Source organism: Komagataeibacter swingsii (assembly GCF_003207895.1).
GTDB lineage: Bacteria > Pseudomonadota > Alphaproteobacteria > Acetobacterales > Acetobacteraceae > Komagataeibacter > Komagataeibacter swingsii.
The window spans coordinates 1-40,922 of record NZ_NKUB01000021.1; the positions used below are offsets into that span (position 1 = coordinate 1).

Here is a 40,922-nt window from a genome sequence, read left to right on the forward strand (position 1 = left end):
CCTCCTGATGAGCGACGATATCGACGCTTTCCTGCGCGCTTTTGAAAAAGGACCCGCACAGGAAAAATCATGATGCAAAAACTGTTTTTGCTCCTTGTTGTTGTCCTGCCGATCCTCTTCCGGCCTGCTTCAGGCTTTGCCCAGGGCAGAGGAGACTGGCTGCCTCAGTCGGACGTTAAATCTCCCTATGCGGCCTTGTCTGTTCCGACAGCACTGAAGCCGGTGCCGGATTCTCTGGCGAGCCTGTTGACCAAAGGCTATCGGATCACGACCACAGCGGATTATGGCGGCTCAGGAGCCCTCTTCACGCTGGTCTGGCAAAGGCAGACCGTAATCTGTGTTCTGACAGCGCCTGTGCCAGGCACGGATCAGAACGTCCCGACATCGCGCTGCTGGGCCCTGAACTGAGTTGTGCAGGCCGGACAGATTGGAAACCGTATCTTACGCGACATCCGCTGGCTGACCGATGACGACCGCGCAACCCTGTTCGAAGCCTTCCTGGATATTGCAGGGCGGCTTCAGGGCGGCGATGATACCGCTTCGGTTGACCTGACAGCACGCTGGAGACATGCGGGGCTTCATGCCTTCGACAGGCACCGGAAACAGGACAGGACAGGACAACACAGGCAGACGTGACCATGACCGACCACGAGACACGATCATCCGGAGCTGACACAGTGCGCGAGCTTACGACCCGGATTGTCACAGCCTATGTCAGCAGTCACACGGTTCCGGCGGATACCCTGCCCGGCCTCATCGCCACGGTGTTTCAGGCCCTCGGAAGTCTGGGACAGGCGACGACCGGAACACCGGATCTGGTGCCAGCCGTACCTGTGAAGAAATCGGTCTTTCCGGATTACATTGTCTGTCTGGAGGACGGGAAGAAGCTGAAGATGCTCAAGCGTCATCTCCAGTCCGCCTATGGCATGACGCCGCAGCAGTATCGCGAAAAATGGGGCCTGCCTGAAAGCTACCCGATGGTGGCTCCTGACTATGCGGCCCGACGCTCTGCCCTGGCACAGGAAATCGGACTGGGGCGGACCATCAAGGCGACACCGGAACCTTCGCACTTACCGGAAGCTGAAGCTCCGGTCACACGCCTGCCAGAGAAGAAACGCGGACGCAGGCCAAAACTGGCCTGAAGGTCCAAACAAGGAGAAACGGGACATGAAGACGGATCATACCGATCGCGATGACTGGGAAGCCTGGAAGGACGAAGCCACACGCCGGTCCCTCGCCCAGGTCGAGGCCGGATTGGGGATCAGTGCGAAAGCCATGAAGGCATGGGCCAGTAGCCTTGGCACGGATAACCCGCTCCCCCTGCCACAACCCGGGCAATAAGGGTAACGCTCTCGCACACCGCAGGAAGGTGGCGCAGAGTGCAATGGTCACGACTATCCCTGATGCATTGATGGAACGACCGTTTCACGACCCTACGGCTACCCATGTGACGACCCATCGACATACCCAAGGCCGACATCGCGCCTACCCATAAGTAGTGGTTCTTCATACACCATTGCACCGTTGGTGCGGGCAGCATGAAAAAGGGGCCATTAATAAGTGCTCCTTGGGAAGCCCCCACCCGCTTGGATCCCGCTGCTGAAGACAATTCGAATGGAGATGTTTTTTTATGCCTGGTCGCATGACGGTCATCCAGCCTTTCGCGATCCGGCTGCTTCTGGCCGGCATGATCGTGAGAAAGATTCCATGCTTCAACCCGCTCCTGCTTTCCTGCATGCGGCCGACTTCAGGAACCTGCCCCTGCGCTTCTTCGCGCCACCGTCCGGGCGACCTGATCTACCCTGGGTCGCGATCAGCGATCTTCTGTCCCTGTCACGCCTGACCAGACACCAGCAACAGGTCACACTGACCATGTTCCGCAACGGGGACTTCCAGGCGCTCTTTCGGACCGTGACACATGACGACGATATTCTAGTGGTCTGCCCGGTTCTTTATGCCCGGGAGATCTGTCATGCTTTCCAGGATGAGGGACTGATCGATGCAGACCTCAATGATTTTTTCATTCGAACGAACAAGACGGCTTTCAGGAAACAGCAGGAGAGCATGCCGGACCGTGACCCGGCATGGTTTTTCCAGGCCATGGGTGCCCATGCCGATTTTTCATGGCCTCAGACATAGCGTCACCTGATCGGCATGAAAGGAAGCCTGTGCATGGCTTCCTTTCATGCGAATTCTATTCTTTCCCGTTCTATCGAAATCTACTCTGTATGGGCATATGCTTCACGTATCCACCGCCCTCAACCGCCGTGTGGCAACAAGCATCACCTGACGCCGAAAAAATGACATTTCTCCCTATCGTGATCCCACGCTGGTCCTCAGTCGCGCAATCGTAGGTGGTCTCATCCCCTTCATGCCTGCCGGAGCCCCGCATGACGGATCTGCTTTCAGACCTGCCCTCACGACAGCCTGCGCCCCTGACTGTCTTTCAGGCCCGACTGGACGCACATGCTCAGCAGAACTGGCAGGACGTGTTCGCAGGTTTTTCCACGCTTCGGGCCATTACCTTTTCCAGTTCTCTGGAATTCCTGCTCGACCTTGCCGAACAGTTCGAAGACATGGAAATCATCTTCGGCGCCGAGCATATCCTGACCAAAACCCACCTGGCCCTTGTCCAGGCCAGCCAGGTTTTTGAAGCCTATGGGTTCCGGGACTGCCTGGCTGACCAGAAATCCCTTGTGGAAGGCTTGCGCCAGCTTCTCGGGTCACGCAGCAGCCTCTTCCTGCCGCGCCTGCATGATGGCACGCTGCGCTTCCGGCTGATGACCGGCCGCCCCAGTCATGAAAAGCTCTACCTTCTGTCCGGCCCTGATGGCCACCGGGTAGTTACGGGGTCCGCCAATCTCAGCCTGTCCGCCTTCCATGCCCGCCAGCACGAAGTGATCATCACCTTTGATGATCCAACCGCATGGCACGTGTTCGAAGACTATTACCAACGCGATTACAGACAGAGCGTGCCGGTTGAAGACGAAATCCTGATCGGCGTTTCTCCGACTGCGAAAGCAGGGCAGGCGGCTATCCGGACGGACTCGATCCCCTACGAGGACGTGCCCATCGTCCGGGCCATCCGGGCCGGGCTTGCGCATGTCGAACAGGGCGGCATCCCCATGCCGGACGGCTTTTCCGCCACAGCCCTGCGCATGGCACAGCGCCTGCGGCAGGAACTGGAAACCGTGCCCTTGCCCATGAACCGCAAGGGCATGGCCCTTGTCACACCCAGAACGGTCTCGACCTTCCTGCAGGCCCGCAACAACCTGCCCGCACCGGATCGTCCGGCAGATGACATCCCACACGCGACCCTGTCGGTCCGGACGGGCGAAGTCCATCTGAATGACCGGTTATGGCTGTCGGAAAAGGAGACCATACCAGCCGCGCAGGTCGCGCGGGATGCGTGCATGCTGGTCGCCTATATCAGCAGTTTCGCGGCGTTTTATGGCAACAGCCAGAGTGCCATGGCGTCCTACTGGGCTTTTCTGGTCTGGCTCTATATGGCGCCTTTTGCCGCTTTCCTGCGGCAGGGAGCCGTCATCAACCATATCGACCCGTGGCTCTATCCTCCCTATGCCGTGCTGTATGGCCGCTCCAGCGGGGGCAAGACCCTGTTCACGCGAATCATCGCACAATCCATGTTCGGGATCGTCAAGAGCATCCGCTCATCGGACTTTACCGCACAACGTGCGCTGGCCCTGCGCTTCGGGCTGGGAGCCATTCCATTGCTGATCGACGATGTCACTCCTGACCGGATGGGCAAATACGTGCCGGACATGGTCCGTACCGATCATGACATGGCCGAACGCTATGCCCCGATTGTCCTGACCACCAACAAGGATGTCACCAGCATTTCCGCCGATCTTACCAAGCGGATGGTGACCTGCCATATCGATGCCTCCCTACCCGACAGTCGTGCGCTCCAGACAGAAAGCCCCCGCCGCCTGCAAAAGGAGATCGGCACCGCCCTTTATCGCCAGTATCTGACCCTCATGCTCCCCCAGATCCGCGCCATGCGGATCGAGATGGATCAGGGTGCGGGCAAGACCATTCCGGATGCCTTCGCCATCTCCTCACGCATCCTGCTTTCCCTGCTGAAGCAGCACGTCTCTCCCCGCCCCGACTGGGCCTGTCCGCTCTCGTACCGGACCTATCAGGCAATGCGGGCCATCCAGTTCCAGCGCATCCTTGTCGAGATGATCGGAAGCCACCCTGAAAACATCATCCTGTCACGGGACAAACGTTTCATGCGGGTGCGTTTTGGCGGTGACATTCGCCAGGCTGTGGCATTCGAAAAATCCGTGCCGGAATTCGTCTTCAAGGGCCGTATCGCGGATACGGTCAAGCTGGACCTGCTGGCCATGGAAGAAGAACTGGGCTTCTCACCAGTCCGCAATACCTCCCTGCTGGGGCGTGTCGTAAAAGCCTGGAAAAAACCCGGATAAGCCAACAACGATGCGTGCCACCCGCGATCATCCGGTTTCAACGCTCAGACGGTCCTGATGGGACCTGAATAAGCCTGCACGAATGGATCATGGGTCAGGAGGAGCAGGCCCTCCACCGTGGCCTGGGCGATCAGGATACGGTCGAAGGGATCGCGATGGACATCGGGAAGTTGTCCGACCGCCACGGCATGCTGGCTGGTAACAGGCAGTTCCTCGTAATCGTTCTCGATGAGGCCGCGCCGCAACAGGTGCGGATCCACCTGGAAGTCTGCCCGGCCGAGCCCGGCCTTGATGGTGACTTCCCACAGACTGGCGGCACTGAACACCAGCATGTTCTCCGGATTTTCCATGAGAGCCCTGGCGTCAGTGGAGAGTTTCTCAGGTTCTCCAGCCGCCCAGAGGAGCAGATGGGTATCGAGCAGAAGCCTCATGCCTGCCCATCGAACAACGAACCGATCTCGTCCTGTCCCATGTGATCGAAATCGTCCGGCACCTGCATCTTGCCTGCAAGGAAGCCCAGGCGTTGCTTGTGCTGTTGTTCCGGAGCGGAGATAGGGCTCACCCGTACAACCGGTTTACCGGCCTTGGCGATGATAAAGCTCTCGCCTTTCATTGCAGCGTCGATCAGCCGGGACAGGTGCGTCTTGGCTTCATGGATATTAACGGTTCGCATGGGGCACCCCTTTGGCTTAGCCAAATCAACTTAGTTAGGTTAAGCTGAATGAGCAAGAAAACAGCTTTTGTCGATCTCATCAACGATGGTCGTATCATCATGCCCGCCTGCTTGCGGATGGCGGCGACCAACCCAGTGCCCAGATCCCTTCTGGGAAGAGGAACAACCACGATTCCTGGTCGCGACGGATGTTTGAAGACGCTATATGAACCGTGCACGCAATCCAGCTTCCAGCACACGACCTCATCCCTGTTCAGCAGAAACCATATGATGTGGGACATAGCTCTCGCTGAAGGTCTATTGCTGCGACAGCGGTTGCTGTCGAAGCAATATCTGGCAATGGAGACATGATCATGACTGATCTTTCCAATGAACTGGCTGCCAAAAGGGTTGCAATTCGCCAGGCCCGGGCCAGCACGAAACCCGCTGTCCCGGCCGATCAGGTGCTTGTGATCCTGAAAGCCGATCTGGCAAAGGTTCAGGCAGCAATTGACGCCACAACATAACCTGCAAATGCCCCTGGGGAAGGATGGGCCTACGCCAGTCCGAGGAAAAGGGCGAGCGCCCGACTGACAGACAGCATGAGGGTATCGCTGGCGATCCCGAAAGCCGGGCCAACCTTCTCGCGGTTGATGGTGGTCGGCTTGTCGATCATGACCTGTGATAGCTTACGTAGTCCATTGTGCTCATCAGGCCGGATTGTCAGGCGAAGCAGGGGAGCGTCCACAAGGGCGCTGGAGAGGGGCAGGAGGATCACGACAGCTGTCATGTCGAACCGATCAGCCTGCACCACCAATGCAGGCTGGGGTTTGCCGAGATCGTCCTGCAGGGCAACGGTTACAAAGTCGCCTCGCTTCATGCCTCCCAGCCATCCAGATCGGCGGCAGCGGCATCGAGGAAAGAGGCAATATCTGGCTCATGCGTGTCAGCCAGGGCTACCAGCATGGCCTGCCGGCGGCATTCCTCGTCAAACCCCTTTGCCCGTGTATCGGGAACCCAGATTTGGACAGGGCGCAGTCCAGCCTTGCGGAGCGTGTCTCGACGCTTCTTTACGCGAATGGCAACAGGGGTCATAGTGCATCCTCTCCGTTACATGTAACACAATGAGCGCTCAGGTTTAATGTTTCTGGTTGAGCAGGAACTCATTGTTTGAGGGCACCGCACGATCTGCACGCCAAGCCGCCAATGCGCACGTCCCGCTCAGTCATACTCAACCGGGAGAGCATGCTGGCGTCCACACCCCATAATGCCTTGAGCAGAGCCCGTTTTCATATGCTTCGCGCTCATGGGTCGTTACCGTGTCTTATCGCTACCTTTTTCGGCCGCCGCCTTGGCATTACTGGCGGACGATCCCCCTGCACATCCCATTTGTGCTGCCATCCAGCTTCGGGAACCGTAGATATCGTGGATCAGGCCTTCGACCAGAACATCGGCATCAAGGCGGGGCCAGTGAAGGCCGTTACCAAGCGGGGTCATCTCGATCTTGGCCAGATCATTCAGGGAAGCGCCCTGCAAACCCTGCAACAAGTCCACTGGCACACTCATCTCAACGCCATTCGAGAGCGTGACGTGAATGGCGCGGCGTGCACGGATAAACCTTGCAGACACCACATGGGGAACAGTCGCTCTATGGAGCGCACCTGCTTCACGAGCAGCCTGATAATCCACTTTATTCATCATGTATCTTCCCCGCCGCTTCCTATGACCGACGCCCCGGCGGTATCGGGAGAAAGGGGACCTGAGGATCCAGAACAAGCCGGACCTGTCGAAATTTACTCCGTATGGGCGTAGGCTTCACGCACGGCTTCCGGCCGATTGGAAATGGCCCGCAGATAACTTTTTGCAGCGGTATCTGGCGTACGTTCCCCGCTTTCCCATCCTTTGATGGTTTCCTCTTCCAGACCATACCAGAGCGCGAACTGTCGGCGACTGAGCTTCAGACGCCGACGAATCAGGGCCACATCCACATCGGCCTTGTGATCGACATGGATCGCCCTGATCCCGGCCTTTGCAAGGTCGGAGATAACCGCCTCGATCGTGTCAGTCATGGGCAGCAGAACGATTGCATGCCCTTCCGCCTGTTCCGAGGATTGCCTGATGAGGTCTTCCACCGTCTTCTTGGCGGCCAGCATCGTCAGGCCACGCCTGGACAGCGCCATCGTGACGGCAATGGAATTGAGATCAGGCCATCCCTCACGCGTCAGGGTCAGGGCGAATCTGGCGCGTGAACCGGAACGGACGCGGGATATGGCCCGGACAGGCCCCAGTCGTGCGAATTCTGCCTTCAATGATGATTTCATCGAGATCCATTCCTTCCAGAACGGCCTGTGCGATCGTTTTCAGATTGGCGAACCCGACCCCATTGGCTGTTGCACCGTGGATGTGAGTCTTGGCCAGCTTCATGAATCCTTGGGATCGATCGACACTGAATTCAGCCATGACCATCAGAACGACACCAGGAGCCTGAATAACCAGGGTTGCGATCGGATCACTGCTCTGGTCATCGTCCATTTCGAATGACAGGTCTTCGACTGTCCACCGTGGCCTCATGCTAAATTATAGGTTCAATGAACCTATAATTCAAGCAGATCCCACCGTCGTCCTTCCGGCAGCAGCGCCAACCCATACAGGATATCGGCCTGGGTCATGGTCGTGATGAAGAGGGTCATCATGGACTGACGGGACATACAGGCCAGCACCGCCCCGTCAGGCCCGGAGCACATCAGTTCGGAGAAGATGTTGGTGTCGAGAACGATCACACTCCGAAATCCACATCCCTGATGGCCTCACGGGATACCGCAGGCAGGTCTACCCCTCCCAGCCTGGCAAAGCGTTGGTGGATGGCCTGACCGGCATCCACCTCTTTAGGCACTTCAGCGGAAAGAGCGGAGCACAGGATATCGCGAACCTCTTCCTCCATGGAACGCTCATGCTGTGCTGCGCGCAGACGGAGCCGCAGGTTGAGACTGTCATCGAGATTGCGAATGATCATGACTGCCATAGGAACCTCCAGCAGGCAATGACAGCATTACAGTCACTGACTGCGCATTTTCAATTATCAGGTCAGGTTAGGTGTTTGAGGGAAGAGACGAAATCCCGCACCAAGCTGAAAACGGAAGAGCAGGTCCAAACTGGCCTGAAAATCCCGCCATGCATCACATCGGCTCGCCGACCCCCAAAAACAAAAAAGGCCGCCATAGGCGACCCGTGAACGCAGTTGTTCGATTGTGTGGTGATCCTTGCATATCCTTTCGAAAGGATCAAGGGGGAGATTGTGGCGCAAGCTAGTTATTCATCGAGAACGTCCACGTAATATGCAGATTTCCATTTTTATCAGCTCCCCACGGCGGGGTTGCGCTAGAGCAGCTTCTTTTTGAAATATAGTCCAGAGACGCATCGACAAACGCACTGCCACCCGGATCCGAATTGGCGCTGCAATTTTCTGCATGCCATAGGTCATTTGCCCCCTTCACCACATGGCATTGTAATTTGACCACCGCACTACGCCCCTCTTCCGACATCTCTTCTGGGTATGGTGGCGCACCAATCCGGCATGAAACTGTTTTTTGTGCTGTTCCATATAAAGCTTTTTCGTTGGTTACTCCCCATTGATCCTCCATCGTGCTACGCTCTCTTTCGCTCACCGGAGAGATGTTGATGGCATCTTGAGTTAAGGCACCCGGCGTGCAGAGATTATATTTCTCCATCCGCAGCATACTTATTTGCATAAACTGTGTATTTCCGGTTTTCATATCCGTAGCAATGGAGCGGGCTTCAGTGGCGCATCTTGAGCTTGGCTGATGATATATCGCCCAAGCTCCCCACTTGGCATCATCATCACGAAGACCAGATTGGCGCAATAAAATCTCATCTTGAGCTTGAACCAAATCGGTCAGTTTATCTAATCGAGTCTGCTTTTCTTCCGGCGTTTCTGAAAGAGCAATGGCTGGAATAACGAAAAATATTCCAAATAAAAATGCACATCTACTATATTTCACTATCAGATACTCCAAATGCCGATAGCCCTTTTCCAATCAGTCGGCGAACGGCTTCGGCACGAGTAACATTATGTCTCCTCGCCCAAGCATCAACAGCCCTAACCAAAGGCATTTCAGCGCGCGCGCGAAGCTGCTCGCTTTCAACGGGCGGCCTTCCTCTTTTTTTCTTAGGCTCGTTTAATTTTGACATGATATTTTATAGGCTCATATAAATCGGACGGCAACGGAAATCTCACCTTCCGAAGCCGTCTGGCAGACTATGACCGAGTATGTGCAGACACCAGACGGAGACAGAACGCGGGAACGATTTCTCATTCCCGCGCTGAAGATTACCAGTAATATTCGTGGGGTCGCCGGGTTCCGGTATACGGAAAGACCGCTTCGACAGGATCGAGGTCGCCCTTGATGACCAGGCGGGCAATATGCCTGTCATGATGACGGCCAGGACGGATATTGTGCAGATGGCTGTACCAGTTGGGGGATTCAGAGGCTTCACGTGAGCCTCCATAGCCACAGCGATCCGGCCGGTTGGCCCAGCGATGGTCCCGGCCGTGTCTGCGGCTGTGATGATAGGTGCGAGACATGGGAGCTTCCCCTCCATGACGCACGGAGTGATTTCCGGGCGTACCTACATCGCCCGATCTCCCCTGTTCTGGTTGTTCATTTGCTCCTGATCACCGGCGTAAGTCTTGCCTGCAGGGTCATGGCCGCGATCATGCCGGAACGGCTCTCATGGGATGATCTGGCAAGCGCATCCAGCCGCTCCAGAACGCGCCGGGGAAGGGAGATGTTCGCCCGTTCTACCCGGTCATCGAGGACGGCCGGATCAATGGTGACAAAGCCCACTGTCCAGCCCTCATAATCCGGGTTGTTCTGGATGGCGTCGAGCGTGCTGGGAGAAGGCACAGCCTCTCCGGCATCCAGCGTGGCATCGATCCATGCCGCAGCGGCCTCTTCCGCATTGGAAATGGCTTCATCGAGCGTGTCGCCTGCCGAAAAGCAGCCGGGAAGGTCAGGAAAGACAACACCAAACGCCGTTGTCTCGCTGCCCCGTTCGATAACAACCGGATAGCGCATGATGATCCTCCTAGAGACCCGCCTGTTTGCGGATGGCGGCAACCAGACCGGTGCCCAGATCCTTTTTGGGATGAGGGACGACCACGATCCCTGGTCGCGACGGATGTTTGAAGACGTTGTGTGAACCGCGCACGCGATCCAGCTTCCAGCCTGCTTTTTCCAGCTCCCGGATCAGATCGGCACTTTTCATTTACACATCATACACACGGCCTGATCCTTGTTCAAGAAGGCAGGTAAAAGGATGTGACCTGGCCGTCAATTCCCTGCAATGCCCGTAGAGCGCTCTGGGAGGTCGTACAGAGCGTAATTCCCTCTATGGCCTACCCAACTAGCCACCACGTTCGGTAACGCCTGTACGGTCATCCTGTAGCGCCTGGTTGGCATGCTGCAACATGTGAGTCGCTGAATGACCGTCTGAACTCTATTGTGTCTTGAGCAGATTGCGGTCTTGCCCGGTTTTTCTGGCGTTACAGGCGTCGGGCGAGCGCAGAGCGGGAGCCCCGTAGGGCGCCGAAGGTGCCGACGCAGGCGGGGAGGATGCCAGTGGAGGGACGATGCGTTTATCGCATTGTCACATGATATTTTCACGCCGAAGGCGTGTCCGTTTAGCGCAGCCCTGGAAGGGCGAGCAGGGGGATGCCGGGTGGGAGATCGCGCGAAGCGCGATCGGGGCGGCCGTAGGCCGCGAGCCGGCGGGGGCAGAGCCCCCAAGAGGCGGTGCTTTTTGTTAAGAATTTTGTTAAAATATATAGTTAAAAGAGTTAAGCGCTAAAAATCCTGTAAAAACACTATTGATAACAGAATGTTATGGTTATGGCCGGTGGGTGAAACCACGTGTTTGGGTGGGTGAAACCACGACACTTTGGTGGGTGAAACCACGACACTTTGGTGGGTGAAACCACGACAGTTGACCATACTTATCCACAGGAAAACGCAGCATTCCCTATAGCTTGGGTTGTTTCGAGTCGTAGTAACTCTCATTTTGACTACAGAGAGAACTTACTGGGTGGGTGAAACCACGATAGTTTAACGAGGCCGCCCTCGTGACAAACGATCCATCAACCCATCCACCTCTTCAGCACGCCGACGATCTGCTTCTAAGCGCTCTCTTTCTTTTTCGAGCTTCCTATGCAGCTCAGTCGCTGCCTCAACACCTCGCAACTGAAACATCACTGCCGGTGTGCCTTCAACAGTCTGAGACAACGACATGGTGTAGTCAGGAAGTTGGTCTGCTTCGATGATCTTCCGTAGCATACGATTAAATTCTTTAGGCTGCGCATCGCTACCTGTTTTTTCATGCAGCACCTCGACACGGCATATCCATCCACCTCGCTGCTGACCAGCATGTTTACGTGCGATCCGATAGAGGGCCCGCTCTAATCCACCAGATAAAAGGAAATAATCCTGATGCATTGTCAGCAAGGATCGCTCACTTACAATGCCCTCATAAACCCAGTTTGATAGGGTGATCGTCATACCACGCGGCTGATCTGTGTCTGGATCCACTTCCAGCGTCCATCCATCCAGCCATCCAAACTGAGCCTCATTACGGCGCTTAGGTGCCCGTAATGATGTACGGATAGATGTTGTTTCTAGACGCGAAAGAGCAGCTTGCAATTCCTGATAAGCACGTCCCCCTGTTCCTCGTCGAATGCCGCGCAACAAATCATAGGTTGTTGTTGTAAGCGTTCGCGGAAGATCATTGATCCCCTGCTCTTTCATCCGATTCAATACGGAAGCCGCCCACACAAGAATGTCGGCATCCCATATTGTCGCCATGCCATAAGCTGGCATAGCTTCAACTTTTACCCATGCTTCGCCATTTGGGCTGCGATATTCAATTGGCTTAAGACGTTTACGTTTCTGAAGTGAGAAAAATGGCCGCTCCATCACTTCCCGCTGATCTTTCAACGGAAGATCATTCATTAACGGAATAAAAAAGTCGAACTCGGGGTTCGGATCACGTCGTTTACTCATGGTGCAAACCTGGTGTGCCCTCGCTGCACCAGATATTGGCGCAATAAACGCTCGGTAATGACCGTCAAAGGTTCTCCACCTTCCTCTACACTCAGTTGGCGGAGTGTACGGTGCATATCCTCTGGGATATGGATCAAAACTGGTTTTTTGCCAGGATGACTATTTTTCTTGCGTGGCGAAGGTGCATTCCCATCAAGACGAGATCGGGTAGTAGCCTCTTTCGGCATACTTTCCGCTACAACGGTCGGGGATACAGGGGCACTTTCTTCCTCAAAAATTCCGGCTAATGCCGATGCTTTCTTGGGTTTCACCATCATACCATCTCGCTTAATGGTTTATTCGCATATCCGCTTAGTCGCTTAGCTTCAGCATAAGCAGAGCGTAGTTCAGCTGCGGCCTTACCATCTGGATCCAATTCGACAGCGGTTTTCCCGATCGGTGTTGCTCTATAGAAATCCTTACGAAAATGAAGTTCCGTATCGAACATGGTGACGCTTTTAGCGATGAAGCCCGCTCGAGCATCTTTCCCTTCTGAACCTTGATAAGGAACCTGGGTGAGGATCACAGCAAAAGGTGTTCCTGCTTGCTGAACCTGCTTAATGGTTTGCAGCACAGAATGAACATCCAACCCACGCGGAGCGACTGGGATCACTACAAAGTCAGCTTGTTCTGCCGCCAACATAGCAATGTCTTTTGAGTTTGCAGGCGTATCAATGATGATGAGATCCAGTTTTCCACTCTTACGTCCTCGCGAAACATGCAGGGGCAATCCTGCCACACTGCTATCTTTCACCATTACGTCATCAGCCTCTCGTCTCTCAGACCAATAGAGAGCTGAGCCTTGCCGATCATCAGCATCAAGGATCACAACCGCCGCGCCTTCACTGGCGGCTTCGACAGCAAAAGCCGTTGCAATCGTCGTTTTCGACTGCCCGCCTTTCTGCGCAATCACGGCCCAAGTCTGCATGATGTCTCCTACTAAGCGACTATGCTTTTTATATAGCTTATTCGTTTAGTAGCAAACAACTTTAATCGCATAGTCGCTTAGTTGCGTATTCGCTTAGAATTTATATCGCATCCTAATGCACTCGGCTTCATCAAGGGAGACGTCACGGCTCCCGATCCGCAAGCCATGAAGCCGGACCGGACTAATCAAAGAGCACACCCGCTCAACTATATCGAGTAACTAATTCATAAGGGATGGCAGCAGATACACCTTAACCCGCAGGGCTACACTCGCGTGCCCGTTCCCTTAATCTGCCCCCTTGAGCACGGTACGCCGGTAAAGGTCAGTCTACCGATTGCCCCCAGCTTCTGCTGGGATAGAACCATCTGCCACTCTCACGGCATGATCCCCTGCATGACCAGAAATGCTCTTACTGTAATGATCTTCACACCATCATAGACCCGCAGGTCCAGAATATCGCGCTTGTCGCCCGTTAACAAAAAATCGGCTTTCCCAGCGGATGCCATCGCCAAAAGATAATCGTCATCCGGATCCGGAGAGGCTGCCACGGCAGGAAGATCTACAATAAGAACAGCTAGATCCCGGACTTCATTGACCAGACGGCCGGCGAGGGTGGGCGGCAGACGGGAACGGATCTTGGGATACCGTGTCACGCGCCGCAACTCATCTAGCTGCTCGGTAGAAGTCAGCAGATCGAATTGTCCTGCCCGCCATAGCCCGAGCAGATGCGCTGGCAGGGATTTTTCAGAAAGCAGGGCACTGATGAGAAGATTGGTATCGATGACTAGACGCACGCCTTAGCTGGCCCTGTCCGTTGCCCGCGTAGCGGTCACGGCCTCACCGATCAGATCCTCCAGCGCGTCCGGCTCCATATCTGCGAACCCACTCCGGGCTTCCGCCATTGTCCTGTCGAATACACGCCAGCGCACTGCCTCCTCGATAAAGCGAGACAGGTCGCCTTTCTTCATGCCGCGCTGCGCCAGGAAACTACGTACGGTGATGTCGGTTTCGCGGGAGACTGAAACCGTCCAACGAGTCATATCAGTAGACATATCATATCTCCATATAAGGTCTTATACGCTTATCATGATAAGCGCCTATATATATCTGTGCAATCTGATTTCATCTTCACAAAATGCATTACCCCCACATTTTCCGTGCGATATCCTGCTCCTCGGCGCCGACGGCATCGGCGTAGATGGCGGTGGTGGAGAGCTGGGCGTGACCGAGCCATTTCTGCACCATGTTGAGGGGGATGCCGCTGGAGACGGCGGCGACGCCGAAGGCATGGCGCAGGCCCTTGGGGGACGCGGCCGGGCCGGACAGGCCGGCGGCGTCCATGACCGCATGCACCGCCCGCCAGCCGGTCATGCGGGACCAGGGCCACAGCCGGGCGGCCGCTCCACGGCCCCGCCGGCGCTGGGCCTCGCGGATGCCATGCACCAGATCCAGGGCCTCGAGCAGGGAGGGGGGCACCGGCACGGCGCGATAGATCCCGTCCTGGCGCTTCTTGAGCGTGGCGAACACCAGCACGCCGCCGGCGAGATCCACCCGGTCCGCCGTCAGGGCGAGGGCCTCGGACAGGCGGCAGCCCGACCAGGCCAGGGTCATGCACAGCGTGCGGGCCTCGCGCGGCGCCTGCTCGGCCGCGCGCAGGAAGCGCGCCCGCTCGGCGACCGTGAGGTATTTGCGGCTCCCGTCGCGGTCGAACAGCTGCATCCCGCCGGGGGTGGCTGCCGGGGTCACCCGCTGTCCCTGTTTTTGGGTGCCGCTCATCCGGCTGCCCTGTCGCGATAGCCCCGCCGGCGCTTGCCCCGAAGCTGGCGGGCGAGGGCGTCGAGCGCCTGCCCGGCATCATGATGCAGTTCGCAGACCTGCCGGCCAGCCGTCCCGATCCGCCCCCACTGCCGCACCAGGGCGGTACCGCCAAACAGGTCGGGCTGTAGAGACAGATGGTAGAAGCGCCAGCAGTTGGCGGCCGGATCCACGCGCACCAGCGCCGCCGTTTCGGGGAACAGCGACAGCTGGCAAGGCGGCCGGACAGGGGCCTTCGGGGCGCGTTTGGGCATATGATCCCGAAAAGTGTAACACATGTCCCCCGCCCAGAACAGGAAAACCGCCGCTGACACGGGACGGGCCAGCCGGTTTCAGGGCCGGCCTGTTACACTATTACCCATAGTGTAACAGGTCATGGGTCTGCCACCCCTTGAGACGTTATCACTCTCAATCCAATAGAGCCGACAACTTTAGGGGAACTGCCAGTCCGCTTTCCGACGAATTGTGTTGAAAAGCAGCTGTTTTCGCCAATCTCGGCGCCGTTTAGCGTCGGATCTTGTCAGCCTGCCTTAGCCCGGCTTTTCTGGAGAACCGTTCGCCTACGGCGTAAGTCTTTTCTTGCAATATTGCTGATTTCTAATCGAATATGCGCAATCGTAATCGGTTTTTTCGAATGAGGCGTGTTTCTAATGACGGACGTAGAAAGGTCCACGCTGCTTGGCGGGCGATGGCTCGGCGATAACTTTGGTATCGATCCCTGCTGCGGCTTTCCCGTGACTAGCACGGTCGGTTCGCGCCGGGAGAGCCGCCATCATGGCTTTGAGAGCTACGAAGTTTATCCGGAAAGCATGCGACCCGTTGAGACCCCGGCCGGACATCTTCAGTTCCACCTGCGTTATGAGCCAACCAACCTCGAACTGCTGGCGCGGGTATTCGAGGCGTCAGGTCCTGACTTCGTGCGAGTCTGGATAGAGCGGGAACCGACGGGGCAATACGCGCGCCGCGCCGCCTTCCTTTATGAGTTTCTGACGGGACTAGAACTAGAAACCGAAACGGCGGTCGGTGGCAACTATGTCTCCGCGTTGAATGACAAGCTGGTTGTTACCGCAAACCAGAACCAAGCCATCAATATTAAAAAGTGGCATGTGCGGGATAACATGCCAGGGACAAGGTATTTTTGTCCCTCCATCAGAAAAAGCCGGCCGCTGGAACTTGCCGCAGGTTTCGACATCGCCGCCAGATATACCCGCCTGCAGGAGGATTTCGGCGATGACATGCTCGCGCGGGCGGCAGTCTGGCTCACCAATCGTGAGAGCAAGGCAAGCTTTGCTATCGAGGGCGAGGCTGACCAGACCGACAAGATTTCCCTCTTCAGCCATGTGCTGGCAACCAGAACCGGCAAGGGTGCAATCCCGCTTCTCGGTCCGGCGCTCATTGAACTACAGAAGGATATTATCGGCTCGAAGACGTTCATCAGCAGTTTCGGTCCCAGAAAATCACCAGTTTTTGTAGGCGAGAACACGATACGTGGGGAGGTCGTGCATTATGTGGCGCCACCACCGGAAGACCTGAAGAACATGCTTGATGGACTAGCGGTCTTCCTCGAAAAAACCCAAGGGCAGTCACCCATCCTACGTGCTGCAGTCGCCTCCTTCGGCTTCGTCTACATTCACCCCTTGGCAGACGGGAACGGTCGGACACACCGCTACCTCATCAATGACATTCTCTGCCGGGATAACGCTATCCCGGATGGTGTCATCATTCCGGTGTCCGTTGCCATTATGGACGACAAGACGAGCAGGCGTCACTACGATGCGATCCTTGAGCGCGTCTCAATCCCCCTGATGAGGGTCGCACGCCCGCATGTGTCTTTCGCGTCGGAAAATAAAACCTATCCGGACGGCATTCAGTCCAACCTCGTGTTTACTGGCGATGAAGCTACTCGGCCAGCTTGGCGCTATCCGGATCTTGCGCCGCATGTCGACTATCTTGGGCACGTTATCAAACTCACAATGAACGAGCACATGCAGGAGGAGGCTGACTATCTCCGACGTCACCATAGGGCACGCGGGCTAATCAAGGCCGTGCTGGACATGCCGGACAAGGATGCCGACCGCATCATTCGGAGCTTGCAGTCCAACAACTTTATCGTCGGCAAAGGCCTACGGAAAGAATTCTCAGGACCTGAAGTCATCCGACAAGTCACAGATGAAGAATGGGAAAGCTTTGTTGAGGGCGTGAGATCGGCCTTTCAGACTGACTGAAGCCTGACAGGGCGAGTAAAAGGACAAGGCGCCGTGAACCGCTCTGGATTTGACCGAAACCAATCCTCATACACCTTGTAGCTACATCCGCTTTGAGGCGTCGGAGTACTGCGCTCTGACGTCGGGAAAACGGGCATTAACAATCTGTCCGATAATCCATATTACCGGACAGGTTTGGGGCGGGGAGAATTTTTCATCCACGTCACCTGTAGCCACCCGCACAATCTGGCAGAACCTTACGCAAGGGCCTACTTCTGGCTAACATGATTAAGGTTTTAACATAAATCTTAATCATGTTAGGGAAATCCGGTGTCAGGAAAAGGTTGGGCAGGATGAAGCGTGAGGATCTGGCCGGCGGGATCCGGGAATGTCTGCAGCGGCTGCCCGCCCCCTATGCCCAGCATTACGGGGTCGTGCCCCCGCCGCCGCCTGAAGCGGGCGTTATGCTGGGCGATGCCGCCGCCCGCCATGGGCAGGCCCTGTCCGCCCTGGGTGAAATCGCCGCCCTCGCCCGCACCCTGCCTGATCCGTACCTGATCAGCCGCGTCCTGAGCCGTCAGGAAGCCCTCAGCAGTTCCGCCCTGGAAGGCACCCACAGCACCCTCAATGAGCTTCTGGTGGTCGATGAGGACGACCAGGGCGCTTCCCATGCCACACGGCAGGTCCGCGACTATGCGCGAACCTTGGAGCAGTTCCTGCCACAGGCCTGTAGCGAAGGCCCGGCCTTATTCCGTCTGCCCACCGTGCTGGCGCTCCATCAGGCGGTCATGCAGCACGACCCGGCCTATCGCGGGACACCGGGCACCCTGCGCCAGGACGTGGTCTGGATCGGCGGGACAGGGCATATCGCCTATTCGACCTATAACCCGCCCCCGCCTGACCAGGTGGCAGCCTGTCTGGAGGCCTCCCTGAACTACATGCAGGCCGACGGGATGCAGCAGATGACCCAGTCCCTCATCACCCGGCTGGCCATCGCCCATGCCCATTTCGAGGCCGTGCATCCGTTCAACGACGGCAATGGCCGGGTTGGCCGCCTGCTGCTGCCGCTGATGATGGCCGCTGACGGTCAGGTCCCCCTGTATCTTTCTCCCTATATCGAGGCCCACAGACAGGACTATTACGCGGCGCTCAAACGGGCCCAGCAACGGCTCGACTGGCCGCCCCTGATCGGGTTCCTGTCAGACGCCATCATCCGGACCGTCACCGAAGTGCAGGTCACCCGGCAGGCAACCCAGGCCCTGAAGGCCACATGGCGGCAGCGCCGGGCTTTCCGTAAGGGCTCGGCCGCGCTGCGCGCGCTGGACCTGCTGACCGATTATCCCGTCCTGACGGCCAGCCGCCTTGGCCATCTGCTGGACATCACGCCCCCGGCCGCCCAGACGGCCCTTGCCCAGCTCTGCCAGGTCGGGATACTGACCGAACGCACCGGCCATGCCCGCAACCGGATCTATGCCGCCGAAGACGTGCTCACGATCCTCAATCGTCCCTTCGGGGAAGAACCGGCACTGCCAGACCCATCGTCATAAAAAAACCTCGCTTCACAATATCCGTTTTGACAACTTTAATAAAAATGGCTGGAAGTCTGTCCCATTCAGACTTCCTGACAAAAACCGACATATAGCCCTTATTCTCGCATAGCTTTGCTCTGTCCCAACCTGACTATAATCTGTTTGGGACAAACTTAATTCAAATGGACGACATGGGGGGGATTTTCTTGTCTGGTATCAAGAAAAATGACTAGAAAGCAGTCATTCGTGCAATAGAGGTTCGCGATGGTAATGCGTCCAAGTCAGCCTATCCATCAAGCGTGACGATGCTTTGCAGATGGACGCCTGTATCTAAAAAGTTTTCTACCCGATATACTGGTTTTTCGTAACTGTCTATAAAAGGAACTATCGTTTCAATGAATAAAATTATAAGAAAAATAATTAATGTTGCTGTAAATTATTTAAAACTAAATCATATATTCGGAAATTCCAGCCACAAAGAGAAAATAAAAACTATTGCTTTTGGGAGATTTATACAGGTTATTTTTATAATAATTCCTATAATTGAATATAAATTATTTCACATCAAATCATCTCTTTCTATATATAAATAGTTTTTTTATAATTTATGCGTTATATTCCATTCCCGTTTTTATAATTTACAAGTGCTTTATGGAAAAAACAGATGATGAGGATGCTGGAGTCCAGATTATATTATATCTGGTAGATCTTTTTTCAACTGTGTTTGTGTGTGGAATGGCCCTTAAATTCGGACACAACATAAACTTGCTTCCATAAACATATTTCAATGTCTGCTTTTCGAAAGCATTTTTGATCTCCGATCTGACCAATATGAGGGCGTAAGCCGACATCCTACTCCTGATAATTACCATTATCAGAGGTAGCGATGCGCGACGGATTTCTACGTCAAACCTGCCTATCAAAGAAATGGTCCATACACTACAAAGAGGACACTTCCGGTAGAGCTGCTCCTTCTTTCACATCAAACGCCCAAACACGAAATTCCTGACAGGTCCGTTTTACGCCACTCGGGAGGACCTTACTCCATCGCCATGTAACTTACATACCTCGGTCTCCGCCAATCCCGGTGCGATTCAATTCATGAATCAAGGCGTACATTGATTTTTATTCAATACCCCGAACCAAGAAACGAATGGAACTGTCTGCCCATCAATGGTCGTTATTTTTTGCACGGTAACTGCCACAGCATTGTCTTCTTTGGTTGCATTATATCCAGCCACTATATACCAGTTTCCTGCAGGAAGATTATTAAAATTAAAATGCCCTCTCGATGGGCAAGTATTAGGGCCATCTGCAGGGCACGAAATATGAGGAATAAATGGCATAACCGAAGATTCAACCCATCGGGGATCATTCAATGTATGATAGCTATGCAACAAGTAATAATGTTTCATTTTTTCTGAAAGATTATACATATAATCATTTTCAGGAAGAAGGTCTATTGTAAAATTTCGAGAAGGGTTATCGTGATATGAACTTTCTATTGGATAAGAATCATATGTTCCATTAGGAACTTGATAGTTATGATATTTTTCAAAATATCCTCCACTAACACATCCTTTAATAGAAGCGCTCCCTTTTTTCTTTGCCCATGATACTTCATTTATATTTAATGGTATTTTTGGTGGCGTAGGCTGCACACAACCAAAAAGAAGAAGCGACGAAGATATTGCAAAAAACAATCTTTTAACATTGTTATTTTCTATCCTTTCTTGATCTGTCAAATTTTTATTGCTTGGCATTGCCTTTACCGCATTTGACTCGTTGTACGCAGCCTTGACCGACTTTTCGAAACTATTCGTTAGGGACAAAATCTCGCCCGCTTCATTCGTATCAAAATCATTACTGATCGCATGGTTTGCAGTTGATGGATCACGGGACACGACACCTGACGTAGATCCGGAATTAATTGTGATATTTGACCCAATAGAAGAGAGGCTGTTCGATGAAGTCATACCAATTACTGGTGCCGCAAATCCGCTTACATTAGCTCCTCCATAAAAAGTTTTTCTTTTTGTATTTTCTATTCCTTGATCCGGCCCTGTATTTCCACCACTACCAAGATTTCCATCTTGATGAATCAAGGATTACAAGTCTTATCCAATGCACCAACCCAAGATACAAATGGAACCGTCTGCCCCTCAATTGTTGTTATCTTTTGCGTTAAAGCAATTTTCCCTCTCTGTTCAGGGGTAGAATTATAGCCAGCCACAATATACCACGTCCCGGCAGGGAGATTAGAAAAAATAAAGTGTCCTGCAGATGTACAGATTGTAGGACCAGCATCGGGACAAGAAAAATGAGGTATAAAATTAATAATTGACGAATCAACCCACCGTGGATCGTTTAGATCCTTATAGCTATGTAACCTTAGGCTATAAACATGCATTTTTTTAGATAACTCATGCATATATCCGCTCTCTGGTAGAAGATCTATCGTAAAACTACGCTGAGGATTTTCTACAGATGATCCTTTATCAGGGTATGACATATAAGTACCGTCCGGTATTTGATAACTATGATATTTTGTAAATTCTGCCCCACTAACACATCCTTTAATGGATGAATTTCCTATTTTCTTTGCCCACGCCACTTCACCACTATTAAATGGAATTCTTGGTGGTTCTGGGCTTACACATCCACATAATGGAGATAATGCGATAAGTGTAATACACATGTTTTTAATATCGTTAATTTTTATCATTTTTTATCCTTTCTTGGTCTGTCAAGTTTTTATTGCTTGGCATGGCCTTTACCGCATTTGACTCATTGTACGCAGCCTTGACCGACTTTTCGAAACTGTTCGTTAGCGACAGGATCTCACCCGCTTCATTCGTATCAAAATCATTACTGATCGCATGGTTTGCAGTTGATGGATCACGGGACACGACACCTGATGTAGATCCGGAATTAATTTCTATATTTGATCCAATAGAAGAGAGGCTGTTCGATGTATTCACTCCAATGATTGGTGCCGCAAAGCCACTTACTTTCGCACCCCCGTCAAAAGTCTTTCTTTTCGTATTTGGTAACCCATCGTCCGGCCCTGTATTTCCACCACTACCAAGATTTCCATATGAAATACTGGCAGATGCGCCGGCATATTCTGATTTATTCTGTTCATCATTCGCCGTCAGGCTACCCGTTGTAACCATGTTGCCGGATGCCGCCGTGCTTTCCATGACGCCGGCATTGAGGGTCGTGCTGCGGGCAACATCGACATCAAGGCCGCCCTGACCTGCATAAAGCCCGGAAAGGCCACTGGCTTCCGTCGAGGCGTAAGTGTCAGACAGAACCCCTGCCGAGGCATTGACCGAAAAACCCATCTCCCCGCCCGTGCCATAGACGGGAACGGCAAAGCTGAAGCCTGCGCTCTCATTCGTGCTGAGATAGCTTGCCGTATTCTGTGCCGAGGTAATATTCAGGTTACCCGCCGCCACATCTACGGAACCACCGGATACCCTGGCCCCGTCCAGCGTGGTCGTCCCCGCCCCATTATCGATGCTCACATTCTGCGCACCCGTGACCGTCGTATCTACCTGTGTCGTGCTTTGTGAATTCGTGTGGGAATGGGAGGCACTGAGTTGCCCCGTAACACTGACCCCCCACTGCAGATTGGCGTTCAGCGAGGCCGTCGCGCCGACAAAAGCGGACAGGGCCGTCTGGCTGGTAGTCGTATGCGTGGTGTCCTGTCCCGACTGGAGCTGGATATTGCCCGGCGCCGCCAGCGTGACACTCTCACCTGACAGGCTCGCGGCCGTGGCGATGATATCCCCGGCATTGCTGTCTGTCGCAGGCTGCGCCCCGGTCGCAGTCATGGTCAGTCCATCGCCAGCTTCTGCTTCAGATCCCTTTGCCGTGGTCGAAATAGTTTCGGATGTCTTGCTGTCATGCTCGAAGCCGACTTCCGCCTGTACTCCTACCAATTCTATGTTGGATTTCGTTACGTCTGATGTTGTCGCGGCCAGCTTGGTATCCACGAGCGTGGCCACAGTCTTCCCGATACTGACGCCGCTCTCCGCAGTTGACAGGGCATCCAGTGACTGGGTCGCCATGTCCTTGTCGCTGGCAGTCTGGGCCGCCGACAGGGCCAGATTGGCGGCCTGTCCGACAAGGGAGGTATCCGACAGTCCGACCTGCACGCCAATGAACTTGAAATCGCTGGTCTGCTTCGTGCTGGATACATCAGACAGTGCGTTGAGCAGGACAGAGGATCCGGTTACGTTCAGATCCTTCGCGGCAACAAGATCAGAAGCGTTGATGACTACTGGGCCGCCGCCGGTAGCAGACAGGGTGCCCCCAGTCGCCGCAATCATGCTCGGAGTCCAGGTCGTGCTGCTGTCACTGACGCTTTCTTTGGAAGATCCGAACCCAACCCTAGCCTTGGCACCGTCAGTATCAAAATAAAATCCTTTACTTTCCTTATCGTAATATGACTGCGCCGTGCTCTGGAGCGCATTCTCCGTAAGACTGCCACCTGCCTGAAGCGTGACATTGCCGCCGCCCGCGACAGTACCCGCCACGGACATGTCCTTGCCCGAGACCATGGTCACATTGCCATTGGCCGCCACCGTGCTGCCGACCTGGTCGGTGGAACTCTCGCTCGAGGTCGTGGTGGTCCTGTTCAGGAAGCCGTGCTCGACGGTGCGGGTATAGGAGGACTGGCTGTCGGTGACCGCGTTGAGGTTCACGTTGCCCGTCGCCATCAGCGTGGCCGACTTCCCGGCCGCGACCGTGGCGCCCGCCAGGGTGAGGTCGCCGCCGAGGGCGGCCGCCGTCAGGTTCCCGCCCGTGCTGACCGACGCCCCGAAATTCTCCGTCTCGGCCGCGCGGTGGCTGTAATCATGCTGCTCGATGTCCTGCGACGCGCTCGCCGCAACCGAACCCAGCGTGATCCCCTGCCCTGCCACAAGCGTGGTATCGCCCAGCGCGCTGAGCGACCCGCCATCAAACGTGATGTCCTTCGCCGCATAGATCTGCGCATCGCCCCCCGAGGTGATGGTGCCCTGCGCGCCCAGCGACTGCGCCTTCCCGCCATCGACCATGAAGGTGTTGAGCTGGTCCTCGTTGACGACCGAGCCGTTCAGCGCCGCCAGCGCCACGCTGCCGCCCGACAGCGTCCCGCCCGCATTGACGATATCCCCGCTGGTCGCGGTCAGCGACAGCGCGTTGCTGGCGTTGATCGTACCGGTATTGTTGATGCTCGAGCCGGTCAGCGACACGTTGGTCGCCGAGATCTCCGCCCCGTCCGTAAGCGTCGCCTGGCCTGGGGCCAGATACAGCTTCGGCGCCAGCACACTGCGCCCGTCCACCGTCTCGGGCACATACCAGACAATGTTCTGCGTCAGCGCCGCCTGCTGGCTGGCCGTCAGCGCTGCGCCAAAGGTCAGGTCAAGCGCATTGGATTCCGAGACCGCGTTGTTGAGCAGCAGTTCCATCTGCTCGTTGGCCGTCTCGTAGCTGCTGCCAAGGAAGGTCTGGCCCGTCGACGCCACGATCTGCTGCTGGATGAACTCGGTATCGAAATACGAATCCCCCAGGAACTCGTAATCCGCCGTGTTGTCGCCCAGCCGGTTGACCAGGTACTGCGAGCCGTAGAAACCGCTGAAGGTCGCGTATCTCGGGTTGGTCTCGATCAGGTAATGCGCGCTGGGGTCCGGATCGGCGATGAACAGCGCGCTGCCGCCCGGAATGGCCGAGATCACCGTCGGGATGGTCGGGTCGCTGCTGGTGGCAAAGCCCGGCAGCGTCATCGCGGCCTCCTGAGCCGTGGCCGACGCCTTCACCTGCGCGGTCTCGACCCCCTGATAGGTCGGGGTGTGCCCCGTCATGACGGGCGCCGCCGCGCCGCTCCGCGTACCGGCCGCCCCCGCAACCCCGGTGCTCACATCCGCCAGGGCCGCCGTCGCCCCGCCGTTCAGCGCGGCGTCAGCCGCAACCCCGGACGCAGACGAAGCCGCAGCCACCGGAGACAGGCCACCCGGCGTCTCGCCGGTATAGCTGGTATATTCACTGGAACTCGCATTGGCGATTTCCGTCTGGTTGTTGATCGTGCCCGTGAAGGTGCCAGTGATATTGTCTTTTGCAACGATGGTGCCGGTCGGGCCGTAATAGGTCTCGGTCGCGCCCCACTTTTCCGGATTCTGGGGTGCCGGGTCCCAATGACTTCCTATCCCCAAAAAGTGATGGACATGGTGCGCGTATGTAGCAGCCCCAGTGAAAGCAGGATCGGACTGGCTGCTCCAGGTGCACCCCCAGTAATTCTTGCACGTGACGTAGAAGATGTGCTGGACCGCGTAGCCGATATTGTTGAGGCTGCCACCACTGAGATTGATGTCGCGCCCTGCCGCGATATGGCTGGCATCGTTGATGATGCCACCTGTGGTTGTAATATCCACATCACGCCCGGCCGAGATCAGGGAGGCGGCATTATTAAGGGTCGCCTTTCCCCCTTCCTCCTCGACATAGATCGTGCCCCCGTTGGAGTGGCCGACAAGCTGGCCCGTACCCTGTACGCCGGTCGCCGTGTCCAGCAGGCCCGCCGGGACGGGAATATCGACATTGCTGCCGCCCGCGTAACTATGGCTCCACAGGACGGCATTGGCGACGACCGTCACCCCGCCCAGGACATCATTGGTGACCGTGCCAGCGTTGATCAGGACATCCCCGCTGGCGCTGTCAGCCACGATCTCGCCGGAGCGGTTGAACACGGCGGTGGCCGCCCCGCTGGCGCCATTGCCGATCCCGATCGACCCGTTATCCGAAAGGATGGCCCCAAGCTGGTTGGTCAGGGTGCCGGGCAGGTCCAGGGCCACACCGGCCACACCATCAATGAGGCCGGTATTGGTGATCGCCCCGCCCGAGGAGACGTCCAGGACGCCGCCTTCGGCCATCAGGGCGCCGTTATTGGTGACCGATGCCGCCGTGATGGTGACGTTGCCCCCGGCCAGCACGCCGCCACCGGCCTCGGCCGTGTAGTCGCCCCCGACCCGCAGCAGCGTGTCGCCCCCGGACTGGAACAGCATGCCACTGTCGAGGTCCCCCGTGAGCGTCACGGCCAGCGTGTTCCCTGCGACCAGCTGCGCAGCACCACCGAGCGAGGTCGTATCAAGCGATAGATTGCCCGCCGCCTGCACCACGCCGTCCGTATCGCTGAACCCGGTCATCGCGCTGCCGCCAGCATTCGCAAGCGACAGGGTATTCTGGCCGGAGCGTTCGATCACGCTGCCGCCGTCATTGTCCAGCCCGTTCGCCACCAGGGTCAGGTTGCCCCATGACTGCAGCGTGCCGCCCGCGTTATTGATGCTGGCGGCCGCCTGCGTGCCGCCGGCGGAGAGCAGCAGGCTGCCATCGGCCGCGTTGACCAGGCCGCCCGACCCGTTGGTCAGGCTGTCGGCAACCAGCGTGATATCCTGACCCGCCTGCAGCGCGCCACCGTCATTGGCAAGCTGCGCCATCGCGCCGCCGCCTGCATTGCGGACATCCAGCGTGCCGCCGGTGCTGACGATCCGGCCGGCGCTGGTGTTATCGAGCGCCGCCGCCGCCAGCGCGACATTGCCCGCGCCCTGGATCGCACCGCCTTCATTGCCCACTGCGCCGGTCGTGGTGACGCTCACGGCGCCCGCACCCGAGATGACCGCGCCGGATGTGTTGGTCAGGCTGGCCCCCGAAAGGGCGACCGCGCCATTGCCCCCGATCCGTCCATCGGTATCGTCGATCGCGCCGCCACTCTTCAGGGTCACGCCCTGCGTGCCGTAGACCAGGCCGGAATTCGACACGGAGCCGGACAGGGTCGCGTTCATCTGGTCGGACGCCACCAGCGTCCCGGTATTGGCAAGGGAGGCCGCGTTGATGTCCACCAGGCCAGCCAGCGCACCGATCTCGCCGCTATTGGTCACGCCCTGCGCCGCAAGGGTGACATCCCCCTGCGAGACGAGCGTGCCGCCATTGGCCAGGGCCGCCTGCGTCGTGACGTCAAGGGTGGCGCCACGGCCTTCGGCCTCGATCCGCCCGGAATTGGACAGGCCGTCACCGCTGCCCGTTCCGGTCAGGACGAGGGAGAGCACGCCGTTTTCAGTCGCCACCAACCCGCTGGCAGCGGTCGTCAGGCCAGCGGCCGTAAGGCCCAGCCCCTGCCCGCCCACCAGCGTGCCCGCAACACCCATGTCGCCCGCCGCCACCACGGACAGGTCCTGCCCGGCACTCATGACGCCCGTGGCATCATCGGACCAGGTCCCCGTCACCAGCGACAGGTTTCCGGCCGCCTTGACCGCGCCACCGGCGTTCAAGAAAGCCAGGGCGGATGCGGGCGCGCTGTCGGCATCCAGCGCGATGTTGCCATCGAGTGCGAGGATGCGGCCATTGTCATTGCCGATCGTGCCGGCCGCGATCGAGACACTCCCGGCCGCCTGGATGATGCCGCCAGACGAGTTGTCCAGTGTCGCCATCAATGTGGCGGGAGCCCCTGCGGAGAGCGTGACGTTGCCGCCCACGCTGACCAGGGTGCCGGCGGTGTTGGCGAGGCTGGCCGCCGCAATGGTCAGGTTGCCACCCGCCTGCACCGCGCCGCCGCGGTTATCAAGGGCGGTCAGCGGCGTCGTGGCATCGCCATTGCGGATCCCGATGGCGCCGCCCGCGAGGATCGTGCCGGCTTCGTTATCAAGGCCTGCGGTGGAAAGCGCGAGGCTGGTCCCGGCCTGGATCGTGCCATTGTCATTGGCGACCTGCGCCGCCGTCATGGCCAGCGCGCCCGCAGCCCCCGTGCCGATGGTCCCGCCCTGATTGGACGTTGTCCCCCCGGTTCCAAGCGTCAGTCCGGTCGCGCCATACAGCGTGCCGGTATTGAGCAGGTCATCCGTCGTGGAGACGTCAAGCCCTGCCGCAGTCGCGATCAGGCCGCTATTGGTCAGACCCGCCGCCGAAAGCGCGCTACTGCCGGCAAGTGAGGCGATCTCACCGCTATTGAGCAGGAGGCCGTCGGCGTCGACGTTCTGGTTCCCCTGCGAGATGATCGTGCCCGTGTTGGCGAGCGACGTCGCATCAACCTTCAGGACACCGGCGGCATCCGCGTCCTCGATGGCGCCAGCGTTGGACAGGGCAGGCGATGCCGCATTCCCGTGGACGGCAATCGTCGTGTCACCGGCGAGGGCACCGATGGTGCCCTTCGCGCCATTAACCAGGCTGGCCGCCGAAAGGCTTAGCCCGTCACCCGCCGTGATCACCCCTTCGTTATCGGCCGCCCCCGTGACCGACAGGTCAAGCGCGGTTCCTGCCTGAAGGGCGGCCGATGTGTCGCTGGCATACTGGCCGGTCGCAAGCGTCAGCGCGCCACCCGCCTGGACCGCGCCATCCGTATTGGTGAACAGTCCCTGCCCCGACCCGTTATCGGTGATGGCAACAGAACCGGTTTTCCCGACCAGGCCACCAGATGTATTGTCAACGCTCACCGCGCTGATCGTGAGGTCATTGCTGGCCTCGACCAGGCCCGATGCGTTCGTCAGGTGGTCAAGGGCCGCACCCGTCGCATCGCGGGCAAGGGTGACGGATGTACCGCCCAGCACTGTCCCGCCGGTATTGTCGAGCGCAGTCGTCACGATGGACATGAGGGCAGCTGCCTGCAGCCAGCCGTTATTGTTGGCGATACTGGCGGCATCGATGTTCAGGCCACCATCCGTCGCGATGATTTTGCCCCCGGTATTGTCGAGGCTGGCGGCGGCAAGCTGCACCACGCCCGTATCACTGCCAAGCTGTCCGCCCCTGTTGGACAGGGCGCCACCCGCCGCAAGGCTCAGGCCGCCTGCCCCATATAACGTACCCGTATTGGTCACCGTACCGGCCGTGCGCACGCCAAGCGTGCCTGCGGCAAGGATGCTGTCACTGTTGGCCAGCGTGGCGGCGTCGATCGTCAGGCTGCCCGATGCCGACCGGGATTTTATGATCCCCGTATTGGCCAGGCCACCAGTCCCCGCCGCGTTGAGGGTAAGGTTGCCCGCGGTTGCAACCAGCAGGGCAGATGCCCCGTTGGTGATGTGGTCCGCCGTCACGCTCACGCCCGTGCCGCCACCCAGCGTGCCTTCGTTATCGACCGCCCCCGTGGCGGTGACGGCAAGGGCCTGCTGCGCCGTCAGCGAAGCCGTGGTGTCGGATGTATAGCTGGCCAGTGCAGCAGTCAGGCTGCCCCCCGCCTGGATCGCCCCACCATTATTGGTGACGGCCTGCGCCGACAGCGTCATGTCACCCGACTGGTCGAGGATCTTCCCGCCCGTATTATCCAGCGCCCCCACGGCGGCAATCGAGGCCAGCCCGGTCGTGCTCGATATCTGGCCACCGGCATTGGACAGCGTGCTGCCGCTGGCGAGCGTCAGACCCGTCCGGGCTGCGATCGTGCCGGTATTGGCGAGCGACCCTGCCCGGGCGGACAGGGCGCCACCGGATGCGCCGATGCCGCCGCTGTTATCGAGCGCACCGGTTGCAGAAAGCGACAGCGCGCCAGCCCCGGCCGTCACCGTCCCGCTATTGCCGATCGCAGCAGCCCGGGCGGCCAGGGTCGTACCGCCGCCAATGGTCCCGCTGTTATTCAGGGCGCCGCCTGCCGCCAGCTGCATCCCGCCACCTGACTGCAGCGTCCCCGCGTTGCTGACCTGCCCGCCCACCTGCGCCTGCAGGTTGCCCGAAGCCGCCATGGAACCGTTGAGCACAAGGTCGCCGGCATCGGTCAGCGTCATGTCCCCGGCATTGGCCGCCATGGTGCCGTCAACCCGCACGCCGGCGCCGGCCTCGTTGACCACCATGTAGATCCGGTTGGCGTACATCCCGCCAAGGGCCGCCGTATCAATCGCGAATTCCGGGGCGGCCGTGCCGTCGGACGCCAGCGGATGGGCCGCGTTGGTGCCGTAATCGACCCGGTTGCGCCCGGCCACGATAGTGGCCGTCTCCGCATTGACCTGCGCCTTGAGCGTCACCGAGCGCGACAGGATGTCGAGCACCGGCACGGTGGTGAAGTCCCCGCCCTGGCCCGAGAACGTGATGTTCCCGCCCTTGACCACGATATCCTTCAAGTTGCCGCTGGCATCCATCTCCGGCGTGCCGGTGGCAAGGGTCACATGGGCGGTGTTGATGAACCCGCATCCCGCACAGGTGATGCCGTTGGGGTTGGCCACCACCACCGAGGCCTGGTGCCCCGCCACTTCCGTATAGCCCAGCATCTGCGTCGGCAGGGTGCCGGTCACCTCGTTGAGGATCAGGCTGGCGGCATGGCCGTCAAGATTGGTGTTGCCATACACCACGCCCCCGATCTTCGTCTCGGTCGCCGTGGTGGCGTTGTTCAGGATCACGCCGCTTTCGGGCACGCCATACTGGATGAAGTCATTATGCGACACGCCCGCCGCGTTGGGGGTGGCGATATTGACCTGGTCGATGCCGTTCTGGGTCTTGTCCAGCGTCGGCTCGGGGCCGCCGGCATGGGGATCGACCACGATCTGCGGCTCCGCCTGCTGGGCGGATGCGGCGGACACGGTCGAGGCCAGGAACAGGGAGACGGCGGCAAAGACATGCACGCAGCGCTGAAGACGTGACGGGCCCGGAATGATGTCGGGCGCGGCGGTCCTGCGGGGCGTCTTCATCATATCTTCGCTCCAACCTGAAACAGCGGGATCAGCCCTTCCGAGGGAAGCGGGCCGGTATACATGGAATGGGTCAGGGAGACGTTCCAGAAGAACGGCCCCGTGGTCTTGCGCAGCCCCAGGCCGCCGCCCGCCATCTCGCCACCCCGCAGCGCGGGCGGCGTGGAGGACGAGGCAAAGCCCGCGCGCACGACGCCGACATCAAGGGCGGCATAAAGCTGGGTGCCCTCGATGACGTGGCGGCAGATGAAGGCGAACTTCCCGCACTTCAGGCCCTTTGTGGGCAGTTGCCACGAGAAGTCGTTGCGCATGTAGCCGCCGTCATTGCCCAGCAGGACCTGCTCGAGGAAGCCGCGCACGGTATACGGGCCACCGGCCTGCAGTTCATTGGTGGGGAACTGGTCGCGCGTGCTGTATTCGCCGTGCAGCGTGGTGTGCCACAGCACGCCGCGCGTGAGCGATTTGTAGCCGTCGATATCCAGCGAGGGCTTGAGGTAGGAGGAATGCGGGTCCTGCCAGCCGGGACGGGTGAAGTTCGACCACGTGCCCGCGCCATCCACCGCGACCTTGAGGCCGCCGGTGATGTACCACACCCCGCCCCAGCCCTTGAGCGATTCACTGACTTGCACGTTGACGAAGGCCTGCCGCGCCGTCTCGGTGTCGATCACCGTATGGTTGATCTCCGAGCCGAACGACTTGCGCTCGTAGCTGGCCTGGAAGGTGGTCACGCCGATGCGGTTGCGCAGCAGCACGCGCGAGATGCCAAGGCGCCAGTCACGACGGCTGCCGCCCAGATGGTAGACATCGGTCAGGGCCAGCAGGGGATAGTCGTCCTGCGAGCGCCACCACGACCCGAACACGGTCCAGTAGCCGAACGGGATCGACCCGTTGACCGACAGGTAGGACGTGCCCCGCTGCCCGGCATGGCCGACAAGCGAGTGGTCATATTCCACCGACCACAGGTCCAGCAGCCCCAGCGGGTTTTCCGCCGTGAGCATGGCATGGCCCGTCTCCTGGCCGGTGATCTGCTGGCCGTAATTGTCGAACCAGACCTGGCCGTGCAGCACGCCCCGCTTTGGCGCGGTGACCACCACGGTGGACGCCCCTGCCCTGCCGCCGGGGGCGATGCGCATGCGCGCGCCCCAGTGGCTCAGCCGGTTCATGTCCTCGATCCCCTGTTCCAGGTCCCGCAGGTTGAGGATCTTCCCGTGCAGCCCGGGGAAGGCCATGACGGTCGCCAGCCGGACCGGGCGGCCCTGTAACTGGATACCCGCCAGTTTCCCTTCGATCACCACGATCCGCAGGTGCCCGCTGGAGAGCTTCTGCTCGGGCAGGTAGGCCCGCGAGGTGATGAAACCCTGGCGGATATAGGCGGCATTGAGCGCGTTGATCAGTCCGTTGAGATCGCGCACCGACATGCAGGTGCCGGTATGGGGACCGGTGATCGCATCGCTCACAGCGCGCGAGAGGTGCTGCGCGCCTTCGACCGTGATGTCATGCACCGTAACACAGGTTTTTGATGCCTGTGGCAGGGCGGACGGCTTCTGGATCTGGATGTCGTTTGACGGTGGCGGCAGCGCGTCAAGCTGCTCCTGGTGCTGCTCGAAGCGCTGGAACTGGTCCTGCGACGAGCCCGGCCCCGCCGGCATCACGCCGCCGGGCAGGCCCGGCACCTGGGCCATTGCCACACCGGGCAGCGCCATCATGGCCGCCGCCGCCCCAACCTGCCAGCGCATCACGCGCATTCCGGACTATGCCGCCGGCTTCAGGCAGGCGCTTTCTGGCTGGACCAGGTCTCGATTGCGCCAAAGGCGTCGGAGAAATGGCTCATGTCATAATTGATCGTGACCGTGCCGCCGCCCTGCGCGGGCACGCGGCTGACGCGGATATGGCCGGTCCTGCCCGCCTTCAGTGCCGTGATCATGGCGGGCGTCGCCTGCAGCGTCGACAGGCAGCCCGATGCGTTGCACACCAGATAGGGCAGGCTGACCGGCTTGCCGTTATCCATCGACAGGGTCGCAGGCTTCGTGAGGTCGAAGCCCAGCGGGGTCATGACGCTCAGCTCGTAGGGACGCGCGGTAATCGCCACCCTGTCGGTCGCGGCCCGGGCGACGATCACCATGCCCAGCGGCACGGCCTTGCCCTGCTGCTGCATGCTCAGCTGCTGGGCCGCCACGCACAGCGAAGCCGCGCGTGTCGCGGGCGCATAGGTGCAGTTGGCCTGCCAGGCGCCAAAAGTCTGCTGCGTGGTGATCGGCGAAGGCTGGGCCGGGGCCTGCGAAGAAGCAGGTGCCCCTTTTGCGGGCGATGGCGCGGCAGACGGGGCCGGGACCGCTGCCGTTCCCGCAGCATGGGATACGCCCGTCAGGGAAGCAGAAAAAAGAAAAGCACAAGCCACGGCCCTGAACTGCATCAGTAACCCCCCGAACGGTCAGCCTGACCGGCGATCACCGGTCGGTCCTGTATTGAATGGAACGTCGCCCTGAAAACGACATATTTCGTCATTCATGGATACAGTTTGACATGGAGGGCGGCAACAGAAGAATTCATTCAAATCGCGGTTGAATAACGGCATACCTCATACATTTTATGTGGAAATATCCTGATACAACCAACAAATATGCACTGTATTCGTCTCTATTATATATAACAAATAACAGTTATTTATTTTTGGTCAGAAATTTCCATTTCCCAAGACAGTCATCCTGGCAGTCAGACAGCAGCGCAGCTGCTCTCCGCTTTTTCTTGCCGATCTGCCCAAAACAAACTAAGTTTGTATGACCAAGTCAATGAGGGATGCCATGCGTGTCGTCAATATCCATGAAGCCAAGACCCACCTGTCCCGGCTGATCGATGCCGCCACAAAGGGTGAAAGCTTCATCATCGCCAGGGCCGGCAAGCCGGTTGTGCGGGTCAGCCCTGTCTGTGCCCCCGAAGAACAGCACAGGCAGCGTCTGGGCTTTCTGACTGGCAAAATCCAGGTCCCAGACGATTTCGATCATATGGGACACGAAGAGATCGGCGTGCTGTTCGACGGGCAGGCATGAGGCTTCTGCTCGATACCCACCTGCTCCTGTGGGCGGCCGGAAACCCGGGGAAACTCTCCACCGATGCCCGGACATTCATGGAAGACCCTCTGAACATCCTGATGTTTAGCGCCGCAAGCCTGTGGGAAGTCACGATCAAGGCCGGGCTTGGCCGGGCAGACTTCCAGGTTGATCCGCATCTGTTGCGTCGTGGCCTCATCGAGAACGGGTATGAAGACCTCCCCGTCACCAGCCAGCATGCCGTGGCAGTTGGACAGCTTCCCGATATTCATCGCGACCCTTTCGACCGTATCCTTATCGCCCAGGCCACGGTCGAAGGGCTCCTCCTCCTGACCCATGATCCACTCGTGCAGTCCTATCCAGGTCCCATCAGGGCCGTCTGAAAAAGAGTAGCAGCACTCCCTTCTCCTTTCCTGTGACCGCGACCAGGAGCCTGGGCGGGTGGTGCTGTCAGACAGCATGTGGTATTTTGAAAGAGGCGCGTAGAAACGCCTTTTCCAAAAGGGCGGCCTCCTTGTCGGGTGGCCTGCCCAATACAACACCCGGACTATGTCCAGCGGTGAACAGGGAAACCTGTCTGCCGTAGTGGAAATAGGCAGGGCGTGCTTTTGCCCTTTTGGAACACGTTTCTACCCGCCCGACGCCAGGGCGGGCAGGAGACGCATACCTGTCATTCCTCCTTCCCCGGCTGTCGTCACAGGACAGGCGTGAGAAAGGGGTGGATGCATGACGGTTACACAGAACAGGCCGACCCATGAAATCATGGATACGGATACCATGATGGTGGCCTTCCTGCGCGAATACGGGCTGTCTGGCGCCAGAGAACGGGCGCGCCATCATATTGGCCGGTGCGTCGAGGCTGGCCTTGAGGATGATGCCGCCTTCTGGATGCGCGTCAGCAACCAGCTCGAAAACCTGGCCTCCTCGGACTATGGTCCCGGAAACCTTTTCACGCCTTCGGGGCAGATCAGCCCGACTGCCACGCGACCTGGCTGATGCACCTTACCTTGCGTACCGACTACGCCTTTCGCGTACTGATCCATCTGGCCCGCCACGGACACACACAAAACCGCATGACGATCCGGCACATCGCCGAGCGGCATAATATCTCCCACAACCATCTTATGAAGGTCGTCAACGACCTGTGCCATCATGGTCTCCTGGTGGGAACCCGGGGCAGGAATGGTGGCGTCAGCCTGGCCCGCTCCCCGAAAGACATCAATGTCGGGCATGTCATCCGCCTCATGGAAACCGAAGGTGAAGTCATGACCGGCTGTGCGCCGCTTCAGGGCAGCCCCTGCATCCTGGCAGATGCCTGCCGTCTCCGTCACCTGACCAGACAGGCAACCGATGCTTTTATGGCCATCCTCGACGGCATGAGCGTGCATGATCTCCTGTCCTGACAGGACGCTTATGACCCATCCGGCCGGATGGTCAGGACACAGGGCTGGTCCACCTTCGTCTCGTTGGACGTTTTCTGGCAGGCGGCGATCCGGTCCCGACTGGCGTCCACAAGCCGGTTGGCCCGGACCATATGCCGCAGGCTTTCGGGATTGTCGGCCTCCATCATCAACGCACCAGATTCCCACCGATCCTGTCCGCCTACGATGAACGAGGCCACGCGCGTCCCCAGTGATGACGGCAGGAGGTAGGTCAGGATAGGCGAGAACCCGATCCCGACAGCCAGACAGGCCAGCCCGACCTTCAGCACCCACCAGTTCTGACGGTCCTGGGTGCGCGCCTGCCCGACAATGTTGGTCAGCTGCTGCCGCTCCACCTGAACCGCACGGATCGCGGTATGAAAGGCGGCCTGCATGTCCTGACAGACGGAAAGCCCTGCCTGTCGTACCCCCTGCCCATACGCCTGGGGCGTCATTTTCAGGGTCGGACTGGCCTCGATCGCCTTCATGCGCGCGCCCACGTCGTTCAGGGCCTTGACCAGCCTGGCCAGGTCCGGCGTGTAGTCTGGCGGCCGGCTGTCCCGCCATGCCTGGGGCAGCGCTTCCACGCTGCGCCGGAGCACCGTCATTTCGGCGCACAGATCCTCAAAGGCACGGGCTGCCGGATCCGTCTCGCTCATGACGCCTCTCCTTCAGTAATGAAACCGGCACTGGGCAACCTCGATCCGCTGATCCTCTCCCGCGCGGCCCTGAACCCGGTAGACCAGACGATGTTCCCCCGTAATCCGTCGGGACCACCACCCGGAAAGTTGTCCCTTCAGTGGTTCCGGCTTGCCCAGCCCCTGAAATGGATGCCGCCTTACATCCTCGATCAGGGCATTAACCTTCCCAAGAACAGCATGATCTGACTGGAACCAGGAAAGATAATCCTCCCAGCCATTTTCATGAAAAATGACCTTCACGCCGACGGCTCACCCTGCGGCTCCAGAAGATCACGCTCGGTCGCCACCCCATGCTCGATGTCACGAATGCTCCCCAACAGCCTCTCCGCGTTGCGTGGGCTGCTCAGGAGATGCACGGTTTCCTGCCAGCCGGAGAATTCTTCTTCCGACATCAGCACGACACTGCCTTTCCCGGTCTTACGCGTCACGACGATCGGCGCGCGGCTGTTCACGGCTTCGTCCAGATAATGCGCCAGGTTCTGGCGCAGGTCGGTATAGGAAACACAGGTCATGATCGGTCCTCCATGACCATTATAACGTACAGTTTTCTGTACGTCTCCTGTTTTACATCCCCATATCCATATCCCGCCCCCTGGAGCGCGACAGGGAGCGCGTGCGCTGCGGCTGCAATCCCTGATCGAGCGTCGATCCCTTCCGGACGCCCAGTTCATGCCCCTTCTGCCGCAGGAGGGACTCAAGCGGCGCGTCCCGCTTCAGCTCCCTGAGCGCCACACTTTGCTGCTCACGGCTCAGCCCGTCCCACGCCTTCACGAACCGCGCGGCCCGCAATTCCGGACTTTTCCGCACCTTGTCCTCGTGTTCCAGCCCCTCGACCAGCCTGCGCGCCCGTGCCGGCCCTTCCAGCCCGTACAGGGCCTGCCGGATCTCCGGCTCATGCTTCACGGCGGTTTCCAGAGCGATCACCGCCCCGGGCCTTAACCGTTCCAGGGCCGTGCTGGCGTCAAGCCATGCCTTCTTCTGGTGCTCCAGCACTGGCAGGTCCTGCTCCACCATGCGCCCGATGTCCCGCACCGCCCGCGCATACTGCTCCACCGCCTGGTGAAGCGGATCACCACCCGGCACAAACCCGCCCAGCCCGGCCGGCACCTGCGCACGCTGCACACGCGGCAGCCGCAACCCGGCAAAGGGCGAGGCGGGAGCTTCACGCCCAACCCCACTTTCCCCCTTCCCGGCCCCGGCATCCATCCCGGCCGACACGTCTTTTTCCGCCGCCCGGCTACGCCCCCGTACGGACAGGTCCAGCCCGTCGAACATCCCGCGCTTCCGCTGTGCCGGTGCCGGATCCGGCGTACGGACAGCTTCGGACTGCCTGTCCTTCTGGGGGCCAGAGGCAACCTTCTCACGCCCCACCACGATCTCGCTCTCGGGGACATGCAGCCCGCGCCGCCGCGCGAACCCGGCATCCCGATCCCGGACCTGCGGGTAATCCAGCGTGGTATCCTTCAGCCGCTCGCGCGACAGCCGCCGCACCAGCCCGTCGCGGTCGCCCACATCATCCTGGCCCCAATGGACAGACACGCTCTCCCGATGGCGCGACAGCGCCACATAGGCCCCATGCCGGTCCATGCTCCCCGTCGCCAGCACATGCGCCCGGTCCACCGTCACACCCTGCGATTTGTGGATGGTGGCCGCATAGCCATGATCCAGCGCGTCATAATCCGCCACCGACACGGACACGACCCGGCCGCCCCCGGTCCCACCCGGCCCGTCAAGCTGCACCGACAGCACGAGATCCCCGGCCTCGGCCGACCCCGTGATGCCCCGCACCGTGCCCAGCGTGCCGTTCTTTACCCCCAGCTCCCGGTCATTGCGCAGGAAGTAGACCCGCTCCCCGTCCGCGAATACCCGCTCGCCCTGGGCGGTCGGCACCAGCACGTCGTCACCCAGCTCACCCGCCTCCCTGCGGATCTCCCGCGCCGCCTCGTTCAGCGCCCGCACATCGACACGCCGGTGCGCCAGCATGATCTGGCTGTCCTCTGGCGCGGCCTGCCGCGCTTCATCCCATCCGGCCACCACCCCGGCCCGCGCCTCTTCCAGCGTGTCATGCCCGCGCACCAGGCCGGCCGCCTCATAGCGCTCCAGCGCCCTATCCGTCCGCCCGGTCGCAAGCTCCTTCGTGGCCGCCTGCTGCCAGTCTTCACGCTGCCGGCGCACGGCTGTGATTTCCACCGACCCGACCCGCTCGGCCACCGCCCGGAACGCGCCACCAGCCTCGATCGCCTGCAACTGCTCGGGATCGCCCACCAGCACCACCTTGGCCCCGGCCCCGCGCGCGGCAGACAGCACCCGCTCCATCTGCCGTGACCCCACCATGCCGGCCTCATCCACCACCAGCACGTCCCCACGTTCCAGCAGATCGAACCCACGCTCCCACGCCCGCTCCAGGGAGGCCAGCGTCCGGCTTTCGATCCCGGACCCCGCTTCCAGCCCTTCCGCTGCGATCCCCGACAGCGCCGCCCCGCGCACCCGGTACCCGGCCTCTTCCCATGCCGCGCGGGCGACACCCAGCATGGTACTCTTCCCCGTCCCGGCATACCCGACCACCACGGACAGGTCGCGGGACTTCGTGACCTCGCCCACCGCCAGCGCCTGTTCGTCTCCAAGCCCGTCCCGCGCCATCGCCGCCCGACGCACCGCCAGCGGCACCGCATGACCCTGGGACTGCCCCATCGCAAGCGACGCCTCTTCCAGACGCTGCTCGACCCCGATCATCTCCCGTGTGGAGAACCGCTCCCGCCCGTGCCCGTCTTTCCCGAGGGCGACCAGCTCCGGATACGCCTCCACCCGAATCATGACAGCACTGAACTGTTCCGCGTCCGCCGTGTGCCGGTCCACGAACCGCGCCATGTCCTGCCGGGTGAATGTGCTCTGCTGTCGCGTCAGCGCCTCCAGCGCCACATGCGGCTCGGCCAGCAACCTTTCCCCATTGCGCCGCGCGATCTCCAGATGGTCGGCAACCCGCTGTGCGTCCTCGCCCCGCTCTTCCCGGCGCATCCCGGCCGGACCGATCTTGTTCTGCGGCTCAAGGTCGATCCCCTGTTCGGCAAACGACCGATGATCGATCCGCACATCCAGATCCAGTTCGGCCAGCCGTTCATTGGCAAACGATGCCCACCGCTCCCGCCACGTCAGCAGCAGATCCCTGTCATTCCACGAACGCTCTTTCGCACCGAACCCGATGGAAGGCTGATCCTGCGCCAGCCCCAGGCCTTCATGCCGCAACCGTGCCGCCGTGATCAGTCGCGCCGTTCTTCCAGCCGCTGCAAGCGCTTCTCCAGCGTCGAGAGCTTCAGCAGGATGCCGCGCTGCGTCTCCCGAATTTCCGTCAGCAAACGGATCATGAACTTGAGCGGATCGTCCTCCCCTTTCTGCTCCATCAGGTCCAGGATCCGGCGCGAGGTCGTATGTGCCCCTGCCGCCTCGTTCAGGATGCGGGATTCCGTCTCGTCTTCCATGCACAGCCTCCCCGGTTCTGACTTCAATCCGTCGTGTGGACAGCATCACATGGGCATGGGGCTTCACCTGCCCGTCTTCGCCAATATCCCAATGCACATTGAGATCGGCCACCATGCCGCGTTCCACGAACTGCTCCCGCACAAAATCCCGTGCCAGCGCGATCCCCTGCGCCTGGGTCATTTCGCGCGGGATTGAAAACTCCACCTCGCGGGCAAGCTGGGCATCCTTGCGCTTCTCGATCGCCTCGACCTCGTTCCATAGGGTCGCACGATCGAGAAACCGTTCCGGCGCGCCATCGGGCAGCAGGATCTCGGAATGCACCATGCCGCTCTTGTTGGAAAAGTCATGGTCGCGATCCAGCCGCAAATCATGCAGGCGGGACGCTGCACGATAAGCCGCCGCCGCCACGGCGCTCCGGCCGGTGGCGCGGCTGATGACCTTCGCATGCAGGTGATAGATCGCCATGAGCACGATCCTATCACACCACTTAAGCGCACGTCACGAAGTGACGTATAAGCGCGCACTCACATTTTACTGCACCATAAAGATTGATTACTCTGGATGAGTGACGCGGTTCTCGCCTGTGTGGTAGAGTATGGCACAGACCAGCAGGACAGGGGACCGGAAATGCGCAGGCCACGGGACATTGATGCGGAACTGAAGGCGCTTCAGGAAAAGGCGAAGCAGCTCAAGGTGCAACGGACCATCCAGCTCGGCGAACTGGTCGAGGCGACGGGAGCCGATACCCTGTCGATCGAGGCGCTGGCCGGGGTGCTGCTTGCGGCTGTCGAACAGGCGGACGGCAAACCCGAAGCCGTTGCGAGGTGGACCGAACGGGGGACGGCGTTCTTTCAGGCCGGCGCGAAAAAGGGCGGCCGGAAAGGAACCGGACACGATCAGAACGGATCTGCTGGCGCTTGAAAGACGGATCAGGAAGCAGGCGGCCCTGATCCATCGCCATCAGGCACGAAAGGCACGCACCGACATGCGCGACTGGGCGAAGGCACGACGGGAACGCACCCATCACCTGATCGAACTGGGCGGCCTGGTCCAGAAGGCGGGACTGGTCGATCTGACCGATGATGACCGCGCCACCCTGCTCGGGGCGTTCCTGGACATTGCGGGGCAGCTTCGGGAGGGCAGGAATACCGCGTCAGGCGAACTGAAAACACGCTGGAGGCGTGCGGGGCTTCATGCCTTCGACAGCGACCGGGAACAGGACTGACGACGAAACACGATCACCTGATCTGTCCGCTATCGAATGCAAACGAAACCCTGAACCAGAACGGGAGAACCGAGGCCCATGTATTACGGCAAGAACGCCTTTTCTCTGCTCCTACGTTACACTCTTGCCCATGAGATCGAAGAGTGGGGCTGGGACATCGGCGACCATACATATGGCGCCAAGGGTTCTCCCATCATCATAGAAGCTGAATATGCCGGCCTGAAGATCGGAAAATACTGCTCGATCGCCCGCGAGGTGCTGATGATCCTGGGCAATCACCGACCGGACACGATCACCACCTACCCGTTCAAGAACCAGTGCAATTTCTGGCCCGAAGCGGCGGATGCAACCGATGACCATTCCACCAAGGGGGATATCGTCATTGGCAACGACGTCTGGATCGGCGCGCGGGCCAACATCATGTCGGGTGTCACCATAGGATCAGGCGCGATCATCGCCACGGCGGCCGTGGTGACCCGGGACGTGCCGCCATATGCCATCGTGGGCGGCAACCCGGCCCGGGTCATCAAATACCGCTTCCCCGAAAAGACCATCGGGCGTCTGCTTGCAGTCGCCTGGTGGGACTGGCCTGAAGCATTGATACGAGAACGGATGCCCCTCCTGATGAGCGACGATATCGACGCTTTCCTGCGCGCTTTTGAAAAAGGACCCGCACAGGAAAAATCATGATGCAAAAACTGTTTTTGCTCCTTGTTGT

The 40,922-nt window shown here is 59.0% G+C and carries 45 protein-coding genes and 1 pseudogene; 16 read left to right on the forward strand and 30 right to left on the reverse strand.

Annotated features, from left to right (window positions below; translation table 11 throughout):
- The first annotated feature begins 69 nt into the window (after positions 1-69).
- The 6 genes and pseudogenes from CFR76_RS13140 (at position 70) to CFR76_RS13160 (ending at position 4,451) form a co-directional block, all read left to right on the forward strand.
- Positions 70-408 carry a hypothetical protein gene (locus tag CFR76_RS13140; RefSeq protein WP_244191945.1) on the forward strand — a complete coding sequence of 113 codons (339 nt, stop codon included), beginning with the start codon at positions 70-72 and terminating at the stop codon, positions 406-408.
- Positions 409-459: 51 nt separating this feature from the next.
- Positions 460-636 (forward strand): annotated as a pseudogene (gene traD / locus CFR76_RS13145) (conjugal transfer protein TraD); the annotation flags it as partial.
- Between the two features lie 2 nt (positions 637-638).
- Positions 639-1,142 carry a MucR family transcriptional regulator gene (locus tag CFR76_RS13150; protein WP_110557449.1) on the forward strand — a complete coding sequence of 168 codons (504 nt, stop codon included), beginning with the start codon at positions 639-641 and terminating at the stop codon, positions 1,140-1,142.
- Between the two features lie 25 nt (positions 1,143-1,167).
- Complete coding sequence (locus CFR76_RS18135) at positions 1,168-1,341, forward strand: hypothetical protein (RefSeq protein ID WP_162853814.1); 174 nt, start codon at positions 1,168-1,170, stop codon at positions 1,339-1,341.
- 273 nt (positions 1,342-1,614) lie between these two features.
- Positions 1,615-2,139 (forward strand): hypothetical protein, encoded by a 525-nt coding sequence (locus tag CFR76_RS13155; RefSeq protein WP_010511274.1) that lies wholly within the window; start codon positions 1,615-1,617, stop codon positions 2,137-2,139.
- A gap of 251 nt (positions 2,140-2,390) precedes the next feature.
- On the forward strand, positions 2,391-4,451 hold the full coding sequence (locus CFR76_RS13160; RefSeq protein WP_110557450.1) for a phospholipase D family protein: 2,061 nt from the start codon (positions 2,391-2,393) through the stop codon (positions 4,449-4,451).
- Positions 4,452-4,495: 44 nt separating this feature from the next.
- Here the strand turns inward: CFR76_RS13160 and CFR76_RS13165 are convergent, their stop codons facing one another.
- Genes CFR76_RS13165 through CFR76_RS13175 form a run of 3 tightly spaced genes read right to left on the reverse strand, consistent with a single transcriptional unit; the run spans position 4,496 to position 5,405 of the window.
- On the reverse strand, positions 4,496-4,882 hold the full coding sequence (locus CFR76_RS13165; protein WP_110557451.1) for a type II toxin-antitoxin system VapC family toxin: 387 nt from the start codon (positions 4,880-4,882) through the stop codon (positions 4,496-4,498).
- Positions 4,879-5,124 (reverse strand): type II toxin-antitoxin system Phd/YefM family antitoxin, encoded by a 246-nt coding sequence (locus CFR76_RS13170; protein WP_110557452.1) that lies wholly within the window; start codon positions 5,122-5,124, stop codon positions 4,879-4,881. The genes CFR76_RS13165 and CFR76_RS13170 overlap by 4 nt, the downstream gene beginning before the upstream one ends.
- A complete protein-coding gene (locus CFR76_RS13175; protein ID WP_110557453.1) occupies positions 5,076-5,405 on the reverse strand; it encodes a type II toxin-antitoxin system HicA family toxin in 330 nt (109 codons plus the stop codon). Before CFR76_RS13175 ends, CFR76_RS13170 begins: the two co-directional genes overlap by 49 nt.
- A 72-nt stretch (positions 5,406-5,477) precedes the next feature.
- Here CFR76_RS13175 and CFR76_RS18140 point away from each other — a divergent pair, with 72 nt between their 5' ends.
- Positions 5,478-5,630, forward strand: coding sequence for a hypothetical protein (locus CFR76_RS18140; RefSeq protein WP_165165566.1), 153 nt, complete (start codon positions 5,478-5,480; stop codon positions 5,628-5,630).
- A gap of 29 nt (positions 5,631-5,659) precedes the next feature.
- On the opposite strand, the gene CFR76_RS13180 is transcribed toward CFR76_RS18140, so the two are convergent.
- The 18 genes from CFR76_RS13180 to CFR76_RS13265 form a co-directional block, all read right to left on the reverse strand.
- Positions 5,660-5,983: a type II toxin-antitoxin system PemK/MazF family toxin gene (locus CFR76_RS13180; RefSeq protein ID WP_110557454.1), complete on the reverse strand. Its 324-nt coding sequence runs from the start codon at positions 5,981-5,983 to the stop codon at positions 5,660-5,662.
- Entirely contained in the window at positions 5,980-6,198 is a 219-nt protein-coding gene (locus CFR76_RS13185; protein WP_010518053.1) for an antitoxin MazE family protein, read from the reverse strand. Before CFR76_RS13185 ends, CFR76_RS13180 begins: the two co-directional genes overlap by 4 nt.
- A 219-nt stretch (positions 6,199-6,417) precedes the next feature.
- Positions 6,418-6,804, reverse strand: coding sequence for a DUF2442 domain-containing protein (locus CFR76_RS13190; protein ID WP_110557455.1), 387 nt, complete (start codon positions 6,802-6,804; stop codon positions 6,418-6,420).
- Positions 6,805-6,896: 92 nt separating this feature from the next.
- On the reverse strand, positions 6,897-7,256 hold the full coding sequence (locus CFR76_RS13195) for a helix-turn-helix domain-containing protein (protein WP_239019504.1): 360 nt from the start codon (positions 7,254-7,256) through the stop codon (positions 6,897-6,899).
- A 61-nt stretch (positions 7,257-7,317) separates the two neighbouring features.
- Entirely contained in the window at positions 7,318-7,635 is a 318-nt protein-coding gene (locus CFR76_RS18145; RefSeq protein WP_167402144.1) for a hypothetical protein, read from the reverse strand.
- A 62-nt stretch (positions 7,636-7,697) separates the two neighbouring features.
- Entirely contained in the window at positions 7,698-7,883 is a 186-nt protein-coding gene (locus CFR76_RS13205; protein ID WP_110557456.1) for a PIN domain-containing protein, read from the reverse strand.
- Positions 7,880-8,125, reverse strand: a complete 246-nt coding sequence (locus CFR76_RS13210; RefSeq protein WP_026019917.1) for a FitA-like ribbon-helix-helix domain-containing protein — start codon at positions 8,123-8,125, stop codon at positions 7,880-7,882. Before CFR76_RS13210 ends, CFR76_RS13205 begins: the two co-directional genes overlap by 4 nt.
- Positions 8,126-8,408: 283 nt before the next feature.
- Positions 8,409-9,122: a hypothetical protein gene (locus tag CFR76_RS17795; RefSeq protein WP_146222685.1), complete on the reverse strand. Its 714-nt coding sequence runs from the start codon at positions 9,120-9,122 to the stop codon at positions 8,409-8,411.
- A 329-nt stretch (positions 9,123-9,451) separates the two neighbouring features.
- Entirely contained in the window at positions 9,452-9,706 is a 255-nt protein-coding gene (locus CFR76_RS18770) for a hypothetical protein (RefSeq protein WP_081500462.1), read from the reverse strand.
- Between the two features lie 76 nt (positions 9,707-9,782).
- Positions 9,783-10,199 carry a type II toxin-antitoxin system HicB family antitoxin gene (locus CFR76_RS13225; RefSeq protein WP_019087452.1) on the reverse strand — a complete coding sequence of 139 codons (417 nt, stop codon included), beginning with the start codon at positions 10,197-10,199 and terminating at the stop codon, positions 9,783-9,785.
- Positions 10,200-10,209: 10 nt separating this feature from the next.
- Positions 10,210-10,389: a type II toxin-antitoxin system HicA family toxin gene (locus CFR76_RS13230; protein WP_019087453.1), complete on the reverse strand. Its 180-nt coding sequence runs from the start codon at positions 10,387-10,389 to the stop codon at positions 10,210-10,212.
- 836 nt (positions 10,390-11,225) lie between these two features.
- On the reverse strand, positions 11,226-12,176 hold the full coding sequence (locus CFR76_RS13235) for a replication initiator protein A (protein ID WP_081500447.1): 951 nt from the start codon (positions 12,174-12,176) through the stop codon (positions 11,226-11,228).
- On the reverse strand, positions 12,173-12,493 hold the full coding sequence (locus CFR76_RS13240) for a hypothetical protein (protein WP_202898835.1): 321 nt from the start codon (positions 12,491-12,493) through the stop codon (positions 12,173-12,175). Before CFR76_RS13240 ends, CFR76_RS13235 begins: the two co-directional genes overlap by 4 nt.
- Positions 12,490-13,143 (reverse strand): ParA family protein, encoded by a 654-nt coding sequence (locus CFR76_RS13245; RefSeq protein WP_019092320.1) that lies wholly within the window; start codon positions 13,141-13,143, stop codon positions 12,490-12,492. Before CFR76_RS13245 ends, CFR76_RS13240 begins: the two co-directional genes overlap by 4 nt.
- Before the next feature lie 374 nt (positions 13,144-13,517).
- Positions 13,518-13,937, reverse strand: a complete 420-nt coding sequence (locus CFR76_RS13250) for a putative toxin-antitoxin system toxin component, PIN family (protein ID WP_110557457.1) — start codon at positions 13,935-13,937, stop codon at positions 13,518-13,520.
- 3 nt (positions 13,938-13,940) lie between these two features.
- On the reverse strand, positions 13,941-14,195 hold the full coding sequence (locus CFR76_RS13255) for a ribbon-helix-helix domain-containing protein (RefSeq protein ID WP_019092318.1): 255 nt from the start codon (positions 14,193-14,195) through the stop codon (positions 13,941-13,943).
- Between the two features lie 88 nt (positions 14,196-14,283).
- The gene (locus tag CFR76_RS13260; RefSeq protein ID WP_110557458.1) at positions 14,284-14,919 is read right to left on the reverse strand and encodes a tyrosine-type recombinase/integrase; all 636 of its coding nucleotides are present in this window, start codon (positions 14,917-14,919) and stop codon (positions 14,284-14,286) included.
- Complete coding sequence (locus CFR76_RS13265) at positions 14,916-15,212, reverse strand: WGR domain-containing protein (RefSeq protein WP_110557459.1); 297 nt, start codon at positions 15,210-15,212, stop codon at positions 14,916-14,918. Before CFR76_RS13265 ends, CFR76_RS13260 begins: the two co-directional genes overlap by 4 nt.
- A gap of 396 nt (positions 15,213-15,608) precedes the next feature.
- On the opposite strand from CFR76_RS13265, the gene CFR76_RS13270 reads away from it, so the two are divergent.
- Together CFR76_RS13270 and CFR76_RS13275 are read left to right on the forward strand one after the other, a co-directional pair.
- Positions 15,609-17,183 carry a Fic family protein gene (locus CFR76_RS13270; protein ID WP_019087542.1) on the forward strand — a complete coding sequence of 525 codons (1,575 nt, stop codon included), beginning with the start codon at positions 15,609-15,611 and terminating at the stop codon, positions 17,181-17,183.
- A gap of 332 nt (positions 17,184-17,515) precedes the next feature.
- Positions 17,516-18,709 carry a Fic family protein gene (locus CFR76_RS13275; RefSeq protein WP_110557460.1) on the forward strand — a complete coding sequence of 398 codons (1,194 nt, stop codon included), beginning with the start codon at positions 17,516-17,518 and terminating at the stop codon, positions 18,707-18,709.
- Positions 18,710-19,797: 1,088 nt separating this feature from the next.
- Here CFR76_RS13275 and CFR76_RS17800 read toward each other — a convergent pair.
- The 5 genes from CFR76_RS17800 to CFR76_RS13290 are packed head-to-tail and all read right to left on the reverse strand — an operon-like array spanning position 19,798 to position 32,731.
- Entirely contained in the window at positions 19,798-20,796 is a 999-nt protein-coding gene (locus CFR76_RS17800) for a hypothetical protein (protein ID WP_146222686.1), read from the reverse strand.
- Positions 20,793-21,416 carry a hypothetical protein gene (locus CFR76_RS17805; protein ID WP_141301594.1) on the reverse strand — a complete coding sequence of 208 codons (624 nt, stop codon included), beginning with the start codon at positions 21,414-21,416 and terminating at the stop codon, positions 20,793-20,795. Before CFR76_RS17805 ends, CFR76_RS17800 begins: the two co-directional genes overlap by 4 nt.
- Entirely contained in the window at positions 21,403-30,336 is an 8,934-nt protein-coding gene (locus CFR76_RS13280) for a beta strand repeat-containing protein (protein ID WP_110557461.1), read from the reverse strand. Before CFR76_RS13280 ends, CFR76_RS17805 begins: the two co-directional genes overlap by 14 nt.
- On the reverse strand, positions 30,333-32,069 hold the full coding sequence (locus tag CFR76_RS13285) for a ShlB/FhaC/HecB family hemolysin secretion/activation protein (RefSeq protein ID WP_110557473.1): 1,737 nt from the start codon (positions 32,067-32,069) through the stop codon (positions 30,333-30,335). Before CFR76_RS13285 ends, CFR76_RS13280 begins: the two co-directional genes overlap by 4 nt.
- 29 nt (positions 32,070-32,098) lie before the next feature.
- A complete protein-coding gene (locus CFR76_RS13290; protein WP_167402145.1) occupies positions 32,099-32,731 on the reverse strand; it encodes an invasion associated locus B family protein in 633 nt (210 codons plus the stop codon).
- A gap of 403 nt (positions 32,732-33,134) precedes the next feature.
- Here CFR76_RS13290 and CFR76_RS13295 point away from each other — a divergent pair, with 403 nt between their 5' ends.
- From CFR76_RS13295 to CFR76_RS13310, 4 genes are all read left to right on the forward strand, one after another.
- Positions 33,135-33,380, forward strand: coding sequence for a type II toxin-antitoxin system Phd/YefM family antitoxin (locus CFR76_RS13295; RefSeq protein WP_087609099.1), 246 nt, complete (start codon positions 33,135-33,137; stop codon positions 33,378-33,380).
- Positions 33,377-33,763, forward strand: coding sequence for a type II toxin-antitoxin system VapC family toxin (locus tag CFR76_RS13300; RefSeq protein WP_087609079.1), 387 nt, complete (start codon positions 33,377-33,379; stop codon positions 33,761-33,763). Before CFR76_RS13295 ends, CFR76_RS13300 begins: the two co-directional genes overlap by 4 nt.
- Before the next feature lie 343 nt (positions 33,764-34,106).
- Positions 34,107-34,376, forward strand: coding sequence for a hypothetical protein (locus CFR76_RS13305; RefSeq protein ID WP_110557463.1), 270 nt, complete (start codon positions 34,107-34,109; stop codon positions 34,374-34,376).
- Positions 34,376-34,783 carry an RrF2 family transcriptional regulator gene (locus CFR76_RS13310; protein ID WP_110557464.1) on the forward strand — a complete coding sequence of 136 codons (408 nt, stop codon included), beginning with the start codon at positions 34,376-34,378 and terminating at the stop codon, positions 34,781-34,783. The genes CFR76_RS13305 and CFR76_RS13310 overlap by 1 nt, the downstream gene beginning before the upstream one ends.
- Positions 34,784-34,791: 8 nt before the next feature.
- Here CFR76_RS13310 and CFR76_RS13315 read toward each other — a convergent pair whose 3' ends face one another.
- Genes CFR76_RS13315 through traA form a run of 4 tightly spaced genes read right to left on the reverse strand, consistent with a single transcriptional unit; the run spans position 34,792 to position 39,444 of the window.
- Positions 34,792-35,460, reverse strand: coding sequence for a DUF6118 family protein (locus CFR76_RS13315; protein ID WP_110557465.1), 669 nt, complete (start codon positions 35,458-35,460; stop codon positions 34,792-34,794).
- Between the two features lie 12 nt (positions 35,461-35,472).
- Positions 35,473-35,742 carry a Txe/YoeB family addiction module toxin gene (locus CFR76_RS13320; RefSeq protein WP_110557466.1) on the reverse strand — a complete coding sequence of 90 codons (270 nt, stop codon included), beginning with the start codon at positions 35,740-35,742 and terminating at the stop codon, positions 35,473-35,475.
- Positions 35,739-36,014 carry a type II toxin-antitoxin system Phd/YefM family antitoxin gene (locus tag CFR76_RS13325; RefSeq protein ID WP_034928502.1) on the reverse strand — a complete coding sequence of 92 codons (276 nt, stop codon included), beginning with the start codon at positions 36,012-36,014 and terminating at the stop codon, positions 35,739-35,741. The genes CFR76_RS13320 and CFR76_RS13325 overlap by 4 nt, the downstream gene beginning before the upstream one ends.
- A 52-nt stretch (positions 36,015-36,066) precedes the next feature.
- On the reverse strand, positions 36,067-39,444 hold the full coding sequence (gene traA / locus CFR76_RS13330) for a Ti-type conjugative transfer relaxase TraA (RefSeq protein ID WP_110557467.1): 3,378 nt from the start codon (positions 39,442-39,444) through the stop codon (positions 36,067-36,069).
- Positions 39,445-39,540: 96 nt separating this feature from the next.
- On the opposite strand from traA, the gene CFR76_RS13335 reads away from it, so the two are divergent.
- The 3 genes from CFR76_RS13335 to CFR76_RS13345 all read left to right on the forward strand — a co-directional run bounded on the left by CFR76_RS13335 (position 39,541) and on the right by CFR76_RS13345 (position 40,894).
- Entirely contained in the window at positions 39,541-39,900 is a 360-nt protein-coding gene (locus CFR76_RS13335) for a conjugal transfer protein TraD (protein ID WP_110557468.1), read from the forward strand.
- A 64-nt stretch (positions 39,901-39,964) separates the two neighbouring features.
- Positions 39,965-40,204 (forward strand): conjugal transfer protein TraD, encoded by a 240-nt coding sequence (locus tag CFR76_RS13340; RefSeq protein ID WP_110557469.1) that lies wholly within the window; start codon positions 39,965-39,967, stop codon positions 40,202-40,204.
- Between the two features lie 78 nt (positions 40,205-40,282).
- Positions 40,283-40,894 carry a CatB-related O-acetyltransferase gene (locus CFR76_RS13345; protein ID WP_110557470.1) on the forward strand — a complete coding sequence of 204 codons (612 nt, stop codon included), beginning with the start codon at positions 40,283-40,285 and terminating at the stop codon, positions 40,892-40,894.
- Positions 40,895-40,922 lie beyond the last annotated feature (28 nt).

What these genes read in the sequence shown, in the direction of transcription:
- CFR76_RS13160 (WP_110557450.1), top strand. Translation starts at nt 2,391, where the DNA reads ATGACGGATCTGCTTTCAGACCTGCCCTCACGACAGCCTGCGCCCCTG.
- CFR76_RS13195 (WP_239019504.1), bottom strand. Translation starts at nt 7,256, where the DNA reads ATGCTGGCCGCCAAGAAGACGGTGGAAGACCTCATCAGGCAATCCTCG.
- CFR76_RS13245 (WP_019092320.1), bottom strand. Translation starts at nt 13,143, where the DNA reads ATGCAGACTTGGGCCGTGATTGCGCAGAAAGGCGGGCAGTCGAAAACG.
- CFR76_RS18135 (WP_162853814.1), top strand. Translation starts at nt 1,168, where the DNA reads ATGAAGACGGATCATACCGATCGCGATGACTGGGAAGCCTGGAAGGAC.
- CFR76_RS13275 (WP_110557460.1), top strand. Translation starts at nt 17,516, where the DNA reads ATGAAGCGTGAGGATCTGGCCGGCGGGATCCGGGAATGTCTGCAGCGG.
- CFR76_RS13300 (WP_087609079.1), top strand. Translation starts at nt 33,377, where the DNA reads ATGAGGCTTCTGCTCGATACCCACCTGCTCCTGTGGGCGGCCGGAAAC.
- CFR76_RS13260 (WP_110557458.1), bottom strand. Translation starts at nt 14,919, where the DNA reads ATGAGCGGCACCCAAAAACAGGGACAGCGGGTGACCCCGGCAGCCACC.
- traA (WP_110557467.1), bottom strand. Translation starts at nt 39,444, where the DNA reads ATGGCGATCTATCACCTGCATGCGAAGGTCATCAGCCGCGCCACCGGC.
- CFR76_RS13305 (WP_110557463.1), top strand. Translation starts at nt 34,107, where the DNA reads ATGACGGTTACACAGAACAGGCCGACCCATGAAATCATGGATACGGAT.
- CFR76_RS13265 (WP_110557459.1), bottom strand. Translation starts at nt 15,212, where the DNA reads ATGCCCAAACGCGCCCCGAAGGCCCCTGTCCGGCCGCCTTGCCAGCTG.
- CFR76_RS13225 (WP_019087452.1), bottom strand. Translation starts at nt 10,199, where the DNA reads ATGCGCTATCCGGTTGTTATCGAACGGGGCAGCGAGACAACGGCGTTT.
- CFR76_RS13255 (WP_019092318.1), bottom strand. Translation starts at nt 14,195, where the DNA reads ATGTCTACTGATATGACTCGTTGGACGGTTTCAGTCTCCCGCGAAACC.
- CFR76_RS13240 (WP_202898835.1), bottom strand. Translation starts at nt 12,493, where the DNA reads ATGATGGTGAAACCCAAGAAAGCATCGGCATTAGCCGGAATTTTTGAG.
- CFR76_RS13180 (WP_110557454.1), bottom strand. Translation starts at nt 5,983, where the DNA reads ATGAAGCGAGGCGACTTTGTAACCGTTGCCCTGCAGGACGATCTCGGC.
- CFR76_RS13285 (WP_110557473.1), bottom strand. Translation starts at nt 32,069, where the DNA reads ATGCGCTGGCAGGTTGGGGCGGCGGCGGCCATGATGGCGCTGCCCGGT.
- CFR76_RS13150 (WP_110557449.1), top strand. Translation starts at nt 639, where the DNA reads ATGACCGACCACGAGACACGATCATCCGGAGCTGACACAGTGCGCGAG.
- CFR76_RS13315 (WP_110557465.1), bottom strand. Translation starts at nt 35,460, where the DNA reads ATGAGCGAGACGGATCCGGCAGCCCGTGCCTTTGAGGATCTGTGCGCC.
- CFR76_RS13295 (WP_087609099.1), top strand. Translation starts at nt 33,135, where the DNA reads ATGCGTGTCGTCAATATCCATGAAGCCAAGACCCACCTGTCCCGGCTG.
- CFR76_RS18770 (WP_081500462.1), bottom strand. Translation starts at nt 9,706, where the DNA reads ATGTCTCGCACCTATCATCACAGCCGCAGACACGGCCGGGACCATCGC.
- CFR76_RS13340 (WP_110557469.1), top strand. Translation starts at nt 39,965, where the DNA reads ATGCGCGACTGGGCGAAGGCACGACGGGAACGCACCCATCACCTGATC.
- CFR76_RS13270 (WP_019087542.1), top strand. Translation starts at nt 15,609, where the DNA reads ATGACGGACGTAGAAAGGTCCACGCTGCTTGGCGGGCGATGGCTCGGC.
- CFR76_RS13335 (WP_110557468.1), top strand. Translation starts at nt 39,541, where the DNA reads ATGAGTGACGCGGTTCTCGCCTGTGTGGTAGAGTATGGCACAGACCAG.
- CFR76_RS13185 (WP_010518053.1), bottom strand. Translation starts at nt 6,198, where the DNA reads ATGACCCCTGTTGCCATTCGCGTAAAGAAGCGTCGAGACACGCTCCGC.
- CFR76_RS13310 (WP_110557464.1), top strand. Translation starts at nt 34,376, where the DNA reads ATGCACCTTACCTTGCGTACCGACTACGCCTTTCGCGTACTGATCCAT.
- CFR76_RS17805 (WP_141301594.1), bottom strand. Translation starts at nt 21,416, where the DNA reads ATGATAAAAATTAACGATATTAAAAACATGTGTATTACACTTATCGCA.
- CFR76_RS18140 (WP_165165566.1), top strand. Translation starts at nt 5,478, where the DNA reads ATGACTGATCTTTCCAATGAACTGGCTGCCAAAAGGGTTGCAATTCGC.
- CFR76_RS13170 (WP_110557452.1), bottom strand. Translation starts at nt 5,124, where the DNA reads ATGCGAACCGTTAATATCCATGAAGCCAAGACGCACCTGTCCCGGCTG.
- CFR76_RS13175 (WP_110557453.1), bottom strand. Translation starts at nt 5,405, where the DNA reads ATGTCCCACATCATATGGTTTCTGCTGAACAGGGATGAGGTCGTGTGC.
- CFR76_RS18145 (WP_167402144.1), bottom strand. Translation starts at nt 7,635, where the DNA reads ATGGACGATGACCAGAGCAGTGATCCGATCGCAACCCTGGTTATTCAG.
- CFR76_RS13190 (WP_110557455.1), bottom strand. Translation starts at nt 6,804, where the DNA reads ATGATGAATAAAGTGGATTATCAGGCTGCTCGTGAAGCAGGTGCGCTC.
- CFR76_RS13280 (WP_110557461.1), bottom strand. Translation starts at nt 30,336, where the DNA reads ATGATGAAGACGCCCCGCAGGACCGCCGCGCCCGACATCATTCCGGGC.
- CFR76_RS13345 (WP_110557470.1), top strand. Translation starts at nt 40,283, where the DNA reads ATGTATTACGGCAAGAACGCCTTTTCTCTGCTCCTACGTTACACTCTT.
- CFR76_RS13165 (WP_110557451.1), bottom strand. Translation starts at nt 4,882, where the DNA reads ATGAGGCTTCTGCTCGATACCCATCTGCTCCTCTGGGCGGCTGGAGAA.
- CFR76_RS13325 (WP_034928502.1), bottom strand. Translation starts at nt 36,014, where the DNA reads ATGACCTGTGTTTCCTATACCGACCTGCGCCAGAACCTGGCGCATTAT.
- CFR76_RS13235 (WP_081500447.1), bottom strand. Translation starts at nt 12,176, where the DNA reads ATGAGTAAACGACGTGATCCGAACCCCGAGTTCGACTTTTTTATTCCG.
- CFR76_RS13230 (WP_019087453.1), bottom strand. Translation starts at nt 10,389, where the DNA reads ATGAAAAGTGCCGATCTGATCCGGGAGCTGGAAAAAGCAGGCTGGAAG.
- CFR76_RS13140 (WP_244191945.1), top strand. Translation starts at nt 70, where the DNA reads ATGATGCAAAAACTGTTTTTGCTCCTTGTTGTTGTCCTGCCGATCCTC.
- CFR76_RS13155 (WP_010511274.1), top strand. Translation starts at nt 1,615, where the DNA reads ATGGAGATGTTTTTTTATGCCTGGTCGCATGACGGTCATCCAGCCTTT.
- CFR76_RS13210 (WP_026019917.1), bottom strand. Translation starts at nt 8,125, where the DNA reads ATGGCAGTCATGATCATTCGCAATCTCGATGACAGTCTCAACCTGCGG.